The organism is Corallococcus sp. CA047B (assembly GCF_003612065.1).
Taxonomy (GTDB): domain Bacteria; phylum Myxococcota; class Myxococcia; order Myxococcales; family Myxococcaceae; genus Corallococcus; species Corallococcus praedator.
Map to the genome: position 1 here is coordinate 1 of NZ_RAWD01000036.1, position 42,810 is coordinate 42,810.

Annotated in this window: 37 protein-coding genes; 5 read left to right on the plus strand and 32 right to left on the minus strand. The window is 69.7% G+C overall.

Features of this window, described 5'->3' with window-relative positions; all coding sequences use genetic code 11:
* Positions 1-730: 730 nt before the first annotated feature.
* Positions 731-1,354: a guanylate kinase gene (gmk, locus tag D7X74_RS08975; RefSeq protein WP_120532511.1), complete on the minus strand. Its 624-nt coding sequence runs from the start codon at positions 1,352-1,354 to the stop codon at positions 731-733.
* Positions 1,351-2,229, minus strand: coding sequence for a YicC/YloC family endoribonuclease (locus D7X74_RS08980; RefSeq protein WP_120532512.1), 879 nt, complete (start codon positions 2,227-2,229; stop codon positions 1,351-1,353). Before D7X74_RS08980 ends, gmk begins: the two co-directional genes overlap by 4 nt.
* A gap of 81 nt (positions 2,230-2,310) precedes the next feature.
* Here D7X74_RS08980 and D7X74_RS08985 point away from each other — a divergent pair, with 81 nt between their 5' ends.
* The gene (locus D7X74_RS08985) at positions 2,311-3,420 is read left to right on the plus strand and encodes a glycosyltransferase family 9 protein (protein WP_120532513.1); all 1,110 of its coding nucleotides are present in this window, start codon (positions 2,311-2,313) and stop codon (positions 3,418-3,420) included.
* Here D7X74_RS08985 and D7X74_RS45235 read toward each other — a convergent pair.
* The 10 genes from D7X74_RS45235 to D7X74_RS09030 all read right to left on the minus strand — a co-directional run bounded on the left by D7X74_RS45235 (position 3,410) and on the right by D7X74_RS09030 (position 14,577).
* A complete protein-coding gene (locus tag D7X74_RS45235) occupies positions 3,410-3,586 on the minus strand; it encodes a Trm112 family protein (protein ID WP_341870441.1) in 177 nt (58 codons plus the stop codon). The genes D7X74_RS08985 and D7X74_RS45235 overlap by 11 nt on opposite strands.
* A gap of 3 nt (positions 3,587-3,589) precedes the next feature.
* Positions 3,590-4,078 (minus strand): adenylyltransferase/cytidyltransferase family protein, encoded by a 489-nt coding sequence (locus D7X74_RS08990; RefSeq protein WP_120532514.1) that lies wholly within the window; start codon positions 4,076-4,078, stop codon positions 3,590-3,592.
* Entirely contained in the window at positions 4,075-5,088 is a 1,014-nt protein-coding gene (locus D7X74_RS08995; RefSeq protein ID WP_120532515.1) for a bifunctional heptose 7-phosphate kinase/heptose 1-phosphate adenyltransferase, read from the minus strand. The genes D7X74_RS08990 and D7X74_RS08995 overlap by 4 nt, the downstream gene beginning before the upstream one ends.
* Before the next feature lie 31 nt (positions 5,089-5,119).
* On the minus strand, positions 5,120-6,235 hold the full coding sequence (lpxK, locus tag D7X74_RS09000; RefSeq protein ID WP_120532516.1) for a tetraacyldisaccharide 4'-kinase: 1,116 nt from the start codon (positions 6,233-6,235) through the stop codon (positions 5,120-5,122).
* Positions 6,232-7,263 carry a glycosyltransferase gene (locus tag D7X74_RS09005; protein ID WP_120532517.1) on the minus strand — a complete coding sequence of 344 codons (1,032 nt, stop codon included), beginning with the start codon at positions 7,261-7,263 and terminating at the stop codon, positions 6,232-6,234. The genes lpxK and D7X74_RS09005 overlap by 4 nt, the downstream gene beginning before the upstream one ends.
* The gene (locus tag D7X74_RS09010; RefSeq protein WP_120532518.1) at positions 7,263-8,264 is read right to left on the minus strand and encodes a glycosyltransferase family 4 protein; all 1,002 of its coding nucleotides are present in this window, start codon (positions 8,262-8,264) and stop codon (positions 7,263-7,265) included. Before D7X74_RS09010 ends, D7X74_RS09005 begins: the two co-directional genes overlap by 1 nt.
* The gene (locus D7X74_RS09015; RefSeq protein WP_120532519.1) at positions 8,261-9,544 is read right to left on the minus strand and encodes a 3-deoxy-D-manno-octulosonic acid transferase; all 1,284 of its coding nucleotides are present in this window, start codon (positions 9,542-9,544) and stop codon (positions 8,261-8,263) included. The genes D7X74_RS09010 and D7X74_RS09015 overlap by 4 nt, the downstream gene beginning before the upstream one ends.
* Positions 9,545-9,564: 20 nt before the next feature.
* A complete protein-coding gene (locus D7X74_RS09020; protein WP_120532542.1) occupies positions 9,565-10,680 on the minus strand; it encodes a PHP domain-containing protein in 1,116 nt (371 codons plus the stop codon).
* 226 nt (positions 10,681-10,906) lie between these two features.
* Positions 10,907-12,691 (minus strand): ABC transporter ATP-binding protein, encoded by a 1,785-nt coding sequence (locus tag D7X74_RS09025; protein WP_120532520.1) that lies wholly within the window; start codon positions 12,689-12,691, stop codon positions 10,907-10,909.
* Between the two features lie 2 nt (positions 12,692-12,693).
* Complete coding sequence (locus tag D7X74_RS09030) at positions 12,694-14,577, minus strand: DUF4388 domain-containing protein (RefSeq protein WP_120532521.1); 1,884 nt, start codon at positions 14,575-14,577, stop codon at positions 12,694-12,696.
* A 65-nt stretch (positions 14,578-14,642) separates the two neighbouring features.
* Here D7X74_RS09030 and lpxB point away from each other — a divergent pair, with 65 nt between their 5' ends.
* The 3 genes from lpxB (at position 14,643) to D7X74_RS09045 (ending at position 17,222) form a co-directional block, all read left to right on the plus strand.
* Positions 14,643-15,812, plus strand: a complete 1,170-nt coding sequence (gene lpxB, locus D7X74_RS09035; RefSeq protein WP_120532522.1) for a lipid-A-disaccharide synthase — start codon at positions 14,643-14,645, stop codon at positions 15,810-15,812.
* Between the two features lie 62 nt (positions 15,813-15,874).
* Positions 15,875-16,582, plus strand: coding sequence for a polyprenol monophosphomannose synthase (locus D7X74_RS09040; RefSeq protein WP_120532523.1), 708 nt, complete (start codon positions 15,875-15,877; stop codon positions 16,580-16,582).
* 4 nt (positions 16,583-16,586) lie between these two features.
* Complete coding sequence (locus D7X74_RS09045; protein WP_120532524.1) at positions 16,587-17,222, plus strand: MarC family protein; 636 nt, start codon at positions 16,587-16,589, stop codon at positions 17,220-17,222.
* Here D7X74_RS09045 and D7X74_RS09050 read toward each other — a convergent pair.
* From D7X74_RS09050 to D7X74_RS09145, 20 genes are all read right to left on the minus strand, one after another.
* Entirely contained in the window at positions 17,215-17,688 is a 474-nt protein-coding gene (locus D7X74_RS09050; RefSeq protein ID WP_120532525.1) for a hypothetical protein, read from the minus strand. The two genes, D7X74_RS09045 and D7X74_RS09050, sit on opposite strands and share 8 nt — an antisense overlap.
* A gap of 8 nt (positions 17,689-17,696) precedes the next feature.
* Positions 17,697-18,734, minus strand: a complete 1,038-nt coding sequence (locus tag D7X74_RS09055; RefSeq protein WP_120532526.1) for an OmpA family protein — start codon at positions 18,732-18,734, stop codon at positions 17,697-17,699.
* Positions 18,735-18,872: 138 nt separating this feature from the next.
* On the minus strand, positions 18,873-19,676 hold the full coding sequence (locus D7X74_RS09060; protein WP_120532527.1) for an LpxI family protein: 804 nt from the start codon (positions 19,674-19,676) through the stop codon (positions 18,873-18,875).
* Positions 19,677-19,708: 32 nt separating this feature from the next.
* Positions 19,709-20,485: an acyl-ACP--UDP-N-acetylglucosamine O-acyltransferase gene (gene lpxA, locus D7X74_RS09065; RefSeq protein ID WP_120532528.1), complete on the minus strand. Its 777-nt coding sequence runs from the start codon at positions 20,483-20,485 to the stop codon at positions 19,709-19,711.
* Between the two features lie 29 nt (positions 20,486-20,514).
* Positions 20,515-20,985 carry a 3-hydroxyacyl-ACP dehydratase FabZ gene (fabZ, locus tag D7X74_RS09070; RefSeq protein ID WP_208734529.1) on the minus strand — a complete coding sequence of 157 codons (471 nt, stop codon included), beginning with the start codon at positions 20,983-20,985 and terminating at the stop codon, positions 20,515-20,517.
* Positions 20,982-22,046, minus strand: coding sequence for a UDP-3-O-(3-hydroxymyristoyl)glucosamine N-acyltransferase (gene lpxD / locus D7X74_RS09075; RefSeq protein ID WP_120532529.1), 1,065 nt, complete (start codon positions 22,044-22,046; stop codon positions 20,982-20,984). Before lpxD ends, fabZ begins: the two co-directional genes overlap by 4 nt.
* A 20-nt stretch (positions 22,047-22,066) precedes the next feature.
* Positions 22,067-22,627 (minus strand): OmpH family outer membrane protein, encoded by a 561-nt coding sequence (locus D7X74_RS09080; protein ID WP_120532530.1) that lies wholly within the window; start codon positions 22,625-22,627, stop codon positions 22,067-22,069.
* A 113-nt stretch (positions 22,628-22,740) separates the two neighbouring features.
* A complete protein-coding gene (gene bamA / locus D7X74_RS09085) occupies positions 22,741-25,215 on the minus strand; it encodes an outer membrane protein assembly factor BamA (protein ID WP_233595612.1) in 2,475 nt (824 codons plus the stop codon).
* 76 nt (positions 25,216-25,291) lie between these two features.
* The gene (locus D7X74_RS09090) at positions 25,292-25,966 is read right to left on the minus strand and encodes an ABC transporter ATP-binding protein (protein ID WP_120532532.1); all 675 of its coding nucleotides are present in this window, start codon (positions 25,964-25,966) and stop codon (positions 25,292-25,294) included.
* Between the two features lie 2 nt (positions 25,967-25,968).
* Positions 25,969-28,341: an ABC transporter permease gene (locus tag D7X74_RS09095; protein ID WP_120532533.1), complete on the minus strand. Its 2,373-nt coding sequence runs from the start codon at positions 28,339-28,341 to the stop codon at positions 25,969-25,971.
* 12 nt (positions 28,342-28,353) lie between these two features.
* Positions 28,354-29,916 carry a lysine--tRNA ligase gene (gene lysS, locus D7X74_RS09100; protein WP_120532534.1) on the minus strand — a complete coding sequence of 521 codons (1,563 nt, stop codon included), beginning with the start codon at positions 29,914-29,916 and terminating at the stop codon, positions 28,354-28,356.
* Between the two features lie 109 nt (positions 29,917-30,025).
* A complete protein-coding gene (locus tag D7X74_RS09105; RefSeq protein ID WP_120532535.1) occupies positions 30,026-30,406 on the minus strand; it encodes an anti-sigma factor in 381 nt (126 codons plus the stop codon).
* The gene (locus D7X74_RS09110) at positions 30,403-31,035 is read right to left on the minus strand and encodes an RNA polymerase sigma factor (protein WP_120532536.1); all 633 of its coding nucleotides are present in this window, start codon (positions 31,033-31,035) and stop codon (positions 30,403-30,405) included. Before D7X74_RS09110 ends, D7X74_RS09105 begins: the two co-directional genes overlap by 4 nt.
* A 187-nt stretch (positions 31,036-31,222) precedes the next feature.
* Positions 31,223-32,345, minus strand: a protein-coding gene (gene prfB, locus D7X74_RS09115; RefSeq protein ID WP_233595611.1) for a peptide chain release factor 2 whose coding sequence is annotated in 2 segments (ribosomal slippage) — positions 31,223-32,275 and positions 32,277-32,345 — 1,122 coding nt in all. Because the reading frame shifts where the segments join, the coding sequence is not laid out codon by codon here.
* Between the two features lie 51 nt (positions 32,346-32,396).
* A complete protein-coding gene (locus D7X74_RS09120) occupies positions 32,397-33,716 on the minus strand; it encodes a DUF4105 domain-containing protein (RefSeq protein WP_120532537.1) in 1,320 nt (439 codons plus the stop codon).
* A gap of 131 nt (positions 33,717-33,847) precedes the next feature.
* Entirely contained in the window at positions 33,848-34,729 is an 882-nt protein-coding gene (gene ybeY / locus D7X74_RS09125) for an rRNA maturation RNase YbeY (RefSeq protein WP_199732800.1), read from the minus strand.
* The gene (locus D7X74_RS09130) at positions 34,726-37,233 is read right to left on the minus strand and encodes an HD family phosphohydrolase (protein ID WP_120532538.1); all 2,508 of its coding nucleotides are present in this window, start codon (positions 37,231-37,233) and stop codon (positions 34,726-34,728) included. The genes ybeY and D7X74_RS09130 overlap by 4 nt, the downstream gene beginning before the upstream one ends.
* A gap of 207 nt (positions 37,234-37,440) precedes the next feature.
* Positions 37,441-38,493, minus strand: a complete 1,053-nt coding sequence (locus D7X74_RS09135; RefSeq protein ID WP_120532539.1) for a PhoH family protein — start codon at positions 38,491-38,493, stop codon at positions 37,441-37,443.
* Between the two features lie 98 nt (positions 38,494-38,591).
* Entirely contained in the window at positions 38,592-39,707 is a 1,116-nt protein-coding gene (locus tag D7X74_RS09140) for a DUF4388 domain-containing protein (RefSeq protein ID WP_120532540.1), read from the minus strand.
* A 3-nt stretch (positions 39,708-39,710) separates the two neighbouring features.
* A complete protein-coding gene (locus D7X74_RS09145; RefSeq protein WP_120532541.1) occupies positions 39,711-41,864 on the minus strand; it encodes a tetratricopeptide repeat protein in 2,154 nt (717 codons plus the stop codon).
* Positions 41,865-41,981: 117 nt separating this feature from the next.
* Between D7X74_RS09145 and mazG the strand changes: the two genes are divergently transcribed.
* The coding region (gene mazG, locus D7X74_RS09150; protein ID WP_120532545.1) for a nucleoside triphosphate pyrophosphohydrolase at positions 41,982-42,810 on the plus strand (829 nt) is incomplete at its 3' end.

Consider the following 42,810-nt stretch of genomic DNA (forward strand, 5'->3'; position numbering starts at 1 on the left):
CTTTCTGCGTCCTGCGGGCTCCTTCGTTGCCTCGGCGCCGTCCAGTGACTTCCGCCGATTCTCTTCGAAGGGGAGCGGCTTCTACTTCTTCGCCGCCTTCCGTGTCAACCGCTTCCTTGTCAGCTTTTCCCACCGCTTTCGTCCGCTCTGTTGCCTGCCGGACTTTCTTTCGGTGGGGCGCGGCTTCTACCACCGCCGCGCTCGCTGTCAACTCCGCGTTGACTGCCCTATTTTCTTGTCGGTGCGGCGCTCTCCCAGAAGTTCCTTCCGCGCCAGTGCGCGGGCTTCCGGGTGAGGGGCGCGGCTTCTATCTCTTCGCCGCGTTCAGGGTCAACAATCTTCCTGCTGCTTACGATTCCCGACCACCACCGCCTCAGCTCCGCCTCCCGTGAGGCAGCAACCCGCTCCAACCCCTTCGACGCCCGCTGATCAACTACCTGCGGCAATCATCTAAGAACCGGCTTGGAGAATGTCAATTTCCCGTCACCGATAGAACCGGGCGACTTCAGTGCCCTGTTCGGTTCGGAAGGCCCGGGAGGACCGCCTTCTCCACTCCTACTTCGCTGCGCCGTTCAAGTGCCACCGGAGTGACGCCTGCGTGTCGCCGCGAGGTGTGCGGCTTATCCAACAGGCGACCAGGCAGCGCAAGAAGTTTGATGCAGGTCGCCAGCGCAGCGCGACGTGGTGGAGGGTAAACCCGGATCCCGCTCCACCGATTCCCCGGAGGCGATCAGCCCCCGAACTTGAGCTTGGAGAGGTCCACCCTTCCCCTCCGGCATTGCTCGGCGACCACCACCGAGCGCAGCTCCTGGTAGGCGCGCTCGAAATCGTCGTTCACGACGATGTAGTCGTAGGACGCGATCCCCCGCTCGATCTCCGAGCGGGCCCCCAGCATGCGGCGACGGATGGTCTCGTCGGAGTCCGTCTGACGGTCCCGCAGGCGGCGCTCCAGCTCATCCATGGAGGGCGGGAGCACGAAGATGAGGACCGCGTCAGGGTGCTTGCGCTTGATGGACTGCCCGCCCTGCACGTCGATGTCGAAGACGGCGGTGCCCCGGCGGCTTCGCGCTTCGTCCACCACCGACTGGGGGCTGCCGTAGAAGTGGCCGTGCACTTCGGCCCACTCCACGAACTCGCCCTGTTCGATCTTCTGCTGGAAGGTGGCCACCCCGACGAAGTGGTAGTCCACGCCTTCCTGCTCCTTGCCTCGGGGCCGGCGGGTGGTGACGCTCGTGGAGAAGATGCCGTCCGGCATCTCCTTCAGGAGTCGGTGCGCGAGCGTGGTCTTTCCCGCCCCTGACGGAGCGGAGAGGACGAGCAACAGGCCAGGCGGGAGTCCAGAGGGTTCGTTCATTCGACGTTCTGCACCTGTTCGCGGATGCGCTCGACTTCGGCCTTCATCGAAACCACACGCGCGGAGATCTCCGCGTGCTGGCTCTTGGAGCCCGTCGTGTTCACCTCGCGGTGCATCTCCTGCACGAGGAAATCCATGCGCCGGCCGACCGGCTCGGGGCTCGCCATGAGGAGCCGGAACTGCTCAAGGTGGGTCGCCAGCCGGGTCACTTCTTCGGCGATGTCCGTGCGCTCGGCGAACAGGGCGACTTCCTGCGCCAGTCGCTGCGGATCCACCGCGACGCCGCGCGCGAGCTCCGCCACACGCTCGGTGAGCCGCTGCTGGTAGTCGTTCACCGCGCGCGGCGCGAGCCGGGCCACTTCCTGGCTCCAGCCCTCGATGAGCTTCATCCGGGTGTCGAGGTCCGTGTGGATGGACTCGCCCTCGGTGTTGCGCATCGTCTCCAGCGCCGCGAGGGCCTGCTGGAGCGCGGTCTGGGTGGCCTGGGTGGCGGACTCCACGTCCACGCCCTTCTCCTCCAGGCGGATGACTCCCGGCTGGTTGGACACCTGCGACCAGGTCACGTCCGCCGTCAGCCCCAGGGCTTCAGCGACCTCGCGGAAGGCGCGCGCGTATTCGCGGGCGAGGGCGACGTCCACCGTGGGGACATTGCCCGAGACGGTGGCCGCCTGACGGCGCACCAGGATCTCCACCGAGCCTCGCGCGAGCCGGTCCTTCACCAGCTTCACGAGCGCGGGCTCCAGCGCGGACAGCTCGCGCGGCAGCCGGACCTTCACTTCGCAGAACTTGTGGTTGAGCGAGCGCGCTTCCACGGAGACCTCTTCGTCTCCCACGCGGGCGCGGCCCGAACCAAATCCGGTCATGCTTTTGAGCATCGGGCGGGGTGCTAGGGGCTTTCCGTCCCGAGGTCAAGCCAGCGTCTTGCGTCCATTCCAATTCTGGTAGGGTCCGCCGCGATGGCGTGGCACAAGCGGCTCGAAACGTGGGCGAAGCTGGCGCTGACGCTCCTGGCCTCAGTCCTGTTCTGGCGCCCTGGACGTCGTCGCTCGCTCGGAACGCCCCTCCCCCTTCCTCGCAAGGTCCTGCTCGTCCGGCCTGACAACCGGGTGGGCGAAGCCCTGCTCACCACACCCTTGTTGCGGACCCTCAAGGCCCTGGTCCACCCGGCCCCGGAGGTGCACATCCTGGTGCACGCCAAGGTGGTCCGCGTCCTCAAGGGACATCCTGACGCGGATGCCGTCCTGGGATTCGACCGGCGACTCCTGTGGCTGGGTCCCCTGGCGCCCGGCATCCGCGCGCTCCGTCGCGCGGGCTATGACACCGTGGTGGACTGCGCCAACTGGAGCGCTCCTTCGGTGACGAGCGCGCTCGTGGCCCGGATGGTCGGGCCCAGGGCCACCGTCATCGGGCCTGGCCTCTGGCCCGTGAGCCTCTTGCAGTCGGTGTCGGTGCCCGCTCGCAGCGACACCCGGCAGGAAGCCGTCCAGCGGACCCACCTTCTCACCCCCCTGACGCAGGGGGCGGTGACCCAGGGGCTTTCCTTCCGGGAGCCGGTCCTTGGGGCTCCCTTCCGGAACTATCTGGAAGGCTTCGCCGGGAGGGGCGCACGCCGCGCGGTCATCAATCCCGGAGGTCGCCTGGGCGAGCGCCGCATCCCCGCTGAAGCCTTTTCGGCGGCGGCCCGGGAGCTGATTTCGCTGGGCCATGTGCCCGTCGTCACCTGGGGTCCGGGGGAGGAGGCCCTGGCGCAGGCCGTGCTCTCGGGGGCTCCGGGGGCGGAGCTTGCTCCGGCCACCAGCATCGATGAGCTGGCCGCGCTCATGCGGGCCGCGGGTCTGACCATCTGCAACAACACCGGGCCCATGCACCTGTCCGTCGCCGTGGGCGCGCCCACGTTGGCGTTCTTCCTGCGCATGGACATGGAACGCTGGGGCCATGCGTCCCGGCCCCATCGCATGGTGGACCTGACGCCCCTGGTGGATGGGGCCTCTGGCGCAGGCATGGAACAGCGCGTGGCCGAGGAGGTCCGGTCGTTCGTCGCGGAGCGAAGCTCGCTCACGGGGTGAGCGGTCGCTCCCGTTCGGACACCATCTGAGGGACGCCCTGCTCCACGGGCCAGGCTCGTTGGCACCGAAGGCAGTGGACTTCCGGCGGGGTTCCTTCGTGGAGTTCGAGCGGCCCCTTGCAGTGGGGGCAGCCCAGGATGGACCGCAGCACCGGGTCCAGGACCATGGGCTACTTCGCGCCTTCGCGGCCGAGCCTGCGCGCCAGCTCCGTGGTGCTGTGGTCCTTCGGGTCTCCCGCCACCGCGGTCCGTCCTCCGTAGGCCCGGACCTCGTCGCCCTCCGGAATGGAGTCCGGCGTGTAGTCCGTCCCCTTCACGTGCACGTCGGGCTTGAGGGCCCGGATGATGACTCGCACGTTCGGTTCGTCGAAGACGACGACCCGGTCGGTGCAGGCCAGGGCCGCCACCAGCTCCGCGCGCTCGGCTTCCGGGATGTGCGGGCGGCCCGGTCCCTTGTAGGCCCGGGTGGAGGCATCCGAGTTCACCGCCACCACCAGCACGTCCGCCATGGCCTTCGCGCCCTCCAGATATCGGACATGCCCGACGTGCAGGAGGTCGAAGACCCCGTTGGCCAGGGCCACCGTGCGGCCCTGTTCGCGCCAGCGCTCCCTTTCCTCGGCGATGGCCGCGAGGGGGCGAAGCTTGTCCAGGGTGTTCATCGCGGGCTCCGCAGCGCTCCGAGGAGTTCTTCCCGGGACACCGTCGCCGTACCGGGTTTCTGCACCACCAGGGCTCCGGCCACGTTCGCGAGCCTCGCCGCTTCGCCGAACGAGGCTCCGGCCGCGAGCGACAACGCAAGGCTGGCGATGACCGTGTCCCCTGCCCCGGTCACGTCCACCGCCGACTTCGCTCCGTGCACGGGGATGAGGTCCACGCCACCCTTCGCGTCGAAGAGCGCCATGCCGTGCCGGCCCCGGGTCACCAGCAGCGCCTGACACCCCAGCTTGCGCACCGCCAAGTGTCCGGCCTCCAGCAGATCTTCCTTCGTGCGCACCGGACGGCCCGCGAGCGCCTCCAGCTCCGGCTCGTTGGGCTTGCACACCGTCATGCCCGTGAAGGACGCGAGGGCGTACCGGCTGTCCACGCAGACGGGGAGCCCCTTCGCGGCGAGCTTCCGCAGCACCTCGCGGACCTCTTCGCCGACCGCTCCGGCGCCGTAATCCGACACCACCACCGCGTCCGCATCCTTCGCGGAGGCTTCCACCTGCCGGGCAATCGCGTTGCGCATCCGGGGCGGAAGGCCTCCTCGCTGGCCTTGATCCACGCGGAGCATCTGCTGCCTCGTGGTGCTCACGCCTCCCGCGAGGATGCGCGTCTTCGTCTCCGTCTGGATGCTTCGGCTGCTGACCGCGTGCAGTTGGATGTCCGCGGTTTCGAAGAGCTTGCGCAGCGAGCGGCCCATCGGATCCACGCCCAGGGCTCCCACCGCCGTCACCTGACCGGAGAGCGTCCGGACGTTGGCCGCCACGTTGGCGCCACCGCCCAGTTTCACTTCCGAGGACTCGTACCGGACGATGAGCACCGGGGCCTCGCGGCTCACCCGATCCGTCTGCCCGTAGAGGTAGTGGTCGGCGACCAGGTCTCCCACCAGCAACACCCGACGGCGCGCGAAGGCGAGTGGCAACCGCGAGGACGAAGCTGTCGGACGTGAGGACGGGGCCGCGGCCATGGGCGCGCTTTGTCCCACAGCACTCCGGCCCTCACAAGTCGCGCGTCTTCTCCGGGAGCCCGAGTGCCCGCCGCAGATGAGGCTCGCCCTCCAGGACTTCCACCCCCAGGCGCACCACCCAGGCTTCAAAACCCTGTGGCAGTCGGACCGCGTCCTTCTCCGTCGTCACCACGAGCGCGCCCTCCCGTCGGGCCCGGGCTTCGACGTCTCGCAGCTCGTCCGCCGTGAAGCGATGGTGATCCGGGAAGAGGGCCGCGTCCCGCATCTGCGCTCCGAGCGCGGTGACGGTTCTCAGGAAGCCTCCGGGCCTCGCCAGCCCCGCGAGCACGAGGACCGGTCTTCCTTCGAGCGCGGTCGTCGCGTGCTCCGTGCCCGAGGAGTCCCACCAGCCCGTAGGCCCGTAGCGCGTCCGGACCCTGGGGGCCGTCACGGCTTCGAGCCAGGGGATGGGGACCGTGGGGCCTGACGACAGGGGGGCTGCTCGCAGCCAGAGCAGCGTGGCCCGTCTCAGGGCCGAGGGCGGCTCTCGCAGGGGCCCCCTGGGGAGCAGGTGGCCGTTGCCCAGGCCCACGGCTTCGTCCACGACCACCAGGTCTTCGTCCCGGTGGAGGCGGCGGTGCTGGAAACCGTCGTCCAAGAGGACCGTGTCCAACCCGAAGTCATCCCTGGCCCTGCGCGCCGCGGCGACCCGGTCCGCTCCCACGAAGAGCCGGGCTTGTGGACACCGGCGCGCCAGCAACAGGGGTTCGTCTCCGGCGACCGTCACCTCGGGCGTGGGTTCGGAGCCCGTGAAGGTCACGGGCTCCGGGGACTCGCGGCCGTAGCCTCTCGTGAGGATGCCGACCTTGCGACCTTCGCGGATCAGCATTTCGGCCAGGTGCAGCACCGCCGGTGTCTTGCCCGTGCCTCCCACGTTGAGGTTGCCCACCGAGACGACCCGCAGCCCTTCCACGGGTTCGGCTCGCAGCAGGCCAGTGTCGTAGAGCGCACCCCTGAGACGAACCGCACCGCTGTAGGTCCAGGACAGCAGGGACAGGGGGGACAGGAGGGCCTTGCGGGTCCAGGGCTCCGGCGTCGACGGATAGAAGAACCGCTCCAGGGCCGTGGGGGGGCGCGTGCTGAGTGCGGTGCCTGGACCGGCCGTCATCGCCGGAGCTCCGCCGCCTGCCGGTAGAGGTCCAGGATGTCGCTGGCGATGCGCTCGTTCGTGGGGTGTTCGGTCCTGGCGCTCGCTCCGGACACGGCGGCGGCGAGCACGGCGTCCACCGTGGGGGCCTCCACTTGCGCATCCGTGAGGTCCGGGAGCGCGCCCTCCTTCACCGCCACCACCCGGACTCCGCAGGCTCGCGCCTGGGCCGCGGCCCTTGCGCTCCAGTCGTTGCCCAGGCCGAGGATCCAGACCTCATCCAGCGCCTGCAGCCACTTCGCGAAGGCCGGGCCCTGCTGGTAGCCCGCGAACGTCACCTGCCCTTCGAGGCCTCGCTCCGCGACCTGGGCCCGGGTCGCGTCGAGCAGGGCGCCGTCGCCTACCAGCACGAGACGGGCTTGCGGACGCTGGCGCGCGAACGCTCCGAAAGCTTCGACTCCCAACGCGTGACGCCGACTCTCCTGGAACGTGGAGATCATTCCCACGAGGTGCGTGTCCTCGAGGCCCAGGGTTCGACGCAGGGCCTTGCGGTCCTTCGCCGGCTGGAACATCGGATCCACCAGGGCGGGCAGGAGCTGGACGGGGCGGTGGCGGCCTTCGAGCTTCGCTTTCAGGTGGCTCGCGGGCACCGTGTAGGCACCGGCTTCGGGCAGCGAGGCTCGCAGTGAGCGCGGCGCGTGGATGGAGCGGATCCGCACCGCTCCTTTCGGCGTCCCCCAGCGGGCCAGGAGGTGATCGTGCGTGAAGTGGGCGTGGAGCACGTCCACCTGCCTTCGGCGGAGGGCTCGCAGATCGCTCCACAGCTCCCACGGTGGCGACTTCACGGACAACGCCAGGCCTCCCTCGTCCAGCAGGCCCAGCGCTTGGAAGCGGGGGACGGCGGGCTCTTCCGCGGCGATGTCCCGGCGCTTCCGGTCCACCGCGACCGTCACCTCGTGGCCCAGGGCTCGCTGCGCCTGCGCCAGCAATGCGACGTTCTCCGCCGGGCCGCTCCAGAACGGACTCGCCAGCAGGTGCAGGATGCGCATCAGCGCTCCACCAGCGAATGGTAGAGGTCGCTCAGGGCCCTGGCTTCGTGTTCGACCCCGCAGCGACGACGCGCTTCCTCTTCCGCGTTGCGCCCCACCTGGCGCGCCCGCTCGGGTTCGCGGGTCAGCTGATCCAACAGTTCGCGCAGGCCCTTCACGTCCCCGGGTTCGAAGAAGAAGCCCGTGCGCCCGTGCTCGATGAGCGTGTCCAGGTACGGCAGCTTCGACGCCACCACGCAACAGCCGGAGGCCATCGCCTCCATGTGCACCAGCGAGTAGCCCTCCGCGTAGGACGGATGCACCAGGATGCTCAGCCCCTGGTACCAGGGCTCGATGGTGGACTGCTCTCCCGCGAGCGTCACCCGCTCCTCGATGCCCTGGCGCAGCCCGTTCACCCACGCGAGGTCCGGCCCCTTCGCGAGCCCCACCAGCACCGCCTGCCACTCCGGTCGCTCCGGCAACAAGGGCCGCAGGGCTTCGATGAAGTCGCCCTGCCCCTTCTCCTTTCGAATCCGCCCGATGACGCCGATGCCGTAGCGCCCTCCCTGCCCCAGTCGCTTCCAGGCGGCATCCCGGTCCTCCGGCGGTCGAAAGCGCGTGAGGTCGATGCCGTGGGAGATCACCGTGGACGGGAGCCGCATCACTTCAGCGATCTGATTCGTGAGCGACACCAGCGCGTCCGCGCCCCTCGCGAGCCAGCGGGTGAACTGTGTCGGTGCCACCGACGTGTGCCTCGTGAAGACGAGGCGGACCCGCTCCCCCAGGACCTTCAGGAGCATTCCCGCGAGCAGCTCGTTGTTCCGGTGCGCATGCCAGACGATGGGCTCCTGCTGCGCGCGCTGGACCAGCTCATTCCAGGAGATTTTCGGCAGGTCCGCCGTCAGGCCCGTGCCGATGACCCGCGTCTCGTCGTCCTTCGCGAGCGCGGGCACCACCGACTCCACATGCCGGGTCACTCCCGTGTATCGCTTGTGGAAGTGGGGATGGACGATGAGCGTCATGGGCTCACGGTCCTCGCCTCGCGGCGCCGCAGTGCGGCCATCGCTTCGGCGTTGCGTTCGCTGGCTCCGGAGATCTGGCGCACCGTTGCCTCCGCCCGGGCTCCCAGGGCGACCAGGCGGTCCGGGTTCGCGAGCAGGTCCTCCAACGCGGCGTGCAGGGCTTCTCCGTCCGCCACCAGGATGCCTCCGTTTCCTTCCAGCACCGCGACGCTGTCCTTGAAGTTGTCCATGTGCGGGCCGAACAACACCGGCTTGCCCTGCCCCGCTGGCTCCAGGATATTCTGTCCGCCCCGCTTCGTGAACGAGCCTCCCACGAACACCACCGTCGCCAGACGGTAGGCACGCGACAGCTCCCCCATCGAGTCCATCACCACCACCGCCGCCCGGTCCGGATTGCCCAGGGAACGCAGGCCCGCGCTGAGGCCCTGCTCCTTCGCCAGGGACAGGATGCGCTCGGCCCGGTTCACGTAGCGCGGCGCGATGACCAGGGCCAGCGTGGGCCAGCGCTTCTGGAGACGCTGATACACCTGCAACAGGATTTCTTCCTCGCCCTCGTGGGTGCTTCCGGCGATCCACACGGGTTGGTCGGGCGACAGGCCCAGCGCGGTTCGCAGCGCTTCGTCCTCCGGCGCGGGCCCCGCTGCCAGGGCGTCGAACTTGGTGTTTCCGGTGGTGAGGACCCTCTCTGGCGGCGCTCCAAGGCTCCTGGCCCGGTCGGACTCTTCGTCCTGCCTCATCAGGAGCAGGTCCATGTCCTCCAGCGGGTTTCCGATGAGCCCGAAGAGCGTCCGGTACTTGCCCACGTTCGCTGGGGAGAAGCGGCCGTTGGTCATCACCACGCGGGCTCCGGAACGCTTCGCTGCGCGGATGAGGTTGGGCCAGACTTCCGTGTACTCCAGCACCAGCACGTCCGGGCGCAGGGCCCTCACGGCCCTTCGTGTCGCTCCCCACAGGTCATAGGGCGCGTAGACGACCCCGTCGATCTGCTTCGCCAGGCGGTCTTTCGCCATCGCATGGCCACTGTCCGTCATCGTCGAGAGCACGATGCGGCACCCGGGGAAGCGCCTTCGCAGGGGGGCGAACATGGGCGCCAGGGCCAGCAGGTCTCCCGCGCTGGCTCCGTGCAGCCACAACAGCGGACCTTCTCCCCGGGGCAGGTCTCCGGGTTTGTAGAAGCCCAGCCGCTGCATCAGCCCGTGACGCGTCTTCCGGTGCACGCAGAGCACCGGGAACAGCAGCGCGAAGAGGATGTAGGTGGCGACGATGTAGAGCAGGCGCATGGGCGACGTCCCGCGCTCTATCAGATGCCCGGCGCTCGCGGCACCACCCGCACGGGACTCGGGACGAGCCAGGGTCGCCACTCGTGACCGAAGAAGCGGCCGGGCGCGTGCGCCCAGACCTCCACCTGCACCACTCCGGGCCCCGTCAGTTCGATGTGCTGCCCGTCGGGGGCCAGACGACCTTCGCCCCAGACCCGGACCTCGACCGTTCCCGGGACGTGTTCCGGGAGGCGCACCGTCAGCGTCGCACCCACGGGGGCTTCACGGGATTGCACGTCGTACCCTTCCAGGGCGAAGCCTTCCGGGGCGCCCAGGGCTCGGAAGACACAGAGGGCCTGGGTGCTCGCCAGGGCCTTCGTGACCTGCGCGGCGGCTTCGCGGGCGTCCTGGGACAGCGGGCCTGACAGAAGCTCCGGTGGGAACTCCATGTCGAGCGCGCTGAAGACCGTCTCGTACGCGGGCAGGCCGTGCGCATCGTGCGCGCACAGGGCGAGCCTCGGGCGCTCTCGCGCCAGTTCCAGGAAGCGCGTGGTGGGCTCCGGTTCGGGGGCCACGAGCAACATCACGCCATGCACCGGATTGATCAGCGACGCTCCCACCGCGGGCAGGAGCCGACTCACCGGACTTCGCAACGCCTGACGGAAGAAGGTGTCCGCGGAGTACAGCTCGAAGCCGGGCACCCGGTGCGCGGTGGGTTCGTCGGTCCAGGGGTTCTTCTTCTGGACCGGATGGGCGAGAACGGCCGTACCTCCCGCGGCTTCGACCGCCGCCACGGCTTGTTCGGGCGGACCCCAGGGCTTCACGTCCTGCAAGGGCCGCTGCATTCCGAAGGCCGCCAGATGGCCTGCGTTGGTGGAGAGCTCCACCCCGGGAATGAGCAACACGCCGTCCATCCACGTCGCGGTCGGGGGCTTGAGGTCGTTGTGGTCGGTGAGCACCACGAAGTCCAGGCCCGCGGCCTTCGCCGCCGCCGCGACCTTCGCGGGCGTCCCGTTCCCATCCGAACGGGTGGTGTGCACGTGGTACGCGCCCCGGATCCAGGCCTTCGCCTTCGGCGATGGGGGGACCACCGGGTAGTCCGCGAAGCCCGCCGCGAAGGCGAAGAAGCCCGCGATGCCCAGGAGCAGCAACAGCATCCCGAGCACGGCCCGGACACTCAGGGAGAGGAACCGCTTCGCGGACTTCACGCGCGGATCCGTCCTGGGGCTCGACGCGTTTCAACGTCCACCTGGAGCGATTCGCGCGGACGTAAGCAGGAAGCGCCGGTCGCCAACATGCCGCGCGACGCCCGACGGTGCTCCATGTCCGCGCAGGCCACGGGTCGTGACCTGGACGTCACTGACACCATGGCGTTCGTCGCCCTCATGCCGCGCCACGCTCCGCGGACCCTGTCGTCTGCAGGCGCCACATGGCGGCGTAGCGGCCTTCCTTCTGGAGCAGCTCCGCGTGGCTGCCGCTCTCCACGATGCGCCCCGCCTCCACCACGTGGATCACGTCCGCGCTCGTCACCGTCGACAACCGGTGCGCGATCACCAGGGCCGTGCGCCCGGGGAGGACCTTCGTCAGCGCGGCCTGGACCTCGCGCTCGTTCTCCGGATCCAGGCTGCTGGTCGCTTCGTCCAGCACCAGCACCGGCGCCTTCGACAACACCGCCCTGGCGATGCACAGCCGCTGGCGCTGGCCTCCGCTCAGCGTCACGCCCCGCTCTCCAATCCGCGTGTCGTAGCCCTGTGGCAGGGCCTGGATGAAGGTGTCCGCGTTCGCCACCCTCGCCGCGGCCTCCACCTCTTCCCTCGTTGCTGCCGGCCTCGCGTGGCGCAGGTTGTCCAGCACCGTGCCGTGGAAGAGCAACGGCTCCTGCGTCACCAGCGCGAACTGACTCCGCACGCTCGCCGCCGTGTACGTGTCCGCGTACACTCCATCCAGGAGGATGCGGCCTTCCTGCGGACGTTCGAAGCGCAGCAACATCGACGTCACCGTGCTCTTGCCGCCTCCGCTGCCGCCCACCAGCGCCGCCACCTGGCCCACCTTCAGGTCCAGCGTCAGGGACTCGAGCGCGCGCCGCTCCCCGTAGAAGAACCGCACGCCCTCCATCCGCAGCGACTGCCGCATCGCGGGCGCGGGGATGGCCCCGGGCGCGTCCTCCACCGGGTGCTTCAGGTCCAGCAGCGCGAAGAGCCGCTCTCCCGCCGCCCCCGCCTGCACCGCGAACTGCGTCACCCGGCCCAGGTCCTTCACCGGCTGGTACACGAGGATCACCGCCGTCAGCAGCGACAGGAGCGCCTCCGGCTCCATCGCCCGCGTCGCCGCCGCGTACCCCAGCGCTCCCGCCAGCGCCGCCGCCGCCAACACCTCCATCAACCCCGGCACCCCACCCCGTGCCCACGCCGCGCCCACCACCGCTTCCTCGTGCGCCTTCGCGTAGGACTCGAAGCGCGCGAGCTCCGCCTTCTGGCCGTTGAAGGCCTGGATGGTGCGCAGCCCTCCCAGGCCCTCGTGCAGTTGGCCCGCGAGCTGGCCCAGGTGGGCCTGTCCCTCGCGCGTTCCCTTCAACACCTTGCGCGTCAGCTTCGAGGCGGGCAGCGCCGCCAGCGGAATCACCGCCAGCATCAGCCCTCCCAACATCGGACTCATCGACAGCGCCACGCCCGCCAGCACCAGCACTTGAATGGTGTCGCGCAGGTAGGAGCCCACCGTGTACATGGCGGCCATCTCCACCGCCATCACGTCCGAGGAGAAGCGGCTGAGCAGGTCTCCCGTCCGCTGCTTCGACATCTGCGACGGAGACAGCGCCGTGAGCCGCAGGAACAGGTCGCGCCTGAGGTCCTTCACCACGCGCTGCGCGAACAGGCCCATGAAGTAGAACTGGCCCAGATACCCCACGCCCTTCACCGCGCCCACGGCCAGCACGAACACCGGGAAGCCCCAGAGCGCCGCCTCGCGCGGCAGGTCCGCGAGCCAGGGCACCTTGTGCGCGCTCGCGAAGCCCTCCTCTCCTCCCGACAGGAGGAAGCGCAGGGCCGGCCCCAACAGGTACGCGTACGCGCCCGTGGCGAGCCCCAGCACCGCCATGCACACGAACGCCAGCACGAGGATGCCCGCGTGCGGCCGCGCGTAGCGCAACAGTCGCCACAGCACTCGATGCATGACTACTTCACCACCTTCTGCAACGCCGCCCTCGCGAGCACCGAATACGGGTTCAGCTCCAACACCTTCATCAGCTTCTTTCGCGCGAGCGGTGCGTCGTCCAGGTCGATTTCGATGATGGCCGCGATGATCTGCGCCCGCTCCAGGTAGGGGTCCAACGTCAGCGCCTTCTTGAGCACCTTGCGAGCCGCGAGCGCCCGCTGCATCAGCGAGCCGGCCGAGCCCCGGTACAGCGCCCAGGCGAGGTACGAGTAGTACTCGGGCTCATGCTCGTTGAGCGCCACCGCCTCCTGGAAGCCCTGGATGGCCGTGCGGTAGTCGCCCCGCTTCAGCGCGGACTCTCCCCGGCGCAGTGAAATCTCCGCGTCCACGTTGATGGCGGTCGCCCGGCCCACCACCTCCTGCCGGCTGAAGAAGTACTGGAGGTAGGCGCGGCGCTTCTCGTCCACGCTCAGCACCCGGTACGACGCGGACAGCTTCTCCTGCACCTGGTCCAACAGGTCGCGCAGGTCGGAGATGTCGAACTCCGCGTAGGTGTCCGGATGAAAGCGCATCGCCGTCTCGTGGTACGCGCGCTCCACCGCTTCCTTGTCCGCCGCGATGTGCAGGCCCAGCCCGCCGAAGTAGCTGCGCGTGATGATCCGCACCGCTTCCTCGCGCAGCGCCGCCGCCGTCTCTGCGGGCAGCGTCTTGCGCTTGCGCGGCGCGATGACGTCCGGCGCCGCCGCGCTCAACACGTCCGTGCCCGACGCCACCGGCACCGGCGAGAACGTCACCCCACCCGTCAGCCGCAGGAACCACAGGAGCGTGTACGCCGCCCGCAGCTCCGCGCGCCCGTGCGCCAGCAGGTCCTTGAGCACGATGCGGCCATTCACCTGCATGGCCAGCTTGATGTCCTCCGTGTCCAGCGCCATCGCCTGGAGGTCCCGGCCGAAGTCCGCCGAGCGCACCGGGTACTCGTTCAGGTGCGCCCGCAGCGCCGCCGCCACCACCCGCAGCGGCATCCGCTGGCGCGCCGCCTCCAACAGGGGCGCCAGGGCCGGCTGCTCCACCGCCGCCACCTCCGAGGCGAACTCATCCCCCGCGTAGAACGCGAAGCGGCCCTCCCGCATGGCCAGCACCCGGCCGAGCCTGTCCCGCGTGAAGTCGCGCAGGAGGGCCAGCAGGTCCTCGCCCACCGCCTCCACGCCCACGTCCGCCAGCGCCGCGCCGATGCGCAGCCCCGAGGCCAGCGCCTCCACCACCACCGGCTCCTGGGCCTCCGTGAGGACCTTGCGCTCGCGCAGGAAGCGGGGCAGCGCGTCCTGCTTCGCGGAGGCGTCGAAGTTCACCGGCCCGCCGCGCAGGAAGTACACGCGCCGGGACAGGTCGCGGTGGGCCACCACCAGCACGCCGTCGCGGCGCAGCCGGTAGAGCGAGTGCAACAGCGCCGGCAGGGGCCAGGCCTTCAGGTCCCCCGCCGCCACCGCGGGGCGCGACAGCGTGGCGGACAGGCCCGTCAGCACCTGGGCCTGCGCGGCCTTCACCAGCGACTCCAGCCGGGGCACCAGTTCACCCGGCTTGAGCGGATCCGGGATGTACGCGTTGACCTTCAGATCCAGCACCGAGCCCACGCCGCGCGCCCGGCCCAGGTGCCCCTTGTCGATGGCCACGATGGGAACGCGCCCGCCCTGGCTGTGCCCCCGGATGAGGTGCACGACGTGCTGCCCGTCCACGCGCGGCAGGTCCACGCCCAGCACCACCACGTCCGGGTTGTCCGCCGAGAAGTGCTCCAACGCCATCACGGCGTCATTCACCGCCCGCACGGTGTACCCGGCCTGGGAGAGCAGGCCCGTCAGGTGCTCGAGTGTCGGGGGGTGGCTCTCAGCGAGCAGAAGCGTCTTCAAGGGGGCCGCAGTCTACAGCCTCCCTCCCCCCGCGCATCAGGTACGATGCGGGCCTCTTGCCGCCCATGACGCCGCCGCCCTCCCCCCGCATCCTCGTCGTGGCCGGCGAGGCCTCCGGCGACACCCACGCCGCGGAGCTTGTCGCCGCCCTCCAGGCCCTGCGCCCGGACCTCACCTTCTTCGGCATGGGTGGCGCCCGACTGGCCGCCCGGGGGGTGGAGCTCATCCACGACGCCCGCGAGGTGTCCGTCATGGGCATCACCGAGGTGCTGCCCCGCATCCCCCGCATCCTGCGGATCATGAAGGACCTGGCCCAGGCCGCCGCCGAGCGCCGCCCCGTCTGCGCCATCCTGGTGGACATCCCGGACTTCAACCTGCGGCTGGCCAAGAAGCTCAAGGCCCTGGGCATCCCGGTGGCCTATTACGTCTCCCCGATGATCTGGGCCTGGCGCCGGGGCCGCGTGCGCACCATCCAGCGCCTGGTGGACCGGATGCTCTGCATCCTGCCCTTCGAGGAGGACTTCTACCGCGAGGCCGGCGTCAGCGCCCGCTACGTGGGCAGCCCCGTGCTGGAGCAGATGCCCGCCGCCGCCACCGCCCGGGAGTTCCGGCAGCGGCTGGGCCTGTCGTTGGACGCCCCCACGCTCGCGCTGCTTCCCGGCAGCCGCATGAGCGAAATCCGCCGCATCCTGCCCACGCTCGTGGGCGCGGCGAAGCAGTTGTCGGCGGAGCGACCCGGACTCCAGGTCGTGGTGCCGGTGGCGCCCACCATCGCGAAGGAGGAGATCACCTCCCGCTTCGAGGGCAGCGGCGTGACGCCCGTGCTGGTGGACGGCCGGGCCCCGGAGGTGGTGGGGGCCAGTGACGCCGCAGTGGTGGCCTCCGGCACGGCGGTGCTGGAGGCGGGGCTGATGGAGCGGCCCCTGGTCGTCGTCTACCGCGTGTCGCTGGTGACGTACCTGGTGGGCCGGATGATGCTGAAGGTGGCCTTCGTGTCGCTCATCAACCTGCTGGCGGGCCGGCGCGTCGTCCCGGAGCTGCTCCAGGGGGACATGACCCCGGAGAGGATCTCCGAGGAGGTCCGGCGCGTCTGGCTGCCCGGCGCCCCCCGCGACGCGATGGTCCAGGGGCTGGCCGAGGTGCGTGGGCGCCTGGGGGAGGTGGGGGCGGCCCACCGGGCGGCCCAGACCGTCCTGGAGCTGCTGCCCCCGCGCCCTGTCACCGGGAACGGGTAACCGACGACGCCCGCGCCGCTTCTGCTGTTCCGGCGCCGGGTTTGGGGTATGTCCGCCGGGCCATGAAGAACCGTGCGCTGGTCTGCATCCCCACCTACAACGAGCGGGAGAACATCGGGCCCATCACCCAAGCGGTGCTGGCGGCCGATCCCCGCGTGGACATCCTCGTCGTCGACGACAACTCGCCCGACGGGACGGGGCAGCTCGCCGACGAACTGGCCGCGAAGGACCCGCGCGTGCGCGTGCTCCACCGCGAGAAGAAGGAGGGCCTGGGCCGTGCGTACCTGGCCGCCTTCCGGTGGGCGCTCGCCGAGGGCTACACGTACATCCTGGAGATGGACGCGGACTTCAGCCACGACCCCTCCTACCTGCCCCTCTTCCTGAACACCGCCGAGGGCGGCGCGGACCTGGTGCTGGGCTCGCGCTACGTGCCGGGCGGGGGCACCGTGAACTGGGGCGTGGGCCGGAAGATCATCAGCCGGGGCGGTTCGCTGTACGCGCGCAGCATCCTGGGCGTGGACGTGCGCGACCTCACCGGCGGCTTCAAGTGCTTCCACCGCCGGGTGCTGGAGACGCTCAACCTGGATGAGGTGCGCAGCACCGGGTACGCGTTCCAGATTGAGTTGACCTACCGCACCCTGCGCAAGGGCTTCACCGTGCGCGAGGTGCCCATCGTGTTCGAGGACCGGCGCGTGGGGCACTCGAAGATGAACAAGAAGATCTTCGTGGAAGCGCTGGGCATGGTGTGGAAGCTGCGCTTCACCGTCTGACGCCATGACGACGTCCAGCATGGTGTCCACGTTCCTCGTGTCGCTGTCCGCCATCTTCTTCGTGGTGGACCCGATTGGCGTCGTGCCGCTGTTCCTGGCGATGACGGCCGGAGACACCAAGCAGCAGATCCGCAGCACCGCGCTGCGCGCCTGTCTGGTGGCGTGCGGCCTGATGCTGTTCTTCGCCCTCTTCGGCCGCGTCATCTTCCAGGTGTTCGCGGTGTCGCTGGGCGCCTTCCGCGTCGCGGGCGGCATCCTGCTGCTCATCACCTCGCTGGACATGCTGCGCGCCCGGCCGTCCTCCACGCGCACCAGCCCCACCGAGGAGGAGGAGGGCGCGGTGAAGGAGGACGTGGCCATCGTCCCGCTGGCGATTCCCCTGCTGGCGGGCCCGGGCGCCATCGCCACCGCCATGGTGCTGATGGCGCGCAGCGGGACGTCCTTCGTGTCCGCCCTGCCGGTGGTGGCCGCCGTGGTGCTCACCTTCGGGGCGAGCTACTTCATCCTGCGTGCGTCCAGCCTGGTGCAGCGGGTGCTGCGTCAGTCCGGCGTCGCCATCCTGGAGCGCGTGTCCGGGCTCATCCTCGCCGCCATCGCCGTGCAGTTCATCGCGGACGGGGCGAAGGACCTGCTCAAATGACGTCCGCGCCCGCCACCCACACCGTGCCGTCCTTGCGCACGGTGCCCTGGGGGCGGCCGTCCATGGTGAGGTGCTCCGGGCTGGAGCGCTGGGCGTCGTACGCGTAGCCGCCCTGCACCTCCTGCAGGTACACCACCACCGCGTCCACGACGTTCTCCTGCACCACCTTGAACGAGTCGTCCGCGCACTGCGCGTCCCCGGTGAAGAAGCGCTCCAGCGTGGCCTCCTCCGGATGGCGCACGTAGACGACGACGGGAGCCTTCGCCTCCTTGCCCTCCGCGACGAACTGCTGGACGGCCTGGGCGGGCGCGGGCTGCCGCATCAGCGCCTGGAGGAGCGTGCACTTGTCGCCCTCCGCCTCCACGCGCTGCGCATGCGGAACGGTCTTCACACAGCCCGCCGCGCCCACGAGCCCCAGTCCCGCCACCGTGATCAGGCACCGGATGCCGCCAGGAAATCCCACCATGTGACACCTCATGGCTTGCGCCAGCGAGGGGTGAAGGGAGCGTTCGCCAACGCCGGATCCTCCACCGCGATGATGTACTCGGCGCGACGGTTGCCCGCCTCCGCCGTCTCGTCCGGCGTGGACACCGCCGGGGCCTGCTCTCCGAAGCCTTCGTAGAACACCGGCACCTTCAGGCCGCGCTGCCGGAACCAGGCGGCGATGCTCTTCGCCCGCTTGAGCGACAGCTCCCGGTTGTCCTCCGCCGCGCCCACCGTGTCGGTGTGCCCGAGCACGTACAGGCGCAGCGACGCCCAGCGGCCGTACTTATTCAACGCCTCGGAGACGGATTTGTAGGACGACTCCAGCTTGCCCTTCTCCGCCGGGGGGATGTCCGAGCGGCCCGAGGCAAAGCCCACTTCCTCGTGTGGCACATCCACCTGCCAGGGGAAGAGGTCCACGCCCGTGTAGTAGTTGGAGGTGTCGAAGGCGCGCAGGCTGATGCGCATCACCTTGCCCTCCGCCGGCAGCCACTTCACCTCCAGCGGCGTGCCCGCGGGCGCGCCCTTGAAGTCCACGTCACCCGCGAAGGCGTTCTTGCCGGTGTCCATCAACACGGTGACTTCCGTCTTCGCCGCGGGCCGGGACAGCGTGAAGCGCACCTTGCGCGCGGCCACGTCCACGTCCTCGCGGCGAATCTCCAGCTTCAGCGGGCCGTACAGCTCCGTGTCGAAGGACAGCGGCATGGTGCCGGGCTCGGCCCCTGGCGGAAACTGCACCGTGAGCTCGCCCTCGTAGTGGAACTTCCCCTCCGGCTGCTCCAGCGCGAGCCGCCGGGTGACGCCCGGCTTGCCGCCCCCCTTGAGCTCCACCGTCTTGCCGTCACTGCGCTTGAGCTTCACCTCGAAGCCGGTGATGGGCTCCTCGATGTGGACGAGCAGCGTGGGGACGCCTTCACCCAGCGCCGCCCGGCCCTCCAGGGACACCCGGATGGCCTCCGCGAACGCGGGCACCGGCAGGCCCACCAGCGCTGACAACAGGACCACGGAAGGTAGGAGTCGAACGGACATGGGCGGCGTCAGCCTCGGCGTCGCGGGGGGAGGTGGGAAGGCAACTCCAGCCCGGGGGGACGGATTCCCGAACGCTAGGCCCAACGCCCCGGCCCGGACCAGCCCGATGCGCGGGCGTCCTGCCCGGGGACGGCGGACCTACCTCACGCCCACCAGGGAGATGCCCCGCGCGGTGGCGCCCGCGAAGAGCGCGGGTGCGTCCAACAGCACCGTGCGCCCTACCTCCAGCGCCAGCACCCGGGCTCCGACTTCGTCCATGACCTCCAGGGTGCGCGGCCCCACGGCGGGCAGGTCGAAGCGCAGGTCCTGCTCCGGCTTGCAGCGCTTCACCACCACCGCGCCCGGGCCGCCCAGCTTCGCGCCCCGGCGGATGGTCTCGTCGGTGCCCTCCACGGCCTCCAGCGCGAGCACGTGGCCGTCGCGCACCACCACCGTCTGGCCCACGTCCGCCTGCCCCAGCAGCACCGCCACCTCGCGGCCCAGGGCGACGTCCTTCTCCTGCGCGGGCTTGAGCGCGGGACCGGCCAGCAGGCCCTCCGGGCACAGCACCTCTCCCAGGAAGTCCGTGGGCGCGATGATGGTGATGCCGCGCGCCTCGAAGTCCGCGGCCACCGCGCGCAGGAGCGCGTCGTCCCGGAAGCTGCGCAGGCGCGAGATGATCCGCACCGCGCCCAGGTCCGGCCGGGCGTCGGAGAGGGCCTTCACGCGGCCGATGCCACCCGCCATGGCCGCCTGGGTGACACCCGCCTGGCGGAACACCTTCTGGATGCGGTCCACCTGACCGACACGCACCCAGGAGAAGTGGCCCACCTCCGCTTCGAGCGCCGGGTCCGTCTCCCCCCGGTGCGCGGCCACCACGACGTCCAGGCCGCGCGCACGGGCCGCGCGCGCGAAGAGGAAGGGAAGCTGGCCGTTGCCCGCGATGAGCCCGATGCGCTCCACCCGTTCCCCTTTGCGTCCCGTGAAGCGTGCGCCTAGCGCGTCACGCCGCGCTTGCTCTGTTCCACGAACTTCACCAGGTGCTCGACTTCCGGATGGCTGGACAGCTCACCGCGCAGCTGCGCGAGCGCGTCCTGGAGCCCCAGCTTGGAGCGGAAGAGGATGCGGTAGGCCTCCTTCACGCGGCCAATCTGCTCCTCGGTGAAGCCGCCGCGCTCCAGGCCCACGGTGTTGAGGCCCACGAGCGTGGCCCGGTCCCCCTGCACCGTGCAGTACGGGGGCACGTCCATGGTGACCATGGAGCCGCCGGAGATGAACGCGTAGCGACCCAGCCGGGTGAACTGGTGCACCGCCACGAGGCCGGAGATCTTCACCGAGTCCTCCACCACCACGTGGCCCGCGAGCGCGGCGCCGTTGGCGAGGAGGATCTCGTTGCCCACTTCGCAGTCGTGCGCGATGTGGCTGTTGGCCAGCAGCAGGTTGCGGTGGCCCAGGCGCGTGGCCCCGCCGCCCGACACCGTGCCCAGGTTCACCGTGACGAACTCACGGATCTGGTTGTCGTCGCCGATGATGAGCTCGGTGTCCTCGCCCGCGTACTTCAAGTCCTGGGGCGCGGCGCCCACCGAGCAGAACTGGAAGAGGTGGTTGCGCTCACCGAGCGTCGTGCGACCCTCGATGACGACGTGCGGCCCGATGCGCGAGCCCGCGCCGATGACGACGTGCTCACCGATGACCGAGAACGGCCCCACGACGACGGTGTCGTGGAGGCGGGCCCCCGGATGGACGACCGCGGTGGGATGAACCTGCGCCATGTCCTTCTCTCCTCAGCAGCGCGTCGCGCCTATGACGCCGCGCCCTCGTCGCCCTTGGCGGCCTTGTTCTTGTCCACCACCGTGGCGAGGAACTCCCCTTCCGCCACCTTCACACCATCCACCGTCGCCAGGCCCTTGGTCTTCCAGATGGCGCCCTTGTGACGGATGACCTCGATGTCCAGCTGGAGCCGGTCGCCGGGAACCACCGGCTTGCGGAAGCGCGCGTTGTCCACGCCCATCAGGTACGTCACCAGCCGCGACGGATCCATGCTCTCCGTCTTGTACGCAAGGATGGCCGTCGCCTGGGCGAGCGCTTCGAGAATCAGCACGCCCGGCATGACGGGGTGGCCCGGGAAGTGGCCGTTGAAGAAGGGCTCGTTGATGGTGACGTTCTTGTACGCCGTGAGCTTCTGGCCCGGCACGATCTCCACCACCCGGTCCACCAGGAGGAACGGGTAGCGGTGCGGCAGCAGGCTCTGGATCTCGCTGATGTCCATCATCCGCCCTTCTCCTTCTCGAGCATCTCCACCCTGCGGCGCAGGGCGCGCACTTCCTTGAGCAGGTCCGCCATCTGCCCGGACGCGGCACTGGCGCGCAGCCAGTCGCGGTGGGGGATGGCGGGACTGCCGCTGACGATCTGCCCGTCCGCAACGTCATGGGCGACACCCGACTGCGCGCCCACCTTGGCCAGGTCTCCCACGCGGATGTGGCCCACCACGCCCACCTGCCCCGCCAGCACCACGCCGGTGCCCACCTCCGCCGAACCCGACACGCCCGCCTGCGCGCAGATGAGCGCCAGCGGACCCACGCGCACGTTGTGGGCGATCTGCACGAGATTGTCGAGCTTCGTCCCCCGCCCCACCACCGTTTCGCCCACCGTCGCGCGATCGATGCAGGTGCAGGCCCCCACTTCGACGTCGTCCTCGATGCGGACGATGCCCACCTGGGGAATCTTGAAGTGCTCCGGCCCGTCCTCGCCTTCGGCGTTGAACGCGAAGCCGAAGCCGTCCGCACCCACCACCGACGAGGCGTGGAGGATGACGCGCGAGCCCACCACGCAGCGCTCGCGCACCGTGGCGTGGGGGTAGAGCACGCAGTCGTCGCCCACGCGCGCGTCCTCGCCCACGTAGGCGCCGGGGTGCAGCACCGTGCGGGCACCGACGTGGGCGCCCTTCTCCACCACCGCCCCGGCGCGCACCGTGGCCTCCGGGTGCACCGTGGCCTCCGGATGGACGTGGGCGGACGGGTGGATGCCGGCTTCCGGCCGGGCGGCCGGGTGGAACAGGGCCAGCAGCTTCGCGTACGCCAGATGCGGGTTGTGCACCCGCACCAGCGCCACGCCGTCGCGGGCCTGCGTGTCCATCCCCACCAGCACGGCCGAGGCGCGGGTGGCCTCGAACTGCTTGCGGTAGCGGGGATTGCCGTAGAACGACACGTCCCCGGGGACTGCTTCCTCCAGCCCGTTCAGGCCGTGGACGAGCAGTCCGGGGTCGCCGAGGAGTTCACCCCGGACGTGGGCGGCGATGTCCCCCAGCCGGTGCGCGGAAGGTGCGAAGGGCACGGGGGCGGTTTCCTTGTCGCCTACTTCTTGACCGGGGCGTCCTTGGCCACCGGCGCGGGCTTCTTGGTGTTGTTGTAGCTGCGCACGACCTCGTTGGAGATGTCGTACTGGCCCAGCGCGAAGACGATGCCGGAGTCGCGCTTGTCCAGCACGAAGCCCAGGCCGTCCCGCTCCGCGATGGTCGCGATGACCTGGTCGATGCGGGAGATGATGGGCTCCATCTCCTGGCGCTCCTTGTTCGCGGCTTCCGCGCGGCTGCGCTCGTACTTCTGCGCCAGCTCCATGACCTTCTTCTGGAGCTCCGTGGCCTTCTGGGTGCGCGTGGCCTCGCTCATCGCGGAAGCCTGCTTGTCGAGGAGCTCCTTCTCCTTGCGGAGCGTCTCCTGCTCGCCGTCGATCTCCTTCTGGCGCGCCTCCAGCCACTTCTGCAGGCGCTGCTTGGCGGCCTTTCCGTCATCCACCTCCAGCAGCACGCGCTGCAGGTCGACGTAGGCCACCTTGAGGTCGGCGGCCGAAGCGGCAACCGGAAGGGCAAGCGACAGGACAGTGGCGGCGGCCGCCAGGGTGCTTCGAAGCGACATGGGTTACGGCTCCTCGAAAAGGGTGCTGCAGACTCCGACGTCCACCCCCCCGGCCTGTTCACTCCCACTTCTTGAGGAGGTGGGATGGCCGGGGAAGCCAGGGTCAGTGCCTATCAGAAGAAGTTACCGATCGTGAACTCGAACAGGATGGGGTCATCCGACGGCCGCTTGGTCAGCGGGATTCCCCACTCAAACCGCAGGGGCCCGATGGGCGAGAACCAGCGGAAGCCGAAGCCCGCCGAGTGGAAGAGCCCGAGGGGCAGCTTGTCCTGCCGGTCCTCGAAGAACTTCTCGTTGGAGCCGAAGGCATTGCCCGCGTCGTAGAAGAGCACGCCGCGCAGGCCGGCCTTCTCGAAGATGGGGAACTCCAGCTCGAAGTTGAAGATGAGCTGCTTGTTGCCGCCCACCCGGAACTCGGTGACGTTGGCGTCCGGGTTGTCCGCGCGGGGCACCAGGAGCGTGGGGCTGATGCTGCGCAGGTAGTAGCCGCGGATCGTGTTGATGCCGCCCACGTAGTACAGCTCGCTGATGGGCAGCGGCTTGCTGGAGTCCAGCTGCTGCACGTAGCCCATGGTGGCGTTGGTCTTGAAGACGAAGCCCAGGGGCAGCGGGAAGTACAGGCGCGAATAGGCGGTGTACCGGTTGAAGAGGAACGTGCCGCCCAGGAAGGACGGGGCCGTCTCCACCGAGCCGTAGTGGATGAAGCCGCGCGACGGGAAGAGGCGGTTGTCGCGCCGGTCGAACTGCACGGACAGGCGCAGCGCGCTGGTGGTGCCGGACTGGAACTGGTTGGCGAGCAGCACCGCGCCAATGCCCTGCCCCGCCTGCACGTCCACGTACTCACGCGTGTAGCCGATGGTGGCCAGCACGTCGTCCACGAGCTGCCGGCCCAGGGACACGGTGCCGCCCGTGGAGTTGCGGATGAAGCCCTCGTAGTCCGCCTGCACGCGGAAGAACTCCGCGGACAAGAGGTAGTTCGTGTCCAGGAAGTACGGGTCGTAGAACGACAGCTGCACGAGCGAGCGCAGGCCGGAAATCTGGGCGGACGCGGAGACGCTCTGGCCCCAGCCGAGGAAGTTGTTCTGCGACACCTGGGCCGTGAAGATGAAGTTCTCCACGTTGGAGAAGCCCAGGCCCACCTGGAAGGTGCCGGTGGCCTTCTCCTTCACCTCCACCTGCAACACGATGGCGTTGTCGGAGCCGCCCGGGTGCTGGGTGATCTCCACCGTCTCGAAGAAGCCCAGCGCGGTGACGCGCTCGCGGCTGCGGCGCACCTGGGTGCCGTTGTAGAGCTCGCCTTCGTAGACGCGCAGCTCGCGGCGGATGACCTTGTCACGGGTCTTGTTGTTGCCGACGACGTCGATGCGCTCGATGTTGACGAGCGGCCCCTTCTGGATGTCGAAGGTGAGGTCCACCGTCTTGTCCTCGGCGTTGACGGACGTGACGGGGTTGATGTTGGCGTAGGCGTACCCCTTGTCGAAGTACACGTCGGAGATGGCGGAGATGTCCGTGGAGAGCTGGCCCCGGTTGAAGCGCTCCTTGGGACGCGACTTCATCAGCTTCGCCAGCTCCTCCGGCGGACGCTCCAGGTCCCCCGCGAAGTCGATCTTCCCGATGTCGTAGGCTTCGCCTTCGACGATGTGCAGGGTGATGTAGATGTCGCGCTTGTCCGCGGACAGCTGCACGGTGGGCTTGTCCACGCGCACGTTGATGAAGCCGCGGTCGTAGTAGGCGATCTGGATGACCGCCAGGTCGCGCTGGAAGGCCTCTTCCCGGTACGTGCCCTCGCCGGTGAAGAAGGACAGGAAGCCGCCCTCGCGGGTGATCATCACCGCCTTGAGCTCTTCCGGAGAGACCTTCTCCGCGCCCAGGAGGTTGATCTGCTTCACCATCACCTTCGAGTGCTCGTTGATGACGTAGACGACGTTGACCGCGGCGCCCTGCTCCACCGGGTCCAGGCGGTACGTCACCTCCGCGAGGAAGTAGCCCTTTTCGACGTACTTCTCCTGGATCTTCTTCTGCGTCGCGCGCACGGCCTCGATGTCGAGGATGGTGCCGGGCTTGAGTTCCAGCTGTTCCTTCAGGTCGTCCGCGCTGAGCTCCTCGTTGCCCTGCAACTGCACCGTACGGATGGTGGGGCGCTCCACGACGCGCACCACGTAGGCGATGCCGTTGGGCAGCCGCTGCAGCAGCAGCTGCACGTCCGAGAAGTAGCCCAGGGCCCAGACGGCGCGCAGGTCCTCCGCGGTGCGGGGGCCGGCGATGGCGTCGCCGACCTTGGTGCGCAGGGCGCGGCGGACGGCCTCGGCCTCCACGCGGCGGTTGCCCTCGACGCGGACCTCCACCACGCGGTCCGCGGCGGAGACGTTGGCGTCCTCCTCCGGCGCATTGGCGAGGGGGGCGTCGAGACCGGGTTCGGTGCCCGCGTCCGGAGCGGCGACGGGGGTGGCGGCGGACGTGGACGGCGGAACGATGGCCGGCGAGCCCGCGTCCACGTCCAGCTGGGCGTGGGCAGGAGCGGACCAGAGCGCCCACAGGGCGACCGCCAGCAGCGGGGGCAATGACTTGCGCAGAACGGTGAGCCTCAAGTGCAGTCCGGCCAGGAAAAGGCGGGGCAATCTACGGGATGGGGCAAGGGCCCCTCAATCCAAAAGCGAGCGGCCATCAGGCCTCCGACACCTGCCCGCCGGCCAGCCGCAGTCGGCGGGGCATGGAGCGGGCGAGCGTCTCGTTGTGCGTCACGATGACGGCGGTAATCCCCAGGTCCCGGTTGACGTCCCGGAGCAGCTGGTGGATGCCCTCGCCCGTGGTGGGGTCCAGGTTGCCGGTGGGTTCGTCCGCGAGGAGCACCGCGGGCTTGAGCACCAGGGCCCGCGCGAGCGCCACGCGCTGGGCCTCGCCGCCGGACAGCTCCCCGGGGCGGTGATCCACGCGGCTGCCCAGGCCCACGCGCTCCAGGAGCTCCCGGGCGTAGGTGTAGGCCCCGGCGCGCTCCCGGCGCTGGATGAGGGCGGGCATGGCCACGTTCTCCAGCGCGGTGAACTCCGGCAGGAGGTAGTGGCTCTGGAAGACGAAGCCGATGGTGCGGTTTCTGAACTCGGCGATCTCCGCGTCGTTCATGGAGAAGACGGAGCGACCCTCGAAGAGCACCTCACCGGCGGCCGGGGCGTCCAGCGTGCCCAGCACGTGCAGGAAGGTGCTCTTGCCCGCGCCGGACGCGCCCACCATGGAGATCAGCTCCCCGGCGTGGATGTCCAGCGACACGGCGCGCAGGATGTCAATGCGCTTGCCGTGCAGGAAGTAGCTCTTGAAGACGTTGCGGATGGACAACAGCGCCATGGCTACTCCGCCTTCAGACCTTCGACCGGTTCCACGCTGCTCGCCTTGAGGGCCGGGTAGATGGACGCCAGGTAGGTGACGAGCACCGCGATGACCACCGCCAGTGCCGTCTGCACCGGTTCGATGCGCACCGGCAGCGCGGGGATGTAATACACCTCCGGGTCCAACTTGATGCCGACCTTCTCGATGAAGAGGCACCACGCGAGCCCGGAGAACAGGCCCAGCAGGCCCCCGGCCACGCCAATCTGGAGGCCTTCGGCGAGGAAGATCTTCACGATGCCGCCGTCCGGGACACCCAGCGCCTTGAGGACGGAGATCTCCTTGCGCTTCTCCAGCACCAGCATGATGACCGTGGCGACGATGAGGCCCGCGGCGACGATGATGATGATGGACAGGATGATGCCCATCACCAGCTTCTCCAGGCGCAGCGCGGAGAAGAGGTTCTTGTTCATCTCCCCCCAGTCGCGCGCGCGGTACGGATAGCCGCCCAGCACGCGCACCACCTGGTTGGAGATGCGCCGGGCGTCGTCGATGTCCGCCACCTTCAGTTCGATGCCGGTCGCGCCCTTCACGTTGAAGAAGTCCTGCGCTTCCTTGAGCAGGATGTAGACGAACTTGGAGTCGTACTCGTACATGCCCGAGTAGAAGACGCCCGCCACCCGGAACGCGCGGCTCTTGGGGATGGGACCCGAGGGGCTCAGCTCCGTGCCGAGCGGTGACACGACGTTCACCCGGTCGCCCACCACCACGCGCAGCGACGCGGCCAGCTCACGGCCGACGATGATGCCCGGCAGCACCGTGGGCTTCGCGGGCGCGGAGGCCTTGCCGATGATGGGGTCCTCCTCGTCCTTCGGCTTCGCGTCCTCGTCGTCCTCCACCGCGCGGCTGGGGAGGATCTTCCCCGGCTGCTCCAGGTGGCCCAGGTCTCCGCCGGGCAGGATGTTCTGCGGCAGGTCCGTCACCGAGCCCACCGAGTGCGGGTCGATGCCCTTGATGATGACGCCGTCTACGTTGCCCTCCGACGCGATCATCACCTGGTTGATGATGAAGGGCGTCTGGCCCACGACGCCGGGCACGCGCTTCACCTGCTCCATCACCTTGGAGTACTCAGGGAGTTCCCCGGCGTACTTGGACACCACCGCGTGCGCGTTGGTGCCCAGGATCTTCTGCTGGAGGTCGGCCTCGAAGCCGCTCATCACGCTGAGCACGATGATGAGCGCCATCACACCCACGCCCACGCCGCCCACCGACAGCGCGGTCATCATCATGGTGGGGGACTGTTCGTGCAGCTTCATCCGGTGCTGCGCGGCCGCGGCGGCCAGCGGATCCGCCAGGCCCAGGGACTTCACGCGCGTGCGCTCCACGGCGGCTTCCGCACCGCGGATGATGAAGTAGATGATGAGCGGCGGGATGATGCCGAACATCAGCACCGCGAGCGCGCCCAGGAGCAGCGACGGGCGGAACACCGCCACGTGGCGCCGGGCGACGAAGAGCTCGAAGCCCAGCCGCAGGTCCACCCGGCCGCTGCCCGCGGCGATGAAGCCCGTGTTGATGCCCAGCACCAGGGCCAGCACCAGCGCGGCGAAGACGAGCCAGTACCCCAGCTCCGGCCGGCCCAGCAGCCCCGCGACGTACGTCACCTCCCGCAGCCGGTAGCCCAGCGCGAGCTGGAGCGACGGCACCCGCTCCATCAGCGACAGGAGGATGGGGATGGGCAGGCCCAGGTAGAAGACGCCGATGGTGGCCTCGGGCAGCGACAGCCGCTGGGCCCGGGAAGCCCCCACGAAGCCCGACGCGAAGGCCACGCCCGCGCCCACGACGAGCGCGATGGCGAACGCGAGGGTGGGCGCGAGGCTCGCGCCCCCGCCGGGCTCACGCGGCGTCACGCCCCCCAGTTCGGAGGGCCCGCCGCTGGAGAGCACCGTCTGGAGCAGCAGCATCACCAGTTCGGCCAGCAGGATGCCGCCGCCGTAGGCGCCCAGCGTGCTCCAGTAGAAGTCCCGGTAGCGCGCCAGGCGCGGATACAGGGTCGAACCGGCGGCCGGACTGGGGCCTTCGGTGGAGGCCGGGGCGCGGCGGATGCCCGCGGCCACCAGTCCCCAGCCCGCCAGCCAGACGAGCGTCCCGGCCACCAGCATCTTGGGGCCGGCGATGGCCCCCGCGGGGTTGGGGCCCAGGGCGAGCGCCCCGGCGTCGAAGCACTGCACGAGCCCGCCCCACCCGACGAGGGAGAGGCCCAGCGCGCCGGCCACCTCGGCCCACGCCTCGGATTCGGAGATGGCCACGCCCAGGAGCGCGGCCCCCACAAGGGCCACGAGGGCGCCGGCCCACAGGAGGGGCCAGCGATAGTCGGTCTGCCGTTCGGCGGGGTGCACGAGGCCTCGTGGCTACTTCGCCAGCGGCTTGAGGAGGGGGAAGAGAATCACGTCGCGGATGCTGGCGGCGTCCGTGAACAACATGGCGACGCGATCAATCCCGATGCCTTCGCCCGCCGTGGGGGGCATACCGTGTTCCAGGGCGCGGATGTAGTCCTCGTCGTAGTCCATCGTCTCCTCCTGGCCCCGCTGCTTCGCGTCCAGTTGGGCCTGGAAGCGGCCCTTCTGGTCCAGCGGGTCGTTCAATTCGGAGAAGGCGTTGGCGATTTCCCGGCCGGCGACGAAGAGTTCGAACCTGTCCGTGATTTCCGGGTTCTGGTCGTTGCGGCGGGCCAGCGGCGAGACGGCGGTGGGATACTGGGTGATGAAGGTGGGATGAATCAGCGTGTGCTCGACGTGGTGCTCGAACAGGGCGCCCACGAGCTCGCCGTGGTTCATGTTCTCCACCGCGCGGCGCTCCGACTCCGCGTGGGACGTCTTGAGCAGTTCGTGACGCAGCCGGTCCGCGTCCACCATGTCCTTGTCGGACAGGCCGGGGACGACTTCGCGGATGGCCTCCGTCATGGGGATGCGCTTCCAGCCCTGGCCGAAGTCCACCGTGTGCTCGCCGTACTTCACCTTGGTGTCGCCGGTGAGGTGGCGGGAGGCCCCGGTGAGCATCTCCTCGGTGAGGTCCATCAGGTCCTCGTACGTGGCGTACGCCTGATAGAACTCCAGCATCGTGAACTCGGGGTTGTGCCGGGTGCTGATGCCTTCGTTGCGGAAGTTGCGGTTGATCTCGTAGACGCGATCCATGCCGCCCACCACGAGCCTCTTCAAATAGAGCTCGGGCGCGATGCGCATGTAGAGGTCGATGTCGAAGGTGTTGTGGTGCGTGATGAAGGGCCGCGCGGCCGCGCCCGTCACCAGCGGGTGCATCATCGGCGTCTCCACCTCGACGAAGTCGCGCCCGTCGAGGAAGTTCCGGATGAACTTCACCAGCTTGCTGCGCTTCAGGAAGACCTGCTTCACGTCCGGGTTGGAGATGAGGTCCAGGTAGCGCTGGCGGTAGCGGATCTCCACGTCCGTCAGGCCGTGCCACTTCTCCGGCATGGGGCGCAGCGTCTTCGTGAGCGGCACGAACTTCGCGGCGGACAGCGTCAGCTCGCCCGTCTTGCTGCGGAACAGCGGGCCCTGGGCCGCGACGAAGTCACCCAGGTCGCACAGCTTGAAGACCTCGTAGAGGTCCCCCAGCGCGTCCTTCTTGACGTGCACCTGGATTTCGCCGGAACGGTCGCGCAGCTTGATGAACGCGGCCTTGCCGAACGAGCGCATGGCCACGATGCGGCCGGCGACGTCGTAGACGGGCGGATCCTTCTCCAAGTCCTCGGTGGAGTGCGTGTCGTGCTTCGCGAGGATCTCCGCCGCCTGATGCTGGGGGCGGTAGCCGTTGCCGTACGGGTTGAAGCCCGCGGCGCGCCACTTTTCGGCCTTGTCCAACCGCTGCTGGTAGATCTCCTGCTCCACGTTGGAGCCGAGATCCGCCGCTTCACCGCTCTTCACACCAGGGGGGGTCTTGTTATCGGTCTCGGCCATGACGCGCTTTCCAGAAAGGCGCGGCACGCTAGCCAAGCGGCCCCCGGGACGCAACGCATCACGGCGGATGGCGCACGACGGAGGTTGCCTCCCCAGAGGGTGGCGGGCCTCAAGAGGACATCAAAAGAAATGCGCCCACCGCCGCGGCCAGCAGCAGCGGGATGAGCACTTCCACGGGAAAGCGGTGATTCGCATGGGCCAGGTGCAGCCCGCGCAGGCCGAACCTGCGCTGCCGGCGGACGCGGCCGGCGACCAGCGACGCGAGCGCTGGCGGGGCCTTCTCCCGCTCCATGGTGCGCACGCGTTGCACCGTGCGTGCGTACCGGTCCCACCCCTGGCGGCACTCCACGCAGTCGTCCAGGTGGCTCTGCACGGCCTGGGCCTGGGGGGCGGGCAGCTCCTCGTCGGCGAACGCCAGGAACAGGGCCCTCGCCTCACGGTGATCCAATCGCGGTTCCACGTCCGTTCCTCTCCGCTGCAGGCCGCTCATGGTTCGAACCGCCCCAGCAGGTCCGCCAGCTTCTCGCGCGCCCGGTGGAGCCGGCTCTTCACGGTCCCCTCGGGCAGCTCGGTGATGTCCACGATCTCTTCGTAGCTCAGGCCTTCGATGTCGCGCAGCGCCACCAGCATGCGCGCATCCGGCTCCAACTGGGAGATGGCCCGCTGCACCCGCGCCCGCTCGCGCGCGGCGTCCAGGGCGGCATCCGGCTGCGGGGGCGCGCCGCCGCCCTCGGCGATGGCCGCGGCGCTCGTCTCGTCGTATTCGTCCGAGCGGCCCCGCCCCCGGCGCTGCAGGTACTTCAGCCGGTTGAGGCAGTGGTTCTTGGTGATGCGGAACAGCCACGTGGACAGGCGCGCGTCCTCGCGGAAGCGGCGCACGTTCTGGTGCACGCTGACAAAGATTTCCTGCACCAGGTCGTGGGCCTCCTCGCGGTCACCCACCATGCGGAAGCAGAAGTCGTAGAGCCGGTCCTGGTGCTCGCGCACCAGTTCCTCGAAGGCCCCCGGGTCGCCCCGACGCAGCCGGACGAGCAGCGCCTGCTCCTCACGGCGCACGTCCGGGACGGCCGCGCTGGCCAGGGCCTGCTGTCCGACTTCGAGCACTCCGCCCGATGCCACCCGTGCCTCCAAAGCCGTGGCCCCCTCCGTCACCGGAAGAAGGGCCCCTGACGCATCCTACCGCACCACCCTGCCCTGCCCCCTGACACCGGCCCGCGGAAAAGGTTCCCGGACACGAAAAAACCCCTCCCCGGCGCATGCTCGCCGGTGGAGGGGTGGAAGCTTTCCAGTCCGAAAGGACGGGGGGCTAGTCCGCGGAGGCGTTCCGGTTCGGGTTCTTCACGCCCAGCAGCTGCGCGGTGACGAACTCATCCAGGTCCCCGTCCAGCACCTTGTCCACGTTGCCCGTCTCGATGCCGGTGCGCAGGTCCTTGACCATGCGGTACGGCGCCAGCACGTAGCTGCGGATCTGCGAGCCGAAGGAGATGTCCTTCTTGGCCGCCTCGGCCGCGTCGCGCTCGGCATCGCGCTTCTTCATCTCCAGCTCGTACAGGCGGCCGCGCAGGATCTGGAAGGCCATGTCCTTGTTGGCCGACTGCGAGCGCTCCGTCTGGCAGGTGATCATGATGCCCGTGGGCAGGTGCCGCAGCTGCGCCGTGGACGACGTCTTGTTGACCTTCTGGCCACCCGCGCCACTGCCGCGGATGAACTTCAGCTCGTAGTCCTTCTCCGGCAGATCGATTTGAATGCTGTCGTCGACCTCCGGGTACACGTCCACGGACGCGAAGGCCGTCTGCCGGCGCGCGTTGGCGTCGAAGGGGCTGATGCGCACGAGCCGGTGCACGCCCACTTCCGCCTTGAGGTAGCCGTAGGCGTTCTCGCCCTCGATGCGCAGCGAGACGTTCTTGAAGCCCGCCTCTTCGCCCGGCAACGCGTCGCTGATCTCGACCTTCCAGCCCTTCGTCTCGCCGTAGCGCGTGTACATGCGCATGAGCATGGCGGCCCAGTCCATGGAGTCCGTGCCGCCCGCGCCCGGGTTGATGTCCATGAAGCAGTTGCTGTGGTCCTGCGGGCCGGAGAGCATCCGCGCCAGCTCCAGCTTCGCGACCTCCGCCTCCAGCGCCACGAGCGAGCCTTCCGCCTCCTGCGCGCTCGCCTCGTCGTTCATCTCCGCCGCCAGCTCCAGCAGCGTCTGCGCGTCGTCCAGCCCGCGCATCGTCTTGTCGAAGGCGCCCACGTTGGCCTCCAGCGTGGACTTCTCCTTCAACAGCCCCTGGGCCTTGGTGTTGTCGTCCCAGAAGCCGGGCTGCGTGGATTCACGTTCAATCAGCGCGATGCGGGACCGCTTGCGGTCCAGGTCAAAGATGCCCCCGGAGCGCGTTGAGGCGCTCCTTCAGGGCGTGGATCTGCTCCATCGAATCGTTCGCCATGGTGTTCGTCGTCCTTCGTGTTGGGAGCTTCTTGGAAAAAGTCGTGCTGCTTCAGGAGGCCTTGAGTGAAGGCACCTGCGCGCCCTCACGGGTGGCGGCGGGTTCCCTGACCGCCACACGGGCGCGCAGCCGGTCCAGCCAGAAGGCCCCGGCCATGCCCAGCGAGATGGGCAGGATGAGCGCGATGAGGCGCCAGTTGTCCTGGTCGAACCAGGGCAGCACCTTCAGCACCACGCCCAGCGCGCCCGTGGCCGCGAGGAAGCCCCACACCCACTTGAGCCGCGCCCGCGCCTTCACGCTGTTCCACGTCAGGCGCAGGCCGTACGGCACCGCCAGCAGCGTCACAGGGTTCGCGAGGAAGAGGTTCTCGTTGTGGTGCGTCACCACGTGGTCGGTGCCAATCCACATCACCACCAACGCGAGCCCCGGGATGCCCAGCACCAGCCCCACCACCATGTTCTCCACGCCCAGGAGGATGCGCGCCGCGCGGCTGCCCCGGCGCTCCCACGCGGCGAGCCCCAGCGCGCTGGCGCCCAGGAGGACTCCCAGGGCGAAGATCCACGGACCGAAGTTCGGCGGCGTGGCCGGCGGGCGGGGACGCGACGACGCGTAGTAGTCCCACTGCTTCTCCACCAGCGACACCGGCTGTCCGTCCGCGCCGGGCACCTTCAGCTCCGCCACCTGCTGCTCCAGCTCGTCCGGGAGGAAGGCCTCCTCGCGGCGGGTGATGGGCTTGTCGATGGAGTCGTTCATCATGAAGTCGAGCAGCAGGCTCATGGGCGGATTCACCGCCGTGTAGCGCCGCGTGTGCTCGCGCAGGTTCATGCGCGCCGGGGCCCGCTCCGCCTCGCTCAGGCGGCCGCCCACGGCCGAGTCGATCATGTCGCGCAGGCGCGTCACGCAGTTGTCGCTGTAGTGCTCGTACAGGTACTCGCGGTTCTCCGGCAGCACGTTGTCCGCCAGCCGCTTCGCCACCTTCACGCGCTGCTCCGGCGTGAGGTTCAGCTCCTGCACGCGCACGTCGCGCCCCAGCGACTTGTAGAGGCGGAAGGTGCCGTTCACGCTCGACTCGCCCACCCAGAACTCCAGGCGGCCCTTGGCGAAGCGCACCAGGGTCTCGTCGTCGAACGAGTACATCCCGTAGTTGTAGAGGCGCTGCATCTGCCGCGCGCGGTCCTCCACCACCAGCGAGCCGTGGCCCCACCACGCGAAGACGTCGTCACCGGGGCTGAACGTCACCAGCCAGATGGACAGGTCCTCGCCCCGGCTCTCGCCCGTGCCCCACGGCGGCACCGAGGCGGCGCGCGCGGGAGACGTCAGGAGGAGCAGGCCAAGCAGGCAGACGGTGGTGAGAGACGACAGGCGGGGCATCGTTCCATCCAACACGCGGAAGGCGGGCCCCAACTACCTATCACGCACCGCCCCCGACTCAACGGCGGGGACGCAGGGGTGTCGGACGCCCGAGGGAAGCCCCGGGGCCCTGGAAGGCCCCGGAGCGGGCTTCAGATGAGCTTGGCCCGGCGGGCCCGCGAGTCGATGGTCAGCGAGTCCGCCACCATCCCGCGCTCGCCCAGGAGCTGCTCCTCCAGGGCCGCCATGCGCTTGGCGTCGCGCGGCTTCTCGTGGTCGTGCCCCAAGAGGTGCAACAGGCCATGCGCGAGGTAGCGGCCCATCTCCGACTCCAGCGTGCGGCCGTACTCCTTCGCCTGCCGCTTCGCCGTGTCGATGGAGATGACCACGTCGCCCAGCGGGCGCGGCCCCGGCGTCCCCTTGGGCTGGTCTCCCGCGGGGAAGGACAGCACGTCCGTGGCCTTGTCCTTCTGGCGCCAGGTGCGGTTGAGCCGGCGGATGGCCCGGTCCCCCACGAGCGACAGCGACAGCTCGCAGTTGGTGAGCCCCAGCTGCTTCAGGTAGTCGCGGCTCCAGGTGGTGAGCAGGCGCTCGTAGTCCTCGCCCTGCCCGTGCGCCACCTGCACCGTCACCTGGTTGTCCTGCGCCTTGGGCTTGGGCTCCGGCTTCTCGATGTGCGCAAGCTCCACGCGGAACGCCGGCGCGCAGATGGACCAGTAGTCGCACGCGCCCTGCGAGTCGTTGCGGTACACGACGCGCTTGCCGCGCGGCACGAGGCCCACCTCGCCCGCGCCGATGCGCTCGCGCTTGCCGTCCACGAGGATGGTGAGCTCGCCCGTGAGCACGAGCACCACCTCGTCGAACTCCGGCGTCTGCGCGGGTTCGCTCCATCCCGGGGGGGCCCGCATGCGCGCCACCGACGCGGACTCCGTCTCCGTGCTGGCCGCGCCGACGAACTCCTCGATGCGCTTGCCGTCGTCCCGGGGAATCACCTTGCCCTTGCGAAGCTTCACGCCCTCCACCTTGCGGCTCATGACATGCCCGCCGTTCTCACCTTCGTGTCCTTCGACTCGGGCTTCACCGGGGCTGGCGCCATCATCAGCGGCGAGCCGGACTTGCCCCCACCCATCGCACCCGCCGGGTACACCGGACGCGTGTGGTAGATGCCTTCCAGCGTGTGCAGGAAGGACTGAGAGATGAGGTTCAGGTCCTTGAGCGTCAAGTCACACTCGTCGAGCTGGCCCTCGGAGAAGATGATGTTGATGATCTTCTGCACCTGGGCGTGGAGCTTCGCGCTGGTGGGGTCCGGCATGGAGCGCGTGGAGGCCTCCACCGCGTCGGCGATCATCACCAGCGCCGCCTCGCGGAACTGGGGCTTCGGGCCCGGGTAGCGGTAGATGCTCTCGTCGATGGGCGGCGCGCCTTCCTTGCCCTCCTGCTCCTTGAGGGCCTTGTGGAAGAAGAAGCCCACCGTGCGCGTGCCGTGGTGCTGGGGGATGGCGTCCGCCACCAGCTTGGGCAGGCGGTACTGCCGGGCCATCTCCAGCCCTTCCGTCACGTGGCGCTTGATGATGACCGCGCTCATCGCGGGCGCGAGCCCGTCGTGCCGGTTCTCCCCCTTCTGGTTCTCCCCGAAGTAGAGCGGATTCCGACCCTTGCCGATGTCGTGGTAGTACGCGCACGAGCGCGCCAGCAGCGGGTTCGCGCCGATGGTCTCCGCCGCGTTCTCCACCAGCGTCCCGATGATGATGGAGTGGTGGTACGTGCCGGGCGCCTGGACGATGAGCTCCTTGAGCGCCGGGTGGTTCAGGTTCGCCAGTTCCAGGAGCTTGATGTCCGACGCGTAGCCGAACGTGGCCTCGATGAGCGGCGTCAGCGCCATCACCATCACGGGCACCGCCACCGCCGTGCCGAAGAAGGCGCACACCGCGGTGACGAGGGTGTCGCCCGCCAGGCCCTTGCCCTCCACGAGGAACAGGAAGAGCACGGCCACGAGGTTGGCGATGCCGGTGATGAGGCCCGCGCGGAAGATGCCCACGCGGTCCTTCGCCTTGACGATGCGGTCCGCCGCCACCAGCGAGCCCACCAGCGTGTAGATGCCGAACGCCAGCGAGTTGCCCAGCATCACGCCCGCGAGGCACGCGAACACCATGGCGAAGAAGAGCGCCAGCTCTTGCGTGAGGATGAAGCGCACCAGCATCGCGCCCGCCGCCACCGGGAAGGCGTAATAGAAGGCCTCGATGGGCAGCGCCGTGTAGCGGTCCTGCACCGCGTCCGCGATGGACACCCAGACCTGGAGCAGGCCCAGCAGGCCCACCAGCAACAGGCCCAGGAGCACGCCGTCCTTGCGCGTGGGACGGAAGCGCCGGAAGGCCGCGCGGCAGAAGCCGTAGAAGGCCACCACCAGCAGCGACACCAGGCCCGTGCCGCCCACCTGGAGCTGCAGGAGATCCAACCGGTCCGTCTGCGCGCGCATGCCGCGCAGCATCACCAGGTGCGTTTCATTGACGAGCTCTCCGTCGCCGATGACGCGCTGGCCCTTCTTGATGGAGATGACCGCGTCCTTCACCGCGTCGCCCGCGAGCCTGCGACGCAGGTCCGTCTCCGCGATGTTGATGGTCAGGCTGGGGCGCACCAGCCGCTTGGCGATGCGCAGCACGGCCCGGCGCTGGACGGCGGGGGACTCCGGCAGCACGTTGCCCGGCACGGAGGCGAACCTGTCCAGCTCCTGGTGCGCCTCCCGCATGTCCACCACCTGCGAGGCGGCGGCGGGCAGCGAATCCTCGTTCTTGTGCTGCACGTCGCGCACGGTGAGGCCCTGGGGGGCCTCGCGCACCAGCTCGTCGCGCGAGCTGGCCACGTACACCTGGCCCCGGTCGGCGCGGTAGGCGCGGTCGAGCAGCACCAGCGTGGCGGCCTCCGACTCCTCGGAGAAGCCGTTGGCGACGAGCGCCTGGAAGTCCTCGCCCTCCAGGCCCGCGTCCCGCTGGCCGAAGAGCTGCTCCTGGAACTGGGCCTGCATCTCCTCGCGGTCGCGGCGCTGGCGCTCCAGGGCCTCGGGGGTGGGGGGCGCGGGACGGCGGCGCCTGGTGGTGCCCTCCTCCGGCGTGGCTTCCTCCGCGCGGGCCTCCTTCTCCTCCGCCAGGTGCTCGCGGGCGGTGGCGAAGGCGGCGCGCACGGAGGCGCGCAGGTTGCCCACCACGGCGGGATTCAGGTCGTACACCGGGCGCACCGCGCTGCGGGCCTCACGGCGGCGCTGCTGCGTCATGGCCTGATGCACGATGTCGTAGTCGCGCGCGGCCTTGAAACCGGCGGGCGAGTTGGCCCGGAAGGGCTTGCCCAGGTTGTCTTCCGTCAGCGCGGGGATCTGCTGGCTGTAGAGGCCCGGGGAGATGACGAAGCCCGCGCCCACCGACACCACCAGCAGCAATAGACCCTGGACGATGCGCCGGCCCCAATCCCCACGTCCGAGTCCCAGGCGCACCGCGAGCGCGTCCAGCGGACTGGGCTCGGGGGCAGGTGATTCAGGCTCGGCCATGGGGGGACTCCTCACCCTGGAAAGGCGTCAAAGGCTCCATAGAAGGCAGCAGCGACGCGGAAAATTCGTGAGGGTGGGACAGCCGCCGCCCGGACGCCAGTTCGCTCTGCAAAAAATGACAGTGGGCGAACAGGCCGGGATGTAGGCCATCCAGCGCCTCGACCCCCGCCCCGGCGCAAGCCTGGGAGCGGGGGTGGAGGCGGAACGTCACTCCTGGGAACCGCCGGACGGTGCTTCGCGGGCGGAGTGCGCCTGCTTCTGGGCGTTCTCCGAGCGCTCGTAGGCGCGGATGACTTCCTGCACCAGCGGGTGGCGCACGACGTCCACGTCGGAGAACTCCGAGAAGTGGATGCCGTCGATGTTCTTGAGCACCGAGCGTGCGTGGTGCAGGCCGGACATCTTGCCCGTGGGCAGGTCCACCTGCGTCACGTCACCGGTGATGACCGCCTTGCTGTTGTAGCCCAGGCGGGTGAGGAACATCTTCATCTGCTCCACGGTGGTGTTCTGCGCCTCGTCGAGGATGACGAAGGCGTCGTTGAGGGTGCGGCCGCGCATGAACGCGAGCGGCGCCACCTCCACCACCCCCTGCTCCACCAGCGTCTGGGCGCGCTCCACGGCCATCATGTCGTGCAGTGCGTCGTAGAGCGGGCGCAGGTAGGGGTTCACCTTCTCCGCCATGTCGCCAGGCAGGAAGCCGAGCTTCTCACCGGCCTCCACGGCGGGGCGCGCCAGGATGATGCGCTTGACCTTGCGCTCCTGGAGGAAGGCGACCGCCATGGCCATGGCGAGGTACGTCTTGCCGGTGCCGGCGGGGCCCACGCCGAAGACGATGTCGTGGGCGCGGATGGCGTCCACGTAGCGCTTCTGGGCGATGCTCTTGGGGGCGATCTGCCGGTTGCCGGTGCTCTTGAGGACCGTGCCGAGCATGACCTCCTGGAGCGACTCCGTGCCGCGGCCCAGGACCTTGATGGCCTGCTCCACGTCCTCACGGTAGACGGTGCGGCCGGCGCGGATCATCTCCTCGAGGTTCTCCACGAGGCGCACCGCGAAGGCGACGGCGTCCGCGGGGCCCGACAGGAGCAGCTCCGTACCGCGCTGCCCCACCCGGACGCCCAGGCGCCGCTCCATCAGCTTGAGGTTCTCGTTCTGATTTCCGCACAGGGCCAGGGTCGTCTCGTTGTCACGGACGTCCACCTTGGCGGAGGTGGGAGTGGATTCTGCGCGAGCAGCGGGCACTTCCAGCGTGGCGGGGTTTCGCAATGCGCGTCGTTCCTCGTTCAGTGGTCGCTCGCCGACAACTTAACGCCGCCCCCCCACCGGTGCCCGGTGGACCTCCAGGACGACCTCATGAAAGCAGGCTAGCGCACGGGCGGCAGGAGGATGAACTGCCGAGCGGCCAGCCGACGGTAATAGTACGGCTCCCGCCAGGGGTAGCGCAGCTCTTCCGGGGCCAACAATCCGGCATCCACCAATGCATCCAGCCGTTCCGGCAGGGTTCCCTTCTCCAGATGGAACACTTCCAGCGCGGCTTCGATGCGGACGCGCTGCGCCTGCGCAATCTGACGCTGGGCGGCGGGATCGCCCAGGACGGTGGCGCCGGCCTCCTGCCCTCCGCCCACCCACCGGGAGGCGATGAAGGCCAGGGCCGCGAGGACCGCCATGGTCACCAGGACGCGGCCCACCGGGCCCGCCACCCGGGCGACGAGGCGGGTGTCCTCGGGGACGGGGGCGCGCCCTTCCAGGTCGATGACGCGCACGTAGTCGCCCTTGACCAGGTTGTAGAGCGCCTTGCAGGTCTCGAACTCGCCCAGGCAGCACAGGTCCACCAGCTTGCGCAGATCCCTGCCCTGGGCGATCTCCTCGTAGACGTGACGCTCCGAGGGCCCGATGGCGCCCAGCTCCCCGCCCTCGTCGGCGTTCGGGCGGGGCACGGGCAGCGCCTTGACGCGCTCGAAGGTCATGTCGTCGCGGTGGATGCGCTTCCGGATGACGGGCCACTCGTCCACCATCCGGAAGCCCTCCATCAGCACCGTCTCCGCGCGCAGCGGGGTGATGCCTTCGGGGCCCGGCTCCACCGGCTCCTGGATGAACTCGTAGGTGCCCGCCTTCCAGGTGAAGAGGCGGTAGAGCGTCTCCGTCACCTGGAGCTGGGCCATCTGCTGGAAGCGCTCGGCGGTGAGCGCATGGCTGGTCACCAGCACGTCCCCCAGCCGCTTGAGGGTGCGCTTCTGCACCTCCAGCGCCGCCTCCAACTGGGTCTCGGTGATGATCTCCGCGCGCACCAGCATGGCGCCGATGAGCTCCTTGCGCTTCCGGGTGAGGCCCTCGGCCTTGATGATGTGGCCGTCCTGGAAGCCGACACGCACCTCCTGGTCCTTGTCGCGGAAGTGGAGCGTGCCCGTCTTCTGCTGCTGCCCGATGAGTTGCAGGATGTCGCCGATGCCGAAATCCTTGAGGGTGCCCTTGAGGGACATGGATCAGGCCTCCCCTCGCTGGAGCCGGCGCAGGCCGCGCAGCGTCAGCAGGTAGACGAAGAAGAGCACGAGGCCCGCGGGCACGAGCTTGAGGTACAGCGGCGCGTCTCCGTATGGGGTGCGCACGAGGCCCCGGTGGAGCACCAGCGCTGCCAGGGAGAAGCTGAACACGAACGCGTAGAGGGCGCCCCGCACCGGCAGGCCCGCGATGACGTGGCCCGCGCCGGACACCAGTCCGCCCAGCGCGTACGTCACCCGCTTCGTCCAGGCCTGGTGGCGGTCCACCTCCTGTTGCTTGCGTGAGCGGACCTCCCTGGGCACCTGGCTTTTTCGCGCATAGACGTGGACGCACTGGCCGCACATCGTGCTGCCCACGCCCAGGTCCTTGTCACAGCGCTGGCACACCGCCCGGCCACAGCGGTCGCAGTCGCGCGACGCCTTCATCCGCGAGCCCGCCTCGCCCACCAGGGCCAGGAGCGCCGCGAGGCCCGCCGTCAGCACCCAGCCCACCGGGCCCTGCGGCAGCGCGCGCGACAGCCACCGGCCCACCTGGGCCTCCACGCGCTCGCCTTCCGCCGCGCCATCCGCCAGGTCCATCCAGTCGCGCTCCGGCACCGGCGGCGACAGCAGCAGCAGGTTGAGCAGCGGGCGGTCCTCCGGGGGCGGCTCACGGCGAAGGAGCGAGTCGTCCAGCGACTGCGCGGTGGCGCTCGCCGAGGTGGCGCGCTCCAGCTCCTTGCTCAGCTGTTCGTCGGGCACCTGCCGGGCCCGGCGCCGGTACACCTGGGCCAGGTTGTAGTGCGGCGCCGCCATCCGGGGGTCCGCCTGCGCGGCCTGGTTGTAGAGGGGCAGCGCGCCCTCCGCGTCCCCCAGGCCCACCAGCACGTTGCCGAAGCGCGTGAGCAGCCGCGCGTCCCCGCCGCGCAGGGCGGAGGCGGCCTTGAAGTCCGCCCTCGCCTCCTCCAGCAGGCCGCGGCGCGATTCGTAGAAGGCGAGCGCGCCCAGCTCCTGGAAGCGGGCCGTCCGGGCCTCGGCGCGCGCACGCACCCGCGCCGCGGCGCCGTCCGCGGACAGGCCGCCGCGCTCCAGCAGGTAGACGTCCTCCGCGGGCGTGCCGGCGAAGACGGTGAAGCGCACCAGCGCTCCGGCGGCGAGCGGCATCACGCCCAGGCCCATGATCAGCACCGCCGCCACCCACCGCTCGGCGCGGCCGAGGTACAGCGCCACCACGGCGAAGAGCAGCAGCAGGTGCGGCACCAGCCCCACGCCCAGCACCGCGGGCAGCGCCAGGAGCAGCAGCCCCAGCAGCCCCGACTGCCAGCGCGCCACCGCCCGGGGGAACAGGTGGTGGAAGTCATGCAGCGCGTAGCGGATCCGGCGCAGGAAGAGCACGGCCACCACCGCCACCGCCGTGGCCGCCCACGCCGCGAGCGCCACCGCGCCCAGGTCCGTGAGCGCCGGCCGCCGGTAGCGCGCGTCCTTCGCCAGCGTCACGAGCGCCGTCTTCCAGGCCCCCAGGGAGCGCGGAAGGTTGAGCGGATCCTCCACCGCGTAGGCCTCCGCCCGGGCGAAGTGCGCCGCGGGCAGGCCCGGCGACAGCGTCACCGCCACGTCCAGCAGCGCGAGCGTCCCCGTCAGGTCCCCGGCGCGGCGGCGGACCTCGGCCTCGCGCAGGAAGCCCACGCTCAGGGGCTCCAGGTCCGAGGCGAGGATCTCCTCGCGCAGCTTGAGCAGGTCCTGCTGGGCGGTCTGCGCGGCGGCCTTGTCGTTGCGAGCGCGGGCCTGCTTCCACCGCTCCCACACCACCAGCAGGTCCGCGTCCACCACCTTCGGGGCCATCACCGGGGTGGGTCCAGGGCGCGGCGGGACGACCACGGGCTCCGGCTCCACCGGCGCGGCGGGCACCACGGGTTTGGGCGGCGGGGTGACGACGCGGCCCCTGCCCGCAGCCCGCCGGGGCTCCGGATCCGGTTCGTCGACCACGTCCTCTTCCGCTTCAGGTTCGTCCTGGACGACGGTGCCGTCCCCGGGGTCGGCCTCCGGATCTTCCAGATAGGTTTCCTGGATGCGCGTGGGCGCGTCCTGCATCAACGCAGGGGCACGCGCGGGGACAAGCAGCACGAGGCAGCAACACAGGCCGAGGAACGAGCGGAGCATCCGAGCGGGCGATGATAGGCCACAGCGGGGACGACACGAAATCATGTGTCCCGTCCCCTCCCTGCTCCCCCGTGCTACAGGAGCGCCCGGCGGGGGACTGCACGGGAGCAAAAACGCATGGCGGCGCCTGGATCAGAGCTGGAACGACTGGTGGGGATCATGCAGCGGCTGCGGGCCGAGGGCGGCTGCCCCTGGGACCGCGAACAGGACCTGCGCTCGCTGCGCCCCTACCTGACCGAGGAGGCGTTCGAGGTCCTGGACGAGATGGACCGCGTCTCCGACGGTGGCCCCTGGCGCCCCCTGTGTGAGGAGCTGGGGGACCTGCTCTTCCAGATCGTCTTCCACGCGCAGCTCGCGGCGGAGCTGGGCGAGTTCACGATGGCGGACGTCTGCGCGGCCATCAGCGACAAGATCACCAGCCGACACCCGCATGTGTTCGGGACCGAGCAGGTGAAGGGCGCCGAACAGGTGCTCTCCAACTGGGCGAAGCTGAAGGCGGACGAGCGCAAGAAGAAGACGGGGCGCGCGGGCTCCGTGCTGGACGGCGTGCCCACCGCGGCCCCCTCCCTGCTGCGCGCCGAGCGCCTCACGGAGAAGGCCAGCCGCCTGGGCTTCGACTGGCCGGACCTCGCCGGGGTGCGCGGCAAGCTGGACGAGGAGCTGCGCGAGCTGGACGAGGCCATCGCGTCCGGCGGCCGGGACGCCATCGAGCACGAGCTGGGGGACGTCCTGTTCTCGCTCGCGAACCTCGCCCGCTTCGTGAAGACGCCAGCGGAGGACGCGCTGCGCATGGCCTCGCGCCGCTTCGTCACCCGGTTCCAGTACATCGAGGCCCGGCTGAACGAGGAGGACGTGCCCTTTGGCGGCGCGACCCTGGAGCACATGGAGCGCCACTGGCAGGGCGCCAAGGCCCAGGAGAAGCTGCTGCCCCCGCCCGCCCACCTGC

Excerpts from the sequence above, each read along its gene's own strand:
- gmk (WP_120532511.1), bottom strand. The coding sequence starts at position 1,354 with ATGAACGAACCCTCTGGACTCCCGCCTGGCCTGTTGCTCGTCCTCTCC.
- D7X74_RS08980 (WP_120532512.1), bottom strand. The coding sequence starts at position 2,229 with ATGCTCAAAAGCATGACCGGATTTGGTTCGGGCCGCGCCCGCGTGGGA.
- D7X74_RS08985 (WP_120532513.1), top strand. The coding sequence starts at position 2,311 with ATGGCGTGGCACAAGCGGCTCGAAACGTGGGCGAAGCTGGCGCTGACG.
- D7X74_RS45235 (WP_341870441.1), bottom strand. The coding sequence starts at position 3,586 with ATGGTCCTGGACCCGGTGCTGCGGTCCATCCTGGGCTGCCCCCACTGC.
- D7X74_RS08990 (WP_120532514.1), bottom strand. The coding sequence starts at position 4,078 with ATGAACACCCTGGACAAGCTTCGCCCCCTCGCGGCCATCGCCGAGGAA.
- D7X74_RS08995 (WP_120532515.1), bottom strand. The coding sequence starts at position 5,088 with ATGGCCGCGGCCCCGTCCTCACGTCCGACAGCTTCGTCCTCGCGGTTG.
- lpxK (WP_120532516.1), bottom strand. The coding sequence starts at position 6,235 with ATGACGGCCGGTCCAGGCACCGCACTCAGCACGCGCCCCCCCACGGCC.
- D7X74_RS09005 (WP_120532517.1), bottom strand. The coding sequence starts at position 7,263 with ATGCGCATCCTGCACCTGCTGGCGAGTCCGTTCTGGAGCGGCCCGGCG.
- D7X74_RS09010 (WP_120532518.1), bottom strand. The coding sequence starts at position 8,264 with ATGACGCTCATCGTCCATCCCCACTTCCACAAGCGATACACGGGAGTG.
- D7X74_RS09015 (WP_120532519.1), bottom strand. The coding sequence starts at position 9,544 with ATGCGCCTGCTCTACATCGTCGCCACCTACATCCTCTTCGCGCTGCTG.
- D7X74_RS09020 (WP_120532542.1), bottom strand. The coding sequence starts at position 10,680 with ATGCTGTTGCTGCTCCTGGGCATCGCGGGCTTCTTCGCCTTCGCGGCG.
- D7X74_RS09025 (WP_120532520.1), bottom strand. The coding sequence starts at position 12,691 with ATGCATCGAGTGCTGTGGCGACTGTTGCGCTACGCGCGGCCGCACGCG.
- lpxB (WP_120532522.1), top strand. The coding sequence starts at position 14,643 with ATGACGCCGCCGCCCTCCCCCCGCATCCTCGTCGTGGCCGGCGAGGCC.
- D7X74_RS09040 (WP_120532523.1), top strand. The coding sequence starts at position 15,875 with ATGAAGAACCGTGCGCTGGTCTGCATCCCCACCTACAACGAGCGGGAG.
- D7X74_RS09045 (WP_120532524.1), top strand. The coding sequence starts at position 16,587 with ATGACGACGTCCAGCATGGTGTCCACGTTCCTCGTGTCGCTGTCCGCC.
- D7X74_RS09050 (WP_120532525.1), bottom strand. The coding sequence starts at position 17,688 with ATGGTGGGATTTCCTGGCGGCATCCGGTGCCTGATCACGGTGGCGGGA.
- D7X74_RS09055 (WP_120532526.1), bottom strand. The coding sequence starts at position 18,734 with ATGTCCGTTCGACTCCTACCTTCCGTGGTCCTGTTGTCAGCGCTGGTG.
- lpxA (WP_120532528.1), bottom strand. The coding sequence starts at position 20,485 with ATGGCGCAGGTTCATCCCACCGCGGTCGTCCATCCGGGGGCCCGCCTC.
- fabZ (WP_208734529.1), bottom strand. The coding sequence starts at position 20,985 with ATGATGGACATCAGCGAGATCCAGAGCCTGCTGCCGCACCGCTACCCG.
- D7X74_RS09080 (WP_120532530.1), bottom strand. The coding sequence starts at position 22,627 with ATGTCGCTTCGAAGCACCCTGGCGGCCGCCGCCACTGTCCTGTCGCTT.
- D7X74_RS09090 (WP_120532532.1), bottom strand. The coding sequence starts at position 25,966 with ATGGCGCTGTTGTCCATCCGCAACGTCTTCAAGAGCTACTTCCTGCAC.
- lysS (WP_120532534.1), bottom strand. The coding sequence starts at position 29,916 with ATGGCCGAGACCGATAACAAGACCCCCCCTGGTGTGAAGAGCGGTGAA.
- D7X74_RS09105 (WP_120532535.1), bottom strand. The coding sequence starts at position 30,406 with ATGAGCGGCCTGCAGCGGAGAGGAACGGACGTGGAACCGCGATTGGAT.
- D7X74_RS09120 (WP_120532537.1), bottom strand. The coding sequence starts at position 33,716 with ATGCCCCGCCTGTCGTCTCTCACCACCGTCTGCCTGCTTGGCCTGCTC.
- ybeY (WP_199732800.1), bottom strand. The coding sequence starts at position 34,729 with ATGAGCCGCAAGGTGGAGGGCGTGAAGCTTCGCAAGGGCAAGGTGATT.
- D7X74_RS09130 (WP_120532538.1), bottom strand. The coding sequence starts at position 37,233 with ATGGCCGAGCCTGAATCACCTGCCCCCGAGCCCAGTCCGCTGGACGCG.
- D7X74_RS09140 (WP_120532540.1), bottom strand. The coding sequence starts at position 39,707 with ATGTCCCTCAAGGGCACCCTCAAGGATTTCGGCATCGGCGACATCCTG.
- D7X74_RS09145 (WP_120532541.1), bottom strand. The coding sequence starts at position 41,864 with ATGCTCCGCTCGTTCCTCGGCCTGTGTTGCTGCCTCGTGCTGCTTGTC.